The following is a 57,671-nucleotide window of genomic DNA, read 5'->3' on the forward strand; positions in this document are numbered from 1 at the left end:
TTTGGAGGATTGAGTGAAAGTGAATCAGATTTTGTTCGGTCGGTGCTTATTAAGGACGAGACAGGTCTAAATAATAAACTACGTTCAAAAATATCAGGTAAAAAAATACTTATTGTAGGGCCTTCTTTTGAAAGTTTGAATTGTTTGCAAAAGGATGCTGATGAATCAGATGTATGTTTGTTTCCAAATTTATTAGTTGGATATGATGAATTAGATCTTGGAGATAAATTTACTGTTAGTTATTACAACGAGTATAACGCAAAACGGCTGTTTTATATTCCTTCTTTACGTGCTTGCATGCGCGCACAATATCACGTATTTAGATCTGTCTTATATTATTACCAATATAAGCTCCTGAAAAAAGGAAAAGCTCAGATATTGAGTGGTAGAAGTATATTTTTTAATGGAAAAATGACGGCTATTCAAACAATTTTAACTGATATTCTTCGTTACAATCCGTCTTCGATTAAGATTGCTGGAACTACTTTTTTTTGTTCAGATAGCTTGTACACATCTGCAAAATATATGTCAGTTAGAAGTAATGTTTATTATGATCTGGCTAGGCATGATCCTATATCGAACTTTATATTTGTTAAATTTTTGTATGATTTGAATTTGGTTAGTCTCGACGATATTACAAAAAAAATTGTAGATATGTCGCTTATTGATTATCTTGAGAATATTTCAAATAATTTAGGGTAGTTAGCTTTGAAAGTGATTTTTTGTACTCAAATGTTTCCATCAGATGTGGATGGTGAAGCATTGATTAGTGGGATGATAAAGAACCCCTATAATCAAATTATGTCGGTTTCTAATGTTTTAGAATCTGTTGATGTAATAACAACTAGTGATGAAAAGTTTCACAAAAAAACAAATGATATGGATGTGTGGGGTATCGGTCTGGCTCCACTTAAAGGTGTTTTTAAATCTACCATTTTTGAATTTAAAATATTACTGCAAATTCTATCTATATGCCGTAATAAAGAGATTGATTTAATTCATATACACCATCTAAATATTCCACTTTTGTTTTTATTTAGGTTTCTAGGTTTTTTTACTTCTAAAATTGTTTACACAGCGCATGGTACATCTACCCCTGAGCTTAATGCAGCGAGACAAGGTAGCAAGTTGAAACACAATTTATTAAGAATTAATGGATTGGTGCAACACTTTATAGATCGGCTGTGTTGGAGCTTGGCTGACCTAGTGATAGTGCCTAGTGAGTTCCAATTAAAAGAAATGAGGACGCTTTACAATGTTCCTGATCAAAAATTAGCAGTGGTTTATAATGGTTATGATGAAAAGCTCTATTTTAGAGACGATGGTTATAGAAAAGAAATTAGAAAAGAACTTTGCATAGATGATAATGTGAAGGTGCTTCTCTTTGTGGGGCGTGCTGCTTCAAAAAAAGGTATTGTAGAATTAATTAAGACTTGCGATAAACTTAGACAAATAAGACAGGACTTTGTTTTGGTTCTTGTTGTTGGCTATATTGGTAGGCAGTCTGAATACCGTGATCTAGTCAGTAATATGGCTGCAGATAGATCATATGTATATTATTATGAATCAATAGAAGAAAAAATATTACCTAAATATTTTAATGCTGCAGATATATGCATTTTTCCTTCAGTAGGCTATGAATCTTTACCTACAGTAATTTTTGAGGCAGCGGCTTGTGAAAAAAATATTGTTACTCAAAATGCTTGGGGTATTCCTGAGGCTATAAAGGGTCATTTTATACAAGAAAATGAAATTGCAAGTCATAGTTTTGATTATTTACTTAATGACTTAATCGATTATCCAACGGTCGCGCCTGTAAAATATGAAAACTTCCAAAAATTTTCTTGGGGTGCAGGAAAGCATAAACTTCTTAAAATATATAACGAAGTATTGAATAAGTAATGAAAAATATATTGATTCTTGATGTAGCACAGCAAGGCAACTCTGGCGATGATATAATGCAGCAAACGTTGGTTGATTTGACCAAGAAGTATGGTTGTGTAGAACCTAAGTTAATGACTTATTTTGGTTCAAACGAATTTGAAATTGCTAAAAGTGAATTTACTTTCTATGAGCATGAGCTAGATGTATCAGTAATTCATGGTGTAGCCTCTACTCATGTACTGTCCTCACAAACATCTGTTTTCTTATTGTTTAAGCGACTCTTATCTGTTTTAAATGTTTTCTTGTTTTGTCTTTTAGTTAAGGTAGGTTTAGGTAAGGTATATTCAAAAATATTTATGAATGATATGCAGAGACATGCTATTAATGAAATTTTGAATGCGCACCTTATAATCTGGAATGGACGAAATTTTAGAGGTAGTGATCGTGGAGGCATGCGTGAAGCATTGAAAGTGGCTGAATTGTGTTTAAACCCGCTTGTTTGCATGGTTCTCAATAAAAAGATGGTCAATTTAGGAAGTTCTGTTTGGAAATTGAAGTCTTTTTTTAGTAAATGGATTTTAAGCAAGCTTATTCATTCATGTGAAACCTTTTACGTTCGAGAAAACACGTCGCTAGAATATTTGGTCAGAGAGTTTCCGTCTCATATCGCTGGTAAAGTTAAATATATGCCAGATTTATCTCTTTATACTTTAAGTAAGTCGCGTCCGAAATTTGTCATCACAGATAAAGACAGTAAGACTGTTGGTCTTACATTAGTGGGCTGTTTAGAAATTGGTGACAAAGATAAATTTCAATATTATTTGAATACGCTTTCTAAAGTTGTAAGTTATCTAGGTAAACTGAATTATAAAATTGTAGTCGTTCCTCAGGTTACTTACTCCCGTGAACCTTACAGTGATGCACTAAATTTTTTGCAAATTAATAACCCCGAAGTAGATATAAAAGAGCTTGAGACTGATGGAAAAATTGAAACCTTACTAGCTTGTTACTCTAATTTGGACTTTTTAATTGCATCACGAATGCATTCGGCTATATTTGCTTTGTCAGTTGATACGCCAGTCTATGCTATTGCTTATGATGTTGGAGCAAAATGGTCAATTTTAAATGAAATAGGATTAATGGAAGAGCATTTAACCTCCCCTGAAACTTTAAATTTCTCAAGAGTTATTGAATTTATTGATCTAAATTCTAAGTTACCTATTGATAATAAAAATAAGCTCGAAGAAAAAAGTCTATTAATTGAGAATGTGTTTGCTGAAGAGCTTGCATGAGGATTTTGCATTGAAAATTTTTCTAATAATTCCATCTTTTAGAGGAGGTGGTGCAGAGAGAGTGTTTATCGATTTGGCAGATTTACTGTCTAGATCAAACTATGAAGTTACGCTTGTTTCACTGTCTGGAGAGGGAGAGTATTCAAATTCATTACCTGAAGGGCTATCAGTTAAAGTTTTGGGAACCGGAGGGGTGAAAAACAGCTTCTTTGCTTTGGTTAAATTATTAAAAAATTGTGATCCAGATATTATCATTAGTGCCCTTACTCATGTGAATATTGCTGTTGTTATAGCTAGTTTCATGGCTAAAAGTAAGGCTAAGGTTATAGTAACAGAGCATAACCCATATTCTATTGAGAAACGCGCTCTTTCTTTACCTATCCGTTTTGCTCTATTTATTGGTTGTTTTTGTACTTACAGGCTAGCTTCTAAGGTCGTTGCTGTATCTAAAGGGGTAAAAACAAGCCTTATTAAAGCTCTGCATCTTAAGCCGGAAACTATTAAGGTAATTTATAACCCTATAAATATCGATAGAGTGCGAACTCTTGCTGCCTCAGAGATATATGCTAAACAGGATATCCCAACTTTAGTAACTATGGGCCGTTTAGTCAGGCAAAAAAGACACGATGTTTTATTGAAAGCTTTTGCGCGGGTTTGTACACAACAAAAACCCATGAGACTCTTGATTTATGGTGATGGACCGTTGTTATCGGAGTTAATGGATTTAGCAGAACGCTTACATATTAAAGACAATGTACAATTTTTAGGGTTCGCGGATAACCCTTTTAGTGCAATTGCTAATTCTGATGGGTTTGTATTGTCCTCTGAATTTGAAGGATTTGGTAATGTATTAGTTGAAGCTTTAGCACTCGGAATTCCAATCGTATCTACCAATTGTGAAGTTGGACCGGCTGAAATACTTGATAATGGTAGGTATGGCTTGTTATCAAAGGAAGGAAGCGTAGAATCTTTTGCAAATTGTTTGGAGACATTAATATTCAATCATGATTTTGATAAGCTTAAATTACAAAAACGAGCTGAACAATTTAGTCCAAATCATGCTCTTGAAAACTATCAATCACTTTTTAAAAGTATGAATATCGACGGATAATTTTTTGTGAAAATATTACATATTATTTCCTCGCCAGCTGCGGGTGGAGCAGAAGTATTTGTAAAGGATTTGTCTAAAGAGCAAGTTGCCAAAGGAAATGAGGTCGTTATTGTCTTTTTGGAAGATGCTTATGAGTCCAATAGAGATATTGGTTATGAAGATAAGTACCTTGCTGATCTTTCTTCTATTGGTATAGAGGCTATATTTTTAGGTCCTAGTGCTAGAAAAAAGCCTTGGCTGGCAATACTCAGACTCAAGCGGATATTGTCATTATTTAAACCTGATATTTGTCATGTGCATTTGTATTGGGGTTTGTTATTTTTAGTGTTTATTAGAAAGAAATTTAAAGTCATCTATACACACCACAATATATTACTTCGATGCAATCCTTCTTTTTATTTTCTTTGGAACCTTAAAGTAGATCGTTATGTAGGGATTAGTCGTGCTTGTTTTAATCTTCTTGATGCTGTTGCTACTAAACCAATCGATTTGATATATAACGGTGTATCAAAGGATAGAATGGTTCTAAGTAGGCAGAGAAGTTTCAAAAAGTCTAATGATCAAGTTATAAAATTAATTGCAGTTGGAGCTCTCACTAAACAAAAGAATTATACCTTGATGCTCTCTTCATTGAGTCAAGTTGTTGAGTTCAATTGGATTCTAGAAATTGCTGGAGAAGGACCTCTTAGAAAACAACTAGAATTGGAAATTAAAGATCTCAAATTGGATGGCAGGGTTACCTTACTAGGTAATGTAACTAACATACCAGAAATATTGAATGAAGCTGATGCATATCTGATGAGTTCATCTTGGGAAGGCCTGCCAATAGCCTTGATTGAAGCAAGTATGTCTGGTTTGCCTGTTCTGGTTACTGATGTTGGTGGTTGTGCTGAGGTTGTCAACCTGTTAGACAATGGAACTGTTGTTCAACAATTAAACGTTAAAGATTATTCTGCAAAGCTAAAAGATTTTCTATCAGATAAAATATCATTAGCTAACTACAGCCATAATAGCCTAAATAAAAGTGATCATCTTTCTATTGATGTATCCGCTTGCTTACATGAAAAATGCTATTTTGAAGCATTGAATAGTAATTGATCATATTATTATGGTGTTAGAGATCAAAAAAATATTTTTACTATATGTTTCGTATTTGATTTTAAGATTGTTTTAGTGCGATTTTAATATTTATTTTGAATCTAATGGTTTTTTGATATAAATGATCCGTTTTTGCATATTTTGTACTGTTCGATATATTTTTCATAAGAAGTGCTGATTTTGGCTAGAAGTAAAAAAGTTATTCTTTTTGTAGTTAATTCGACAGAATTCTTTTTGTCGCATCGTTTGCCTATAGCCGTAGCGGCAAAGAAAATGGGTTTTGATGTACACATAGCATCTTCTACAGGGAAGGGTGTAAAGCAGATTACTGATTCCGGTTTTACTTTTCATCATGTCTCATTTAGTAGGAGTGGTCAAAATGTATTACGGGAATTGCAATGTTTTCTGTGTCTCACTAAGCTTTTTATAAAGTTATCACCTGATTTGGTTCACCTTATTACAATTAAGCCTGTTTTATATGGAAGTATAGTTGCTAGATTAGTGGGTGTTAAGTCAGTTGTATGTGCCATATCTGGCCTGGGCACTGTGTTTCAAAATACTAATATTTTTGCGCGTATCCGTCGTTGGATTGTCTGTAAACTATACAAATCTGCATTCAAGCATCCAAACTTGGCAGTAATCTTCCAAAATCCAGATGATAAAAATTTATTATTAAATGTAAGGGCGTTGACAGCTGAACAGACACGTATGATTAGAGGTTCGGGGGTCAGCTTATCTAGTTATCCTTACATTAAAGAACCTGAAGGTGTGCCTGTTGTGGTTATGGCAGCGCGTTTGTTAAGGGATAAGGGCGTTTTCGAGTATGTAGAAGCTGCGCGTATTTTAAAAAAACGTTGCGTGTCAATTGATATCCGCTTGATTGGCGATATTGATTTGGGTAACCCTACGAGTATAAATAACGATATTCTTAGCGAATGGGAAAATGAGAATATAATCAATGTATATGGATTTAGAAGTGATATTGCCACCCAATACTCAAATGCAAATATAGTTTGTTTACCATCATACAGAGAAGGTTTACCTAAAAGTTTAATAGAAGCAGCTGCCTGTGGTCGAGCAGTCATCACTACTGATGTCCCAGGTTGTAGAGATGCAATTGTCGCAGGCGAAACAGGGATTTTAGTTCCTGTTAAAGATCCACTTGCGCTAGCTGATGCTATTAACTGGTTAATAGATACACCTGAACAGCGCAGGAAAATGGGGAAAGCAGGAAGGCTACTTGCTGAGAATGAATTTAATATAGAAAATGTTATAGATAAGCATATGACTATTTATCAGGAGCTAATAAGGAATGTCTGATAAGTTAAATGTATTAGTTACTGGTGGAAGTGGATTTGTTGGTAACGGTTTATTGGATCGATTAAGTAGGTCTGATGAATGTGAAGTATTAGCAGCCACTAGATCTGGTTTCTTAGCTTACCCTTCGATTAGACTAAGTGATTTTACTGGTGAAACTGATTGGTCTGATGCGTTAAGTGGTATAGATGTGGTTATACATGCTGCAGCTAGGGTACACCTAATGGAAGATAATGAGGTTAATCCATTGGAGGCATACCGACTTATAAATGTAAAGGCTACAATGAACCTTGCAAAGCAAGCTGTCCAGGCTGGAGTAAAACGGTTTATCTTTATAAGTACAATTAAAGTAAACGGTGAAAATACTAATTTAGCTAATAATATCACAGCTGATGATCATCCGTGTCCACAAGACTTTTATAGTCAATCAAAATGGGAGGCGGAAAAAAATTTACTATCCCTTAGTAGGGATACTGGAATTGAAGTAGTAATTATTAGACCACCATTAGTTTATGGTCCGAACGTAAAAGGAAATTTTAAAAGCTTAATAAATATATTAAGAAAAGGTATCCCCCTTCCTTTAGGAGCGATAACCAATAAGCGTTCACTCGTGTCTTTAGAAAATTTAGTTGATTTGATTGTTGTATGTATAGATCATCCCAAAGCTGCGAACGAAGTCTTTCTTGTAAGTGATGGTGAAGATATATCTACTACGGTTCTATTAGAAAAGGTTTCTAAATGTATGGGCATTCGTTCTCGATTAATACCTGTGCCAGTTGTATTTTTAAGGATAATTGCTACTTTAATTGGAAAAAAACAGTTAGCTGATCGATTATTAGGGAGTTTGCAAGTAGATATTTCTAAGACACGTTTATTGTTAGGGTGGAATCCACCGCTCACGTTAGACGAAGGCTTAGCACTATCTATTAAAAATGAAATTGGTTAACTGTGATTCTTTAGTGGAGGTTATGTGATTAGATTTCTTGATGTTTTATTTTCCTTTTTCGGTTTGTTAGTTTTATTCCCAGTTTTATGTGTTCTTACAATCGTGGGATACTTAAGTTCAGGCTCGCCGATATTCCTTCAAGAACGAGTGGGAAGAAATAAAAAGAAATTTATTTTAATAAAATTCAGGACTATGAAAAAGGATACTGAATCAGTTGCAAGTCATTTGGCTGATTCTGAGTCTATAACTAAGTTCGGTAAATTCTTGCGAAAGACAAAATTAGATGAACTTCCTCAACTTTGGAATGTGCTTAAGGGGGATATGAGCTTAGTTGGACCTCGGCCATGTTTATTTAATCAAGAAGAATTAATAGATGAAAGGGAACGATTGGGTGTGTTTGTAGTGCGCCCGGGTATTACAGGTCTTGCTCAAATAAATAATATTGATATGTCTACACCAAAGTTGCTAGCAAAAACTGACGCATCTATGATTTCAAAAATGAATTTTACCAAATATTTTTATTTTATATGGCTAACAGCAATTGGCAAGGGATCTGGTGATGGTATTTTATGATGTTTTTGCATAATTATGGCGGTGGTAAGAGGGTATCTCCTTGATAAGTTTTGTATTAGGTTTGTCTCGTAATAATAAGAGACTTTTCTTTGTTATAAGCGATACTATATTTCTTACTTTTTGTTGTTATCTCAGCTTTGCTCTTAGATATGGGGAAATAACAGCCAATAATTTTTTACATTGGCCTGCATATATTTTAGCGCCAATTGTCTCTATACCTGTTTTTGTACGTTTGGGACTTTACAGGGCTGTTGTCCGATATATAGGAAATAAAGCATTATGGGCAGTTGTTAAATCAGTGTCGTTAGCCGTTTTAATTTGGGCTACTGCTGTGCATTTGATGGGTTTACCTATAAGTGTTCCTAGATCAGTAATATTCATTTATTGGTTTGTTGCAATTGTAGCTGTTGGTGGAAGCCGGATGTTTGCCAGATGGTTAATTTTACACAAATTGCCTGGTGGAGAGCAAAGAAAGTTGTTAGCAAAACCAGTAGTTATTTATGGAGCGGGTGCTTCGGGGAGGCAGCTAGTTGACGCACTGTATCATGCTGATGAATTTTTACCTGTTGCATTTATTGACGATAATAAAGCTTTGCAGGGGTTGGATGTTAGCGGTGTAAGGGTTCACCCTGTTAATCATTTATCAGAGATCATTGAGAGATTTGAGGTAGATACGGTATTACTTGCAATCAACTCAATCGGCCGTTTAAGAAAAAAAGGCATCATTAAGCTTCTTGAGCCTTATGCTGTAAATGTTATGACAATACCTGGAATGTCAGACATTGCATCGGGTAAAGTGAGAATTAGTGATATTCGTAGAATAGAAATAAATGATATTTTAGGTAGAAGAGAAGTAAGTCCAGATTCAAGCCTACTTAAAGCAGACATTAATAAGCAGAATGTAATTGTCACGGGTGCTGGAGGCTCAATAGGTTCTGAGTTAAGCCGTCAGATTATAGTTCAAAAACCAAATTTGCTAATATTGTTCGAACAATCAGAATACGCACTTTATAAAATAGAATCAGAGTTACGAGGGAAATGTTCCGAGTTGGGTATAAGATTAATTGCTGTGCTTGGTTCAGTTCTTGATAAAGCTTTAATGTCTAAGATTGTGAAGTTGTATTCAGTAGATACTTTTTATCATGCAGCAGCTTACAAGCATGTGCCAATTGTTGAGCTTAATATGGTTGCAGGTATTAGGAATAATATATTTGGCACATATGCTACCGCCGAAGTTGCGATAAAGCATAATGTCAAAAGCTTCGTATTAATATCGACAGATAAAGCTGTGAGACCTACAAATGTTATGGGGGCAAGTAAACGGTTTGCTGAGTTAACTTTGCAGGCATTATCCAGCCAACAAGAAAACACTAGGTTTGCTATAGTGCGCTTTGGAAATGTCCTTGGTTCTTCAGGGTCGGTGATTCCATTGTTTGAATCTCAAATCGCATCTGGTGGACCAGTAACTGTAACTCATCCAGATATTACTAGGTATTTCATGACTATTCCAGAAGCTGCTTCTTTGGTCATTCAGGCAGGAGCTATGGGTAATAGCGGTGATGTTTTCGTACTAGATATGGGATCCCCGGTAAAAATTGTGGAGTTAGCTCAGCAAATGATCAAGCTGGCGGGCTATAGTATAAAATCAGAAAATCAGCCTGGTGGTGATATAGAGATATTATTCACTGGATTGCGTGATGGAGAAAAATTATATGAGGAGCTTTTAATAGGTGATAATGTTTCTGGTACCAGTCACCCAATGATATTGAAAGCTGATGAAGTCATGATTAATTATCATGATCTGCTGTTTATCTTAGAAAAACTAGATGAAAGTTGCTCTAAATATGATCATGAAACTATAAGAGAAACCTTGCTTCGACACGTAAATGGTTATCAGCCTCAATGTGGTATTAAAGATAATCTATACCAGTAGTTTATATGCTGCCTTTTTTATAATACGAGCTAGGCAGAATTATTTAGCTCTTAAGATGATTCTTATTTTTATAAGGTTATAATCGGAAATGGAAAGCTACAAAGTAAAAGGTAAAGACCTTACATTGACCTTGCCTAATAATTTGAAAGATTCTTCATTATATTTAGATGAGCCTTTTGTCTTATTTGAAATATCAAATCTTATTAATGAAGAAGCCTATGCTGATCTTGTTCAGGAAATGAAGCTTAAAGATGATTATGACTATGAATTAAAGGGGCAGGGTGGAAAGCTTAGAAGAACAATTGGTGGTCATAATGTTGATAAGCTTACAGCTGGTACATTTAAGAGCTTCTGTTTAGCAATTCTATCTAGAGAATTTTACAATTGGTTTAAAAAAACACATTTGCCGTATTTTGAAACTAAAAAACATCAGGTTTATGTTTTTAATACAAAAAATATATTCTTTCGAATATTTAGGAAGCTTTGTAGGGTGCTTAGGCTGCCGATTAGTTTTTATTCATCTGAAGTAGAGTATTCTATCTTAAATAAGAATAGCTTTATATCTCCTCATACAGATGCTAAAACCAAGAGGCTTAGTTTTGTTTATTACTTAGCAGAAGAAGAATATTGTCCCGATATTAAAAGAAATTTTGGTACTGTTTTTCATAAAAGCCGCCAAGATAAAAAGCCTTGGAGAAGGTTTCATGGTCCGTTACTTGATGAAAATGAAATAGAAGATTTTTATACAGTTCATGAGCCTTTCTATGTTGCAGAATATAGGCCAAATATATGTGCTTGCTTTATAAAGAATGATGTGAGCTGGCATAGTGTTTCAAATATTAAATATGACATTGATAGACGGGTTATTGTAATAAATGTTTATGAATCCTGAAGGTTTAATTAATTAGTGGTTAATTTAGTAGGTGCAAACTATGCTTAATAAAGCAAACTATGTTTCTTTCTTAAAAGAAAATCGAACGGTAGAACAAGCGCAGACTATTTACCAACAAAGAATAGAAGATAGTCGTGAAGTTTTTGATAAGTTCTCTGAAAGCTTCTATATTAGAGATTGTCCATTTTGCGGTTCTAGTTCTTATATAAGTCAGCCTCCTTTTGATGGGCGGTATGGAGTTGCAAAATGTAATAGTTGTTCGTCCTTGTTCGTTAATCCATGCCCACCAATGGAAGCTCTAGATTATTATTATAATAACTGCAAATGTAATCGCCAATTAGGAAGCTTATTAAAATCTAGAGTTGGGCAAAAAGGTATTATTCTCAGTGAGAGAACCGAGTTTGTTTTAGCGTTAATTAAAGGTTTTCTGTCTTATAAAGATGATATCAAAATATTAGAAGTTGGCTGTAATTCAGGTGTTTTTCTGCACGAATTATATGAGATATTAGATTCTGAATCATTGCAGGAACGTGTTGAGCTAGTCGGAATTGATATTGATAAAGAGGCAATTTCCAAGCCAATATCTGATAAGGTTAAGCTTCATCATTCATCAGCAGAAGATTTTACTAAACTTAACTCTAATACATTTGATTTGGTTCTTCACTTTGAGTTGATTGAGCATTTGCAAAACCCATTTCTATTTATGAAATCGATTGCTTCTCTACTTTCAGAAGGCGGGAAAACATATTTTCATACGCCAAATATTTTAGGTTTAGATAACAAGGCGTTAAATTATAATGACTTTAGACCTTTAGCGCATGGTATTTTTCCGCCAATGCATCTTCAAGGTTTCTCAACACAGAATATTGCTCACTTTATTTTGCGATCTGGTTTAAATGTTTCGGATATATCAACACCAGGTAATTTTGATATTGATATTGTCAAAAACTTTGTTGCAGAAGGATCTGAATATTCCGATATTTTAGATATCGATAATAAGGAATATTTAGCTACTATTCAGGGGCTGGTTCGTAAATTGAATGCAAGTTCACATCTCGCTGTGCTTGCTGAAAAATAAACTTCCATTTAAGTATGCTTATTAGCTTAAATATAGACATTAATGGCTTTTATTAGTGTCTATATTTTACCCTGTGGTTTTTTCGTATAAATAATTTGATCATTAAATTTTAAATTATTAACTGATGGTGTGATTGTGATGAAATATTCAGGGGGGAATGGTTTTTCTGTTGAATATAAGTTTGCTGTCTTTGCTTTTATATATACTGTGATTGCTGCATTAGCTTTACAGTTGTTTGTTTTGCCTTTACTACCTTCATTGCATGCCGGAGACGGGTTATTAAAAGGTTCAGACTACTTTGCTTTTCATGTAAGAGCTGTAGAGCTCTTGGGTCAAATTCACGATACAGGATTTTGGAATAATATCGAACTTAGGCCGCGTGGACAAGGATCGATAGCATATGCAACCGTAATTTACATGTTAACTGGAATTAGTAAGCCTTGGATAATAATTCCCTTTAATGCTTTTCTTTTTGCTCTTTCGGTTTATTTTTTGGTTCGATCATTGATCAATTTGGTACCTGTTAAAATTGCAATATTTTCTCTCCTCCCCTTAGTGTTATTTCCAAGTAGTGTTATGGTTTACGGGCAAATTCATAAAGATATTTTTTGCTTGTTTTCTTTTAGCGCAATTGTTTATGTTTATTCTAAAATCTATTTTCAATCAATTACTAATAAAACTGTGTTTTTTGAAGTGGTTTTGTTGACTGTATTGGCAGGGTTATCAGTATGGTTTGTTAGGCCGTATTTGCTTAAGATCTTATTGCTAGGGGGTGGGGTGATATTAGTTGGTGTTGCTTTAAATTTTATAGTGGCGCGTACTTTCGGCTCTTATAGAGAGCTTTTTACTCTAGCTTTTGTTGTATTTATTTTTTTTGCAATTGATAGTTTGCCAACAAATGCAGTTAAGGGCTTTAATGTTAATATTTATGACACAAAAACCGCGGAACTAGATCAGAAAACTGCAAATACTCAAATGGTTAAGGGTTGTAATGTTGATCCCGGTGTTTTTGGATTATCTTTATCAGATAAATTACTTAGTAAACTTTATGATACTCGCCGTAGATTTATGAGTAATCGATCTGCAGGAAGTAATATTGATTTAGATGTAAATTATTGTACATGGACTGATTTAGTGCTTTATACACCCAAAGCGCTCTTGGTAGGTCTTGCAGCTCCTTTCCCCAATACTTGGTTAAGTGAAGGTAAGTCTAATGGTGGTAGTATTAAGAAGGCCCTGAGTAGCATAGAAATGACTGTGGCTTATTTTTCTTTTTTTGGTTTTTTAGGACTTTTATGGGTTAGGGGTGCTAAATTTAAGTTCATATTTAGTTGTTTGACAATCTCTGTACTCACGATATTTGTATATTCCTTGGTCGTAACTAATGTTGGAACGCTTTACCGAATGAGGTTTGCTCCATTGCATATAATAATATCGTTAGGGATTTGTGGTTGGTACTATCTCTATAAATTTAAAACTAATAAGTTTTGTTTGTAAGAGTTTTAATTTTTTAGAACTCTAAAACCATTTGCTAATTATGGTGATCCGAGTCTTTGGTTTTTATGATCACTTTTGATTTTGTTTAATTTTCTATCTGTTATCTATTTTTGTTTGCTTTAGACTTCTGCTGATTTTATTTATAGCCGAGTGAAGCCCTGAAATAAGTTTACGATTAGTTGTAAGGCTCCTATAAATTTATGTGTATTAGGTCAGTTGCTAATCTGGATATTGAGTGTTATGAACGCTTTGTAGATTTGATTGGTTATGTGATTAGTTTTGTGGCTTTTAGATGTTTTTTACCGCTTCTTGGTTTATATGTCAGATTTTAGTATGATTTGCCCTCAAGAACATGAGCTCTAGCTCGTCAGGTAAGAGCGCTCGACTTATAAGTTTACGGATATTAGGTGAACAATATCTGCTTTTTCTAGCATTATCAACGAAGTTTAAAGTATACGCTCCTACAGTGCCCTTTCACTTCGGTCCATATCTAGTTAGAACTAATCTATCTCATAAGTCATAGGCTTTGATCAATCAGATGTAACGGATCGTCACCTTCTAGTCTAAAATCAAAACTTACCTAACTGATAGTCACTAACTAGTTTGTTAAGGGTAAAGATTGCACTGAAGCGTCTATAAGATGGTTAGAGTTGAGTAAAATATTTTTATGCTGTCATAGAATTACAGGTTTACCCGGATGGTGATTCATCACAATTCGGAATTTAATGTCATCATTCATCTCTATTCGAATGAGTTAATAAAAGCCTGGATAAAACTATCATGGAACAAGTAAGGAGCTATGGGCATAAGGAGTTGGTTAATCAGAACACAGAATCCATTAACTGGTTGATTTCAATAGTTGAGATGACGCCGCTGGTTCTGTTGAGTCACTCGCAGAGCTCAGATCAAACCTCTAATATCTTGATGCTATGAGCTAAGTCATACACTGAGGATGACATCAATCCGATTATTTACAAAGATGCCATCAGTTCAAATAGAGTCAACCGATAACCTCTGACTAAAATACGGGAAATGGACCAGAAGATTCTTGTAAAAATCCTTCTTAAGAAACGGAACCTTCATAGAAAGAGTAAGCTCCTACTACCATGCCTACACACCGAAGAAAAAAAGATAACTAGCTCTTAACCTTATATATCCTAGAAACGTAAACAAGACCAATTTCTCTACCTTTCAGCAAGCGACAGGGCGTCGCGTACGAACTTCCTTTCTCCTTACACTACCCTGCCCTGAACGAAATTGGCACTATTCGCAAATCACCAACAGCTCATGATTACCCGTAACTAATCCAATTGAAACAAATATTACGATAGTGCTCTGGTCAGAACACCATATATGCCCATCTGCAATTAAGACCTTCCTATTGAAGTACTGTGAAAAGAAAGTGGAGAAATGCTCAATGCACCGGCTGCTTTCTCGACTATTAACTAGCGAAGCATACGGAGACAGGAGAAATACAGCTTAGAATTAGCGCGAACAGTTCAGGAGGCTACTAGTTGGCTGAGTGGATTCCTGTATAGCCAATCTAGACATGTTTAGGTGGCTGCCAACTCGACACCTTATTCAGATCTAGATCTTTCAATTCTTCCTTTCAATTTGAATGAGTACTAAAGATTTCAGCTTCTTGGCTTCAGTCCTTCGCTAGGCTGGCTTATTAAAACCTCATGATAGGAGTAAGTTTCAGCACGAGATAGATACAGAACCCAGTAAGTAGCCGGAACTGCTTCTATCCAAGAAACAGAAGAGCAAATCTGCCGTAACGGACAAAACAAATATCTCATCATTCCTACCCGAACACTACGAAGAAGTTTGTTAGAGCTTGCTGCACATGGAATTAATTAGATGTCCATTTAGCGCCTAATAGCTTTGCCATTTTTTTACCTTTTCACAAGAAGTGAATCCCTACCTGAATGCACTGAGGAGACTACTATGTCGTTACAGTGTCGTTTCAAGTTCAGCAAGAAACTAATTGATTAACTCCCAATTGCATCACCAGAAAGGGTAAGCAGGGAAGTGGAATATTAGATGAAGCCTTCACCGGGCTACGTCTGACCGAGAACAGAGTAGGAAGAAATCGTTACTTGCTGCGTTGCTTGATCTTTGGTAGGAAGAAAGCCATTCTGATCGGAGAGCACGGGCCATTCGATGTAAAAGAAGCGCGGCTGAAAGCCAATGAGCTCAAAAAGTTGATATCCAACACATTGACCCATAGTAGGCAAGAAATGTTAGGGCTAGCAGTCTTGGCATTACGTCAGTTTGCTGAATAGCGTTTTACCCCTATGCATGCGCCAACAAGCATATAGCGCACAATGAAATAGGCAGTCTCAACAACCATCTTTACCAAATTTCGGGATATTCAAGGCTTCATCATATCATCAAGTGGCCGTACAGAGGCTGCTGGGCAGTAAAAAGGAGTCTAAGCCAGCAACGGGCAATTGGGTATTATCTTTGATCCATCAGATGTTCAGATTGGCTTGTGAGTGTGGTTGCATGTAAACCTACCCACAAAATATATCAAGAAGCTGAAGGGGAGTAATTAACTGATTGTATTATTCAGCAAAGAGCAAGTGGCGCGATTCCTGACAGCATGTGAGAAAGAGGCTAATGCTACCGCCAAATTTTGCTGAAGCTTGCTCTGCTTAGAGGGATGTGTGTTGGTGGGCATGCTGAATGCTAAGTGGAAAGACCTTTAATACACCGATAAGGGAGCAACACTGTTCTTGCCGCATATCAAGGTAGGCTATTCGAGAACTGTACTACTGAATGGTGAAGCTATTTCCATACTCGAAGACCAAAAACATAACAGGCGTTCCGGTAATCCTTAGAGCTTTCCTGAAAGGTAAGACAGCAAATCATGTCTCAGCCAAAGAAAGTCTTCGCTCGAATCAAAGAAAGAGCAGGATGCATGGATCATCTGATAATTCATGATTTGAGACATTCTTTCGCAAGCATAGTGATTAACAATTCAGCAACTTTGTATGAAGTGCAAAAACGACTCGGACAACATAGCTATCAAACACAGGGCAATATGCTCACTTAGCTTCCGAACAGCTCTGAAATTTAAGTGGGTTAGTCAGCAACTTCGTACAGGAGATAAAAGCTGGATAATCAAATAAATCTTGTAGCAGGCAAGCTACCTGCTGCGGGTTCGTTTTTGCTAACAGGTAAAGCTCAGGAATTTATCAGCAAAAGTAAACAAGTAGAAAGGGTAAGGAAATGGTGGGCCTAGCAGGACTCGAACCTGCGACCGATCGATTATGAGTCGAGCGCTCTAACCAACTGAGCTATAGGCCCCAAGAAGGGTGCCCATAATACCGATATGGTTTCATGGGCACAAGAGTTTGATTTAAAAGAATTTACTATTCGTCTAGGAAGCCGCGCAGGTGCTCAGAGCGGCTTGGGTGACGTAGTTTACGTAGTGCTTTTGCTTCGATCTGACGGATACGTTCACGTGTTACGTCGAACTGTTTACCAACTTCTTCAAGAGTGTGGTCCGTATTCATCTCGATACCGAAGCGCATGCGAAGTACTTTGGATTCACGCACTGTCAAGCCTGCTAGTACTTCACGAGTTGCTTCACGCAGACCTTCTCCTGTTGCTGAATCAACAGGGGAAGAAATAGTTACGTCTTCAATGAAATCGCCTAAGCTTGAATCTTCATCATCACCGATTGGTGTTTCCATGGAGATCGGCTCTTTAGCAATTTTAAGTACTTTGCGAACTTTGTCTTCAGGCATTTCCATGCGTTCAGCAAGTTCTTCAGGTGTAGCTTCGCGCCCCATTTCCTGAAGCATCTGGCGAGAGATACGGTTCAGTTTGTTGATCGTCTCGATCATGTGAACTGGGATACGGATTGTACGTGCTTGGTCGGCAATTGATCGTGTAATCGCTTGTCGAATCCACCAAGTTGCATATGTAGAGAACTTATAACCGCGGCGGTATTCAAACTTATCAACAGCTTTCATTAGGCCGATGTTACCTTCCTGGATCAGATCTAGGAACTGTAGGCCACGGTTTGTATATTTCTTAGCGATAGAGATTACAAGACGTAGGTTGGCTTCAACCATCTCTTTCTTAGCTCGCCGTGCTCGAGCTTCACCGATCGACATGCGACGGTTAACTTCTTTGATCTCAGCTAGGCTGATACCAGTAGTAATCTCTGCTTGGATAAGTTTCTTTTGAGCACGTTTAAGCTCAATCAAATTGGTTTTGATCGCTCGAGAGTAATCAGAACCGGACTCGATAACTTCTTTAAACCAATCAGGGTTTGTTTCGTTACCAGGAAATTCTTTGATGAATGTCTTACGTGGCATTTTTGCACGCTGTGTGCAGATGCGCATGATGGTGCGTTCTTGTTTACGAATCTCATCGATAGTATCGCGAACTTGACCAACGATTGCTTCGTAGTAACGAGGAGAAAGCTTGATCGGAGCAAATGCTTCGCTCAGAAGTACTTGGGAATCGCCGAATTCTTTGCTGTCACGACCTTGTTTCTCTAGAGCTAGGTGAAGGGCATCGAAGTGCTCTTTAATTAAGCCAAAGCGGCGAGCTGCTTCTTCTGGGTCTGGACCTTTTTCTTTTTCGTCGTCCTCATCGTCCTCGTCGTCTTCTATCTCGGCATCTGGATCCGTAATAGTCGCAGTCGGGATTTCTTCATCATCGTCTGCATCTATATAACCACTGAAAATGTCGCTTAGGCGACCTTCCTCTTCAGCGGTTAATTTGTATGCTTCAAGGATGGCATCAACTGTGCCAGGGAAGCAGGCTACGGCAGACATTACTTCACGTAGGCCTTCTTCAATGCGTTTTGCAATGCTGATCTCGCCTTCACGAGTTAAAAGCTCAACAGTACCCATTTCACGCATATACATGCGCACTGGATCGGTTGTACGGCCAGCATCTGACTCTACTGCTGCTAGCGCTGCAACGGCTTCTTCGTCGGCATCATCAGCTGAATCACCTTCGGTCATCAGTAGTGTTTCAGCATCGGGTGCTTCTTCAGACACGGAAATACCCATGTCATTGATCATGCGGATGATATCTTCAACCTGATCTGGATCGGCAATATCCTGCGGTAGGTGGTCATTTACCTCAGAGTAGGTTAGGTAACCCTGCTCTTTGCCGCGGGCGATCAATTCCTTAAGGCGAGACTGCTGTTGCTGAGAAGTATCGGACATAGGACCCTGACTAGAAAAAGTGGATGAAAATCGAGCAGGCCATTATAGCGATGTAGTTAGCAACATGCTAGGGAAAAGGCTGTGCAAGCTAGAGACTGTCATCTGTTAAAAATAGACTGTTTTTCAGCGACTTGCCGAAAATTCAGTGGTTTATGATGCTATATATGGTGATTGGTGGTTTGTTTTTCAAGGGGAGAGATGTTGAAACTGTTATAAGGTTTGCTAAGAGCGGTAATTGGTAGCTTAGGTCTTGCTGGTTGTCTTTAGTTGATTAAGTTGGTGCATAGATTCAACTAGTTTTATTTTCTCTTCTTTGGAAAGGGTGTGCTTCTTCTGCAGAAGTGAGATCTCTTGTTCTAATGCCTTTAGTGTTAGACCATGCTGAGCATCTTTAAGGTAGGCTCGGGCGATCTCTTCGGAAGTGATTTCTAAAGAGGTAGATATTTCGTAAAGTTCAACGATCGTTTGCGAAAGGGTTTCATCTTCACGCCAGTCGACAACCAATTGTCCAAGTGATGCGGTTGGGTTTTGTTTGTAATAGGTCACTAACTGAGCCAAAAGCTTAGAATTTACGTCTGTATTGCTCTTGAGTGTTTCAGGAAATTGGTGCTCTGACGCCAGTTGCGGATAGTGAAGTAATAGGGCGATCAGTTTCTGTTCGAAAGACAGTTCGCTGCTATTATTGCGAGGGCTGCGAAATTGTTTCTTTCTTGGTTGGTATTGGGTGCTTTCATGGCTATGGGCTTCGTAGCTATGACCTTCGTTGCTATAATTGGCATAGTCGTAGGGTTGCGAATCTTCATAGTTTGATGATTCAGAGTAGTCGTACTCTGAAACTGCAGCGGGGGCTGGTCTATGTGTTTGTACTGACTCGTGAAAGTTAACCGTAGTTTGTATCTGTTCAAGCGAAAGGTTGGTTAATTCACAAATTCGGTCGAGCATCATCTGCTGCAACAAACTCGGTTTCATTGAGTTTATTGCAGGTAGTACTTCTGTACTGAATCTAGCACGACCATCCATGCTGTTTAGGTCAGCTTGTTCAGAGTGGCTATTAAAGAAAAACTCGGAAAGTGGTAAAGCGCTATCTAGTCGCTCCGTGAAGGCGAGAGTTCCTTCTTGGCGTACTAGGCTGTCCGGATCTTCGCCGTCAGGTAAGAAGAGAAAGCGGGCTTCTTTACCATCTTCGATAACCGGAAGTGTTGTTTTTAGTGCACGCATCGCGGCTTCTCGCCCGGCATGATCACCATCGAAGCAGAATATAACTTCAGGGACGAGTTTGAATAGTCTTTCTAAGTGTTGTGCGGTTGTTGCTGTACCTAGTGTTGCTACAGCATAGTGAATGCCAAACTGTGCGAGGCCAACTACATCCATATAGCCTTCAACAATGATTAAGCGTTCAAGCTTGTTGCTGTGTTTACGAGCTTCATAAAGCCCGTAAAGTTCTCTGCTCTTATGGAAAGTCGGGGTTTCGGGGGAGTTTAAGTATTTGGGTTTGTCATCGCCCAGTACGCGCCCACCAAAACCTATTGTACGGCCTCTTTGATCCCGAATCGGGAACATTATTCGATTGCGGAAGCGATCATAATGGCTATCACGATCTTCGTTGTGTATCAGTAACCCGGCTTCTTCTAATAGCTTTTGATCTGCATCGCTTTTGCCTAGGTGTTTAAGGATGTTATCCCAGCCAGAAGGGGCAAAGCCGATGGAAAATGCTTTGGCTGCTTGGCCTGTCAATCCTCTCGTTTGCAGATAGTTGACGGCATCTTGTCGCGTGTTGTGGCTTTTAAGCTGATCTTCATAAAATTGAGCGGCATTAGCTAATAAATCGTATAGTTTTTTAAGTTGCTGCTCTTTTTCGCGCTGTTGGGGATTGTCATCTTTAGGGACTTCCATGCCTGCGGCTTTGGCGAGTTCTTCAACAGCTTCAGGGAAATTTAGATTTTCGTATTCCATTAAAAAGCTAATGGCATTTCCACCTGCGCCGCAGCCGAAGCAGTAATAGAACTGTTTTTCTTGGTTGGCGCTAAAAGAAGGTGTTTTTTCTTTATGGAACGGACAGAGGCCTGAGTAGTTTTTTCCAGCGCGCTTTAGTTTTTGGACACGACCATCTAGCACATCAATAATATTGATGCGGGCAAGCAGGTCGTCAATAAAGCTTTGGGGTATACGTCCGGCCATTATCGTTGCAGCTGAAAGGGTCTCAGCGGCAGTTTAACTGGATAATTGAGACTTGACGAGTTTGGATACTGTTCCCATGTCGGCGCGACCTTGAATTTGAGGTTTAAGGATTCCCATAACCTTGCCCATGTCTTGCATGGATTGTGCGCCGGATTGCTCTGCAGCTTGTTTAACGAGGTCTGCAATTTCCTCATCAGTTAGCGGTTGCGGCAGGAAAGTTTTAATCACCTCCAGCTCCTGTCGCTCAGCATCTGCAAGATCCATGCGTGCCGCTTCTTCAAATTGCGAAATCGAGTCACGGCGCTGCTTAGACATTTTGTCTAGCACCGCCAGTACTCTAGTGTCATCCAGTTCAATGCGTTCATCTACTTCGATGCGCTTTAGTTCGGCTAGCATCATGCGAATAGTTTTTAGGCGCTCTTTTTCTTTAGCGCGCATTGCAGCTTTCATCTCATTAGTGATTTGCTGCTTCAACTCTGACATGACTAACCTTCCTCTGGATGGGATCTAAATCGCGTGGATTAGTATAGGCGAACGCGACGAGCGTTTTCGCGAGATACTTTTTTAGCGTGACGTTTTACAGCTGCTGCTGCTTTACGCTTACGAACAGATGTTGGCTTCTCGTAAAATTCGCGACGACGAACTTCAGCTAGAATACCTGCTTTTTCGCAAGAACGTTTGAAACGACGCAGAGCTACATCAAATGGCTCGTTTTCTTTAACTTTTACAGCTGGCATGTTTGAACAAACCTTAAATTGTTTAGTTAATCCACAAAATTATCTCGCCAAAAAACAGACGGTTTTATGGCAAGGCGCAAAATTCTATTCGTTTCACATAGTGAAGTAAAGCAGATAATCGGTTTGTTGGGTATTTTCGGTGCAGGTTTTAAGGGGGGCAGGTATAATAGCCGTCATCATGTTAGTGAAGTGAGTAAACGATGCGCGTACTGGGGATTGAAACCTCTTGTGATGAGACAGGAGTAGCAATTTATGACAGTGAAAAGGGTCTGCTTGGTGATGCTTTATATAGTCAGGTGAAAATGCACGCTGAGTACGGTGGTGTGGTACCTGAATTGGCTTCTCGTGACCATGTACGTAAGTTGCTGCCTTTATTGGACGAGACTTTTGCCAAAGCAGGCCTTCAAAAAGGGGATGTAGATGCTGTTGCTTATACATCCGGACCAGGTCTTATCGGAGCGTTAATGGTTGGCGCTTCAACAGGCCGAGCTATTGCATTGGCATGGGGTAAGCCGGCAATTGGTGTGCATCATATGGAAGGTCATTTACTCGCGCCAATGCTGGAAGAGAATCCACCCGAGTTTCCGTTTGTAGCGTTGCTGGTTTCCGGTGGGCATACCCAACTCGTTCGTGTTGATGGTATTGGTCAATACGAGTTATTAGGGGAGTCTTTAGATGATGCCGCGGGTGAGGCTTTTGATAAAGCAGCAAAAATGCTCGGTTTGGATTACCCGGGTGGGCCGCTAATTGCTAAGCACGCACAGCAGGGTGATCGTCAACGTTTTCGTTTTCCACGTCCAATGACAGACAGGCCGGGCATGGATTTTAGTTTCTCTGGTTTAAAGACCTTTACATTAAATACAGCTAACGATCATCGAGACGCTGACGGCAATATTGATTCTCAAACAGTATGTGATATCGCTGCTGCATTTGAAGAAGCGGTTGTTGATACTTTGGCAATTAAGTGTCGCCGTGCTTTGCAGGCTACCGGGTTTAAGCAGCTGGTGATTGCGGGCGGTGTAAGTGCTAACCAGCGTTTGCGCGAGCGCTTAGAAGTCATGGTTGAGAAAGAAAGGTCGGAGTTGTTTTATGCCCGTCCTGAGTTTTGTACAGATAATGGCGCGATGATTGCGTTTGCTGGTTGTCAGCGTTTGCTGGCTGGACAGCAAAGTGATCTGGTTATTACTACTAAGCCTCGTTGGCCTTTAGACACACTCGATTCTATTTAAAGTCTAGGTTCTTCACCGTTTAGTAACTTTTTAATATTTTTGCGGTGGCTATAAAGGAGTAATAGGCAAAGGATGGTGAGAGGAAGCGAGTAGCTTGGAGCGATTATCCATGTGAAAACAGGAGTTATTAGTGCCGCGGCAATTGAGGCTAGTGAGGAGATCTTGCTAAGCGATACCGTAATCACCCAGATGGTTAACTGTATAATTGCGATGGGCCAATAAAGAGCGATACAAGCACCAAATGCTGTTGCAACGCCTTTACCGCCTTTCAATGGCGAAAAAATAGGAAAAATATGTCCGGCTACAGCGGCAAGTAAACAGAATGATAGTTCTGTTTGCGAAATCTGCAAAAGTAGCCCAAGGCATAATGCAGCTAAGCCTTTGCTGATATCCCCTAGTAGTGTAAAAAAGGCCGCTTTTCTAGAACCAATTCTGAGCACATTGGTTGCCCCGGGATTACCAGAGCCTCGTTGGCGAGGGTCTGGAAGGTTGAGTGCACGACAAACTAGCACTGCTGTGGGTATAGAACCCAGCAGGTAAGCTAGAAAAATTAGCCCGAAGGCCATTGTTGCCGATTCGGTCATTCGATATCCAAAGGTTGAGTATGGATTTAGTTTACATTCGAGAGTTAGAAGTTGAAACGATTATAGGTATCTATGATTGGGAAAGAGAGATTCGTCAACGAATAAATCTTGATTTGGATATGGGTACTGATATCCGTCAGGCAGCAAATACTGAAGATGTTGATAATACGCTTAACTATAAAACGGTGTCAGATCGATTGATTGAATTTATAGAGCAGAGTGAATTTCAGTTGGTCGAAACCATGGCTGAGCAGATTGCTGAGATCGTGATGACTGAATTCGGTGTGAAATGGCTGCGCTTACGTTTAGGTAAGCCAGGAGCTGTGCCGCAGGCAAAAGATGTTGGTGTTATCATCGAGCGCGGAGTTCGTAGTTAAGATGGCTCAAGTCTATGTCAGTATTGGTAGTAATATCGATAGAGAGCATTATATCTCGCAGGCGCTGGATGCCTTGTATAAGCATTTTGGCGAGCTGAGTATATCTAGTGTGTATGAGAGTGAAGCGGTAGGGTTTGTTGGGGATAACTTCTATAACCTAGTTGCCGGTTTCGTTACTGATTTGCCATTAGCTAAACTATCTCCGTTACTGAAAAAGATAGAAGATGATAATGGTCGTTGCCGCAAGGGGCCGAAATTTAGCGGTCGTACCCTCGATATCGATATTCTTACTTATGATGATTTAGTCGGTATACATTATGGGGTGCAATTACCTCGAGATGAAATTACTAAGAATGCTTTTGTCTTGTGGCCCTTGGCTGAGATAGCAGCAGAGGTGCCTCACCCTGAGATGGGTGTGACATATTTAGAAATGTGGTCTGATTATGATAAGGATCGGCAGAAGTTGTGGCCGATCGACTTTCTATGGCAAGGCCGGTCATTACCTTGTGTGTTTTAAGCTTTAAAAAAGTTAGTGGCTGAATAAGGATTTTCCGCCATCTACCGCGAGCACTTGGCCGGTAATATATTCTGCAGAAGCAAGAAATACTATTGCTTGTGCTATATCTTCCGGTGAGCCTATACGATTCAGTAGCGTCTTATCCAAAATACTTTGCTTCTGATCTTCTTCTAGTTCTTGTTCTGGCCATAAAATTGCGCCGGGTGAAACGCCGTTAACTCTTACCTCGGGTGCTAATTCTTTAGCCAGAGACTTAGTCATCATCTCTAAACCCGCTTTTGCAATTGAATAAATTGGATAGCCGGGTAGCCCACGTTGTGAGTGAATATCGATCATATTGATAATGCAGCCATGGTTTTGACGAAGCAATTTGCTTAGTGAGGCTGTTAGGAAGTAGGGGGCACGAAGATTGGAATTTATTAAGTCGTCCCATTGCTTCTGAGTGCTTTGCTCGATCGGCGTTGGGTAGAAGGATGAGGCATTATTAACCAGTAAATCGAGTTTGCCGAACTTAGCCTTTAAATATTCAGCTAATTGTTCAACTTGTTGCATGCTGTTCAGGTCTGCAGAAAAGATAAAAGCACTGTTCGGGCGTAATTGGTTTAGCTTTTCTTGTAACGCTTTAGCTGCTTTAGTTGAGTCTCGGTAGTGAATGGCTACCGTATATCCTGCTGCATGAAGTGTTGAGGCTGTTGTTGCACCAACTCTACGTGCACCGCCAGTTATTAGTGCCACTTTTATTGCAGTAGTGTTGGTGTTCATTTGATGCCCTTCAGTGATTTTGGTTGCATATATCAAGGCGTAGACGCTGTATCTCTTTGCCCAATTCAGGCCCTTTAAAGCCTTGCTTGATTAGGTTGGCAGGCTGAATTTGGTTTATAGAATCTAATATTCCAGCTAGTGATTTATAGTCAGGTTTTGAGTGCAGAGCATCTACACAAATCAATAGTTTTTCTAAGCGCTGTGGTCGGCGAATCAGGTCAAGGGCTTGGATAGTCTGCAGTCTGTCTTCTGCGGATAACTTATCGAATTGACTAAGGTTCTGGTGCTGTTGTTGACACTGTGAAGCCAGCTCTTTTACCGATTTTTGCGTTCTTAATCGATCGCAAAAAGCGGTCAGCACTATCTCATTATCCAGAGCGGTCAAGCAGGCAAACCGGCAATCAGCATCCTTAGCTGTTTGTGTTGAGCGAATAAAGTTTGTAGCCCAGTCTGGTTTCGATATTGTATTTTTTAGCTCAGGAAGAACTTTTTGTATCGCTTCTGTTTTTTGGAGTAGTTCTAAAAATACCCATGGAGAAGGTTCGGTTAATGCGCGTTCGAACTCTTTCCATACCCTTTCAGGGGTCAGGTGTTCTAACTCATCGCCTTTAGCTAACTCCCTCATTAATGCTAAGGTTTCATCAGCTACGCTAAACCCTAGATGATGGTAGCGCGCGGCAAAACGTGCCACACGCAAAACACGCAGAGGGTCCTCTGAAAATGCCGGGGATACATGACGTAAGATTTTTTGCTTTAAATCTTCCTGGCCCTTGTAGGGGTCATGGATTGTGCCTTGATCGTCCATTGCCATGGCATTAATGGTTAGATCTCGGCGTAGAAGGTCTTCTTCCAAAGAGATTGCTTTATCGGCGTTATATTCAAAGCCGGTATAGCCTTTGCCTGATTTTCTTTCTGTTCGCGCTAGTGCATATTCTTCACCCGATTGGGGGTGAATAAACACGGGGAAATCTTGACCTACAGGTTGAAAGCCTTGTTCGATCATCTCTTGAGGGCTGGAGCCTACAACTACCCAGTCTTTATCGTAAACAGGGAAATCTAATAGCTTGTCTCTAACTGCGCCGCCCACTAAATAGATCTTCATTAAGCTATTTCGCACAGGTCTGGTTGTTCTACGCGCCATGCCTCAAAACCACCATTGATGCTATAGACTTCATCAAAGCCTTGTTCAACTAAGAATTGAGCAGCTTGTTGACTGCTTATGCCGTGATAACAGCATACGAGTAGAGGCTTATCCATGTCGGCTGCAGCTATATAATCATGTAGATTTTCATTACTAAGATTGTAAGACCCACTAATGTGGCCTTGCGCAAAACTGTTGGGATCTCGAATGTCGGCAACCTGGGCACCGTCTTTGATCAACGCTGCTGCTTTTGGAGAATCGATACACTCAAAATGACTCATAAAAGTTACCTGTTGCTTAAATAAGTGGATGTCGGAGATGGCTTTGTTTTTTTGCCTTGTGCGGGAACACTAAAAAGTTGATGGTCTTCTATGCGAAGGGCGGTTAATCTGTTGCCCCAAACACAGCCTGTATCAAGCGCAAAGACATGCTCAGCATCGGCATTCCCCTCCAATGCAGCCCAGTGGCCAAATAGAATACGAATTTCGATTTCTCCCGGGTCTTTTCGTGGAGCTTTAAACCAAGGCTGGTAGCCTTCGGGTTGTGATGCGAGTGAGCCTTTGGCTGAGAAATCTAATTGCCCTTCAGTGCTACAAAAGCGCATGCGTGTTAGATAGTTCGTAATAAGGCGTAAGCGTTCCCAACCACTTAAGTCAGAACTCCATAGATCGGGTTTGTTGCCATACATGTGGTTGAAAAAAGTTTTGGCTTGGTCGCTTTGCAGAACTTTTTCTACTTCTTTTGCGCGTTTGCGGGCTTTACGAATAGTCCAGCAAGGCGGAATACCTGCGTGAACCATTACCACGTTAAGTGATTTGTCATGCGCGATTAGCTTTTGCTTACTTAGCCAATGCATTAGCTCAATACGGTCTGGTGCTTCTAATATTTCATCCAGAGTATCGCTGCGTTTGCAGGTTGTTGCTCCATAGTGGACGGCGAGAAGGTGTAAATCATGATTTCCCAGAACGCAGGTTGCTCGGTCACCTAAATCGCGAAGAAACCTTAAGGTTTCTAGTGACTTCGGGCCGCGATTAACGAGGTCTCCAGCGATCCATAAATGGTCGCTGTTAGTAAAGTTAATAATTTTAAGTAGGGCTTGTAATTCGTCGTAGCACCCTTGGATGTCGCCAATCGCATAGGTCGCCATACTGGTTGCCTGTGTTTAGTGCAATGCGTTAGGTCTTGCTAGAGTGAATGCTGCAATAGGTGCTTTAAATTGAGTGCCTTCATCGGTGCTCATTTCATAGTGGCCTTGCATGCTGCCGACGCTGGTGGCTAATACTGCACCGCTTGTATAGGAGTAACTCGATTCTGGATCAATCACAGGTTGTTCGCCCACAACGCCTTCGCCCTGAACTTCTTGGATGTGCTGGTTACCATCGGTAATTAGCCAATGGCGGTTAAGAAGCTGGACCGGCATATCATTATGATTGGTGATCGTAATTTTGTAAGAAAAAACAAAGCGTTTGCTGTCTGGATCAGATTGTTGGGCCAGATAGTTGGTTTCTACGTCGATATTGACGTTGTTACCTAGGTCTATAGTTTCCATAAATGCCTTATTTAACCTTTCTGATCTGTAAGGTAGTTACTAATGCGAACAAAGTCTGAGATAGGAAGCTTTTCAGGTCGTAAGCCTGGATCGATGCCGATCTCTTCTAGCGCATCTGCAGATAGTAAAGGTTTTAAATTATTACGTAGCGTTTTACGGCGCATATTGAATGCCGTGCGTACAACGGTTTCAAATTGTGAAACATCTTTGGCTACGTGAGGTAACTCACGGTAAGGCGTAAGCCTAATGATCGCTGAGTCTACTTTAGGAGCGGGGTTAAATGCGCCAGGAGGTACGACAAACAGTGACTCAACTTTACAGTAGTACTGCGCCATGATGCCTAATCGACCGTAATTGTTTTCGCCTGGTCCAGCAGCCATGCGATCAACTACCTCTTTTTGCAACATGAAGTGCATATCTTCTACTTGCTCAGCATGACTCAGTAGATGGAAAATTAGCTGAGTAGAGATGTTGTATGGAAGGTTGCCCACAATACGCAGCCTCTTTTCTCCTTTTTGCAGCTGAGAGAAATCAAACTTCATCGCGTCCGCTTCATGAATGCGGAATTTATCACCGTAGTTAAAGAACTTGGTGCGTAAGATTGGGGGAAGATCTCTATCTAGCTCAATCGCATCAAGTGCACCTGCTTCGCTCAGCAGCTCTTCTGTCAGTGCGCCTAAGCCTGGGCCAATCTCTACTAGTTGATCTGATTCATGAGGTGCAATAGATCGAATAATGCGACGAATCACGCCGTGATCGTGCAAAAAGTTTTGCCCGAAACGCTTGCGGGCTTTGTGTGCTACTGGTTTTTTAGTCATGAATTAGTTCGTAGTTTGATTGCGGTGGGTAGCCATGATGCCTGCGTATTCAATCGCGGTCATTAGGCTGCCTGAGTCGGCAGTTCCAGTTCCGGCAAGATCCAATGCAGTACCATGATCTACCGAGGTGCGAATAATAGGCATGCCAAGCGTAATATTCACAGCTTTGCCAAAGCCTTTGTATTTTAGCACTGGAAGGCCTTGGTCGTGGTACATGGCTAGCACGGCATCTGCTTTAGCAAGGTACTTGTCTGTGAATAGTGTATCTGCTGGCCAAGGGCCACTGAGAGTTATGCCTTTTGCTCTGAGTTTATCTAGCGTAGGTTCTATGACTTCAACCTCTTCACGACCTAAGTGGCCACCTTCGCCAGCGTGAGGGTTAAGGCCGGTGACTAGGATGTTAGGCTCTTTGATGCCAAAGCTGTTTACTAGATCGTGATGTAATACCTCAATTACTTCAGTGAGTAATTTGGGTGTAATCGCGTCGGCAATGTCTCGAAGGGGAAGGTGGGTTGTTGCTAATGCAACTTTTAAGCCTTCGGTTGCTAGCATCATGACGACTTTATTGGTTTCTGTTAGTGCTTCAAGAAATTCGGTGTGGCCGCTAAAAGGAATGCCAGCATCATTAATAATGCCTTTATGCACAGGAGCCGTGATCAAAGCGTCGCAAGTTCCATTGAGGCAGGCTTGTGTGGCTAGTGCTAGGGTTTCCAGAACATAAGGTGCGTTATCACTATTAAGCTCACTAGGAATTGCTTCAGCTTTTAGTGAAATCGGAACTACCTTTAGAGTTCTTGCGGGCGTAGGCGACGGTGGAAGCTCTGGGTCGAACTGTTCAATCGATATCGGCAGTTGCAGTTGTTCTGCGCGTTTACGCAGTAGTTCAGGATCTGCAAATGCAATCAGTTCATGGTTATGGCCCTGTTGCGCAATTTGAATGCACAGGTCGGGGCCAATGCCAGAGGGTTCACCAGGGGTGATTGCTAATCTATTGATACCCAAGCAATCACTCCTTAATGTCGACGTAGGCCTGAGAGCGGATCTCGCGTAACCAGTTAGTTAATTCTTCGTTGTACTTGCGCTTGCGGATAGCTGCGCGAGCCTGATTCTCTTGCATCTGAGCGCCGAGATCTTCTGTGCGCGTATCTAGGACCGTCAAAATATGCCAGCCAAAGCGTGATTCAAAAGGAACTGATACTTGCCCAATACCAGTATTGTTCATCACTTGTTCGAATTCTGGCACCATTTGGCCGTCCTGCGTCCAGCCTAAAGAGCCGCCTTCAGAGCCACTTGCTGGGTCGTCACTATACTCTTTGGCTAATGTGGCAAACTCTTCGCCAGATTGTATGCGTTGGTACAACTGGGTTATTTGGCGTTTGGCCTGCTCAGATGTGCGAATCTCACTTGGCTTAAGCAAAATGTGACTTACTAAGCGCTGAGGCACTAGTTGTACGGCACCGCCGCGCTTGTCCTTCGCTAAAAGAATATGGAAGCCACTTGGGGATCGTACTGGTTTGCTGAATTCGCCAGGAGATAGTTTACGAATCGCATTACCTAGTACCTCTGGTAGTTCGTTTACCTTCCTCCAGCCCAAATCACCGCCTTTAAGAGCATTAGGGGCATCGGAAAACTCTACGGCCATCTCAGCAAAATCGGCGCCGGAATTTAGCTTTTTGAAGACTTCATTGGCTTCGCGCTCCGCTTTCTGAATCGCCTCAGGGGATGCTTGGGATGGCGTAGCAAGAAGAATGTGTCCGAGGAGATACTCTGCTGAAGTCTGTTCCTGACCGCTAGCTGAGTTTAGGAAATTTTCTAGTTCCTGCTCGGATACGCGGATTCTTCGGTTAACAAGACTTTGCTGTACATTGGAGATCAGCATCTCGTTGCGGATCTGCTCTCGAGCTTGATTATAATCTCGACCTTCGGCAATTAGAGCATCGCGGAATTGATCTAAAGTAAGGCTGTTCTGAGCAGCGATCCGTGCAATGGCTGCATCAAGCTGCCCTTCTGTTACTCGAATGCCTTGTCTAGCAGCCAATTGCTTTTGGATGCTGTCGATAATCAGGCGGTTTAAAACCTGTTTATGTAAAATGTGCTCCGGTGGTAGTTTGGTATTCCGGGCGGTAAGTTGCTCTTTGACTATAGCGGTGCGCTGTGCCAATTCACTTTGCATAATTATGCCGTCATTGACAACGGCAGCAACTCGATCCAGTGGTATTTCCGCAGCCAGTGTTGCTTGCGATGTTGGAATCAGTAGTCCGAAAACAGCTGCAGAAAATAGTATCTTGCGAAGCTTATTTGTCATTGTGCTCTTCACGCTCTTCATAACCAATAATGTCATTTAGGAAGCCATTGCTGCCGCTACCAAATGATCCAAGCCCTTTTAGGGTGAAATTCAGGAACATGCCTGTATCGTAATTGTCTTTATCGTCTAGCCAGCGGCGACCGGCAAAGCTGACTTTCCAGCAGCAGCTTTCGTATTCGAGGCCTAGTGCTGATTCTAGGTTATCGTTTTCTTCAATATCATGTAACCAGCGACCCATTGCAGTCCAGCTGCCACTTAGAGGCCAAATGAATGATAAGTCTGTCTGCTTACGAGTGTCTTCTTCATAACGGTAACTGAAGTCAAACCGATGATCTAGGTCGCTGTTATAACGTAAGCGCAGGTTTGATTCAGTATTGCTGAAATCGTTGTTATCTAAGATCGCATCGAAGCTAGCGCGGAAGTTTTGGTTTAGATACCAAACTGCTTCAGTCGCAATATCGCTCTGACCTTCAGTTGAATCTGGTGATGCAGGATCTAGTTGTACTTTTCGGTCGGCAAAATAGTAGGCTTGACCAATGCTCAGGCTGCCTTTCTCGTTGCCATCTTTTCCATAAAAGCGGCTTGCGAGTCCAAGTGAGATCTGTTTGGCATCTCCTATTCTGTCCTTGCCACTAAAGCGGTTGTGGCGGAATAGGGAGTTGTAGCTAAAATCTGGTTCGGATGTATCGAAGTCAGGGATTTCATCCTGATCTTCTTCTGGCACGTATAAACCGTAAATTCGTGGTTCTAATGTTTGTGTGCCACCGCTACTGAGTGCTCTTTCGAAAATTACAGTGCTATCTAGGCTGAGGATGGGTACGTAGGCGCTTGGGCTCTCGCCTAGGCTTGATAGCTGATTATCTAAACTGTAACTGCTGCTCCATAGTGATAGTTCCGGTTTGATGTAACCCCAAGGAGCTTGCCACAGATAACTGACGGTCGGCATGATGAAGCGACGGTCGCCTATAATTCGATCACGACCGGTTAAGCCTGATAAGTCTCTATCGAATTGAGTATATTCGGCAATGTATTTAAATTCGCCGGCGTCTCCGAACGCATTCTCGCCTTTTAGGGTCAGTTGCGGCAGGCGTTTGTAAGGCGATTTGCTATCGTTATCGATGGTTTGATAGTCGTGAACGCGTGCTCTAAAACTCCAGTTGTTATGACGGTAAGTGATGTCTGCACGTTGATCTAAGTGATCTTGACGACTTACTTCTAGGTTAGTATCCAAATCTTCGAAATAATCATCGTCACTTACTGCACTGAAATCAATGTTTGTGCGCCACCTTTCTGCAGGGTTGCCTTTGTGATTTATACCAAGTAACCATCTGTTATCGTTAAATGATTTGTCGCTAGATAGGTAAGCGGTATTTAATGTGTTACTAGACCACTTGTTCATATGGCGGAATTCGTTTTCTAGTAACAGGCCTCTATCTGCCATATAGCGAGCAGTCAGTGTGTCGTCCATATTCGGTGCGATATTGAAGTAGTATGGCACCGCAAGATCTAAGCCACCATCAGTGCTGTATCCAATACTTGGGTAAAGGAAACCTGATTTGCGACGATCATCTATCGGGAATGTAAAGTAAGGAGCATAGAATATAGGCACTCCACCTACTCTGATTACAGTGTCTTCAGCTTCACCGATGCCTTTGTTTTTATTCAGAACGATACTGTCGGCTTCTAGCTTCCAGGCATCACTGAAAGGAGGGCAGTATGTGTAATCACCGTTTTCAATGCGTAGGCGTTCATCCTCTAAACGTATTATACGATCAGCTGACCCTCTGAAGCCGTCCTCATGGATTACATATTGAGCATTATTGAAAATCGCTTGAGAATTGCTCGTGTCAATCTGAGCGCTATCGCTCAACATTAATAGCCCAGTTTCTCGGAACTGAACGTTACCTTCTAGACGGGCTTTGTTTGTGACTTGGTCTAATTCTGCTGAGCTAGCGCTGAGTCGGCGACCGCCTTGACGCATAGTCACGCCACCCTGTAAACGGCTTAGTCCACCGATGATTGTAGATGACTGGTCGGCCTCGAGGTATAGCGGCGGGTTTTCTAAGTGTTCGTCACCTGCAATTGGGTAACTAGGTTCTATATAACGCCCAGCACATTGTTGGCCCTGCGGGTTTCTGTAATATGCCCAATCCAAGTGAGAGTATGGGTTTTCCGTGTTATAAAATGGTTCCGACGAACCGCTACCTCTTTGTGATTGAGGCAGGCTGATTGCGTGTATGTTTACCTTGTGGCAATCCCAATCACCACTTGGGCTCGTGCCACACTGCCATTCGCTTCCAATTACTTCTGCTGTTTGAACAGGTTGGTGAGTAACGGCAACTGGAGCTGTTGTTTGGATGTTCTGTGGTGTAGGTGTTTCAGAGGCTAACTGAGGCTGCTGTGCTTGTTCGATCTCATCGTTACAGAGCCATTCCCCGTTTGCCCCTGCAATACAGTCCCAAACACCGTTATTTGTAGCTTTCGCTTTTACGCTTGGACGGATTTGATTTGTAACAGGTGCCGAAACAACATTTTCTTGTCTAACCCGAGGGATCGGTGCTGCTTGAGCAGGAGTTGCTGTTTTAATTTCAATAGGCGCAACTTGAGAACCAGGCGTTGATGAAGCAGGTTGTTGAACAACTGATTCCTGAGGCGTTTGTTTGGCCGCTTCGGTTTGATTGATCAGCTCTTCATTTACAGAGCAATCCCATTCGCCATCTTTGGTCATGCTGCAACTCCAAGCCATCTCTTGTTCAGATGGTTTGTTTTCTGCAGTCGCATAGCTAGATACTAATGCAGCACTAATGGCTAACGTTAGTGAATATGTCGATCGTTTGGCGAAGGGCATCAAATACTAAATCCGTTTCAGCGGTTCCGAAGAATTCGGTTGTGGCCGAACCTCAGTGAAATTAAGCATAAGGGGCAGAATGATAAATCATTCTAGGCAGTGAGTGTAGAGTTCTGCAGGGTTTTTGTTGAGAGTTAGGGATTAATGATTAACGAATGAATTACCGATCACTTCTACCTTTTTGGGTTGTCGGAGTGTCATAATAGCTCGTTAAAGCATGTTGTTGGGTTGTGGGGCGTATTTAGATGGATGTGCGGTATACAGATTTAAAAGAGTGGTTGTTGGAGATTTTGCCGGGATTTTCGGGGTTTGATAGTCAAAATTGGCAGCTCGAAACAGTATCAGGTGATGCCAGCTTTCGACGTTATTTTCGTGCAATATCTGGTAAAAATACTTGGATAGCTGTGGATGCCCCGCCAGAAAAAGAAGACAGTCGTCCATTTATAGAGGTGGCGACTGCATTGGAACGAACGGGTGTTCCTGTGCCGCATATTCACAATCATGATCTGTCTAAAGGTTTTATGCTTCTTGGTGATTTTGGTGATGATCTTTATCTAGATCAGCTTTCAGATGAAAGTGTTGATGGTTTGTATGACGAAGCTTTAAAGACCTTGTTGTTGATGCAGGGCTGCCAGCCTGCTCGGGGTAAAGAGTTACCTTTGTATGATGAAGCGCTACTTCGTCGAGAAGTTGAGTTGTTTCGAGAATGGTTTGTGGAAAAATTACTGGGCGTAAAGTTGAATGATGAGGCGCAGCGCTTAGTCTCTTTTCTATTTGACTATCTGATCGATTCCGCCTTAGAACAGCCGAAAGTTTTCGTTCATCGAGATTATCATTCGCGAAATATTATGTATCGCAAGGATTTGGCACCAGGGATTATCGATTTTCAGGATGCAGTTGAGGGGCCTGTTACATACGATTTAGTGTCTTTGTTACGAGACTGCTATATCGATTGGCCGGATGAAAAGGTCTATGGCTGGGTCGAGGGATACAGGCAGGATTTGATCGCTAACGGTCAAAATATGCCTGATAGTGTTTATTTTAAGCGTTGGTTTGATCTGATGGGTGCTCAGCGTCACCTTAAAGCTATAGGGATTTTTGCGCGTTTACACATACGTGATGGCAAGTCTGGTTATTTAGCTGATATACCTAGAACCTTGAATTATCTTATTGCTGTGGCCGCTAAAGTTGAGGAGTTAAAGCCGGTTGCGGGATGGATGGTATCGGAATTGCTGCCAGCGATGCGTAACAGTGAACATTTTTCTGACACGGTTTTGGATAATTGGATTGTGTCATGAAGGCGATGATCTTAGCCGCCGGCTTAGGCACCAGAATGCGTCCTTTAACGCTGAAAACGCCTAAGCCGCTCTTAAAAGTCGCCGACCGAGCTTTGATTGAATATCACATTGAGCGTTTGGTGCGCGCTGGCATTAAAGAAATAGTGATTAATCATGCTTGGCTTGGTGTTCAAATAGAGGAGTATTTAGGGGATGGCTCTAAATACGGTGTTTCAATATATTACTCTGCTGAAACTGAGCCTCTGGAAACGGCGGGCGGTATTCGTAAGGCATTGTCATTGTTGGCGGCTGGTGGCGAAAAACAGTTCTTGCTGGTTAATGGTGATGTCTTTACAAACTACCCATTTGAGGCGTTGTTGACTGATTCTGATGAGTCTCATCTAGTATTGGTGCCGAATCCAGAGCATAACCCTAATGGTGATTTTGGGTTGCAGCAGGGATATGTGAATATTGATGATGAAATAGGTTATACCTTCAGTGGAATTAGTCGCTTATCTATTGAGATGTTTGAAGGTATCGCGTTAGATGAGAAAGCCCCATTGGCACCGTTACTCAGAGAGCAAATGGCCGAAGGGAAGGTTTCAGGTGAGTTGTTCGAGGGTTTTTGGGCAGATATCGGTACACCTGAAAGATTAGATGAGATAAATAGATTAGTTTTGGGGAATCAAATTAATGGCCTTTGATGCACAAGAGGCGGGCGCGCAATTAGGATCAGGCGTTAAGCGGTATTCTACTTCTATATTACTGGGTGCAGCGGTAGGTTTGTTCTCCGGTGGCTTCTGGGGACTGATATTTGGTGGGTTTGTCGGTTACTTGATAAGTAGAGCGCTTACCAAAGCGGTTGCTGCAGTTAATCCTCAAGAGGCTTTCTTTAAAGCAACGTTTTCCGTTATGGGGCGTATTGCGAAAGCAGATGGGCGTGTCACAGAAGATGAGATTCAATTTGCGCGAAATGTAATGACCCAAATGCGCTTAACCGATGAGCGTAAGCGCGAGGCGATTGATCTTTTTACTCAGGGGAAAAGTGAAGACTTTGAATTTAGTAAAACAGTAAAGCCGCTTGCGATCCTTTTGCGTCACCGACCTACGGTCAAATTGATGTTTATTGAAATTCAATTGCAGGCCGCGATGGCAGATGGGGAAGTAAGCGCGCCAGAACTAAAAATTATCGAAGAGCTCTGTCATCTACTGGAATTTGGTGCGGATAGTGTTGAAGAGGTGATCGCTCGCGTCAAAGCGCAGCGAGATTTTTATCGACATGGTCAGGCTGGTGTTGATGCTGCAGTGCTGTTGAAAGATGCTTATGCGGTTTTAGGTGTGGATGAAAGCGCATCTGATGCTGAAGTGAAAAAAGCTTATCGCCGGCAGATGAGTCAACATCACCCGGATAAGTTGGTTTCTAAAGGTTTGCCAGAAGAGATGATCGAATTGGCCAAAGAGAAATCCCAAGAAATTCAGGCTGCCTATGAGCGAATAAAGGCAGCACGAAAATAAGCGCGTTTTTTAGCCCGGGGCTTTTTCTTTGTTGCTTTGCTCTTCGGAAGGAATATCTATACTTCGGCTTTGTTGTTCTGCTTTTATAATGTAGGTGTTGACCATGCCGCGAACATGTTTGAACAGCCAGGAGTTGTCTTTTTTCCAATTGTCATTAGCCTGCGGTAGGCGGCTTTGGTGGAAATTGTTCATGCGGTTATGTCGCGCTAATCGCAATCTTCGTTCTGGCGTGTTTTCACTGTAATTTGTATTTGTCGATCTACGCGCAGAATGGTGCAGGTCGATTATGGTGGTTTTTATCTCGGGTAAGATTTCTAGCAGTCGCGGAGCGTTCTCTGTTTTAGAGTCTCGTGCGTCTAAGAGAACTAAACGAAGGTTTTGCTGTTCTTGGTGCTTTTGAACGTATTGTGCTGCCCATGTGGCACCTGTGCCGGCTCCTAAAACAAGGACTCTATCGACGCCTTTCTCTTTTTTGAGGTGTTCAAATGCAGTGTTGCCAAGACGGGTTACGATCTCTTGGTAATGCTCTTTCTTTTCTTCCTGTTCTTGCTCTGCCGCTGCAGGCGCGTTAGCGGCATTTTCCTGTTGGTTTGTTGCCGTGTCAGGAGGTGTTTCGGTGTTTTCTGTTATGGTTTCTTCTTGGGCTTCTGCAGGCTCTGTTGAGCTGTCTTGGGAGTTGTCTGAACTCTGAGTTGGTTTTATAGCCGACAAAACCGGTAGTGTACGTTTTGGCAGAGGGGTTTGAGCTGGTTGGGGTAAAAATACCGCTAATGTATACCAGCCATGATTAGCTAGGCCTGTGCGGATTTGGTTTAGATTTTCTGGCCAGTCCATATGGGTGAGTTCATCAGGGAAGATGATGACGCCACCCTGTGGTATTCCGCTGCCTTCAGTTAAATAGTAACCAAGTAATTGTTCCCCATCTTTTCCCGTATCGAGCTGCAGTACCTGGGTGCTGGGGTCAGGGTGTGATGAGAGTGCTTGGCGAAGATTCTTTTCTCTACTGGGTTCAGTTCTTTCGACAGTCGGTGCTGAGGGTTGCGCAGCGCTGGCTGTTTTGTCAGTACCTGCGTTAGCTTCCTCCTCTGCGGAAAAGGCGGTAGAGGAAATCAAACTAAGACTAAGGAGAAGAGAATATAATTTCATTTGAACGATTATGAGTAAGAAGCAGGCTGACAGCAAGATGTCTGCTCCGCTAAAATATGCGTAAATTATTTGTAACTGGAAAATCTCCATGTCTGATTTCAAAATTGCACCATCGATTCTATCTGCCGACTTTGCGCGTTTAGGCGAAGAAGTTGAAAATGTTTTGGCGGCGGGCGCAGATTATGTGCACTTTGATGTGATGGATAATCACTATGTGCCAAATTTAACGATTGGCCCAATGGTGTGCAGTGCACTGAGAAAACATGGCATTGAGGCGCCAATTGATGTGCACCTGATGGTTAAGCCTGTTGATCGTATTATCGGCGACTTTATTGAAGCGGGTGCCAGCTACATCACTTTCCATCCAGAAGGTTCTGAGCATATCGATCGTTCTTTGCAGATGATTAAAGACGGCGGTTGTAAATCCGGTTTGGTTTTCAATCCTGCAACGCCATTAAGCCACTTGGAATATGTAATGGATAAAGTGGATATGGTGCTATTGATGTCTGTGAATCCAGGTTTTGGTGGTCAGAAATTCATTCCAGGTACGTTGGATAAACTACGTCAGGCTCGCGAGATGATCATTCAAAGCGGGCGTGATATCCGCTTGGAGATCGATGGCGGTGTAGGCATTGGTAATATCCGTGAAATTGCAGAAGCGGGTGCTGATACGTTTGTGGCTGGTTCTGCCATTTTTAATACAGATGACTATGCTGCGACTATCGCTCAGATGAGAGCGGAATTGGCTCAAGCGAAGATTGCTTAATGCAAGAGTTGTTTGAGGGGCAAAACCCGAAACTCGTTCTGTTTGATCTAGATGGTACGCTGGTTCATAGCGTGCCTGATCTGGCTCGGGCAATTGATCGAATGCTTGTCGCCATAGAGAGAGTGCCTGCAGGTATCGAAAAGGTTGGGCAGTGGGTAGGCAATGGTGCTGCAGTTTTGGTGCGCCGTTCCTTGGCTGGCGACATGGCGGGCGAAGGCGTAGACGAATCCCTATTTGATAAGGCTTATGAGCTTTTTCTTGCGTTTTATGCTGAATCTACTTCTGATCTAAGTGAATTATACCCGGGTGTGCTTGGATGCCTAAAGCAGATGCGTGACCGCGGAGTTAAGCTCGGAGTAGTCACAAACAAGCCGCTCTCGTTTACTCATAGTATGTTGGAAGGCTTTGGAATTAGTGATTTCTTTGAGGTGGTTTTGGGTGGAGATAGTCTATCTGAACGAAAGCCTCACCCAATGCCTTTACAAGAAGCAATGCAGCGTTGCAGTGCCGAACCTAAAAATACCTTAATGGTAGGGGATTCTGTGAATGATGTGGCTGCGGCGCGAGCAGCGGGTTGCCCAGTGGTGTGTGTGCCATATGGATACAATCATGGTGAAGATATTGCGCTATCAAATCCCGATAAAATTGTCGGGCGTTTAGATCATTTATTCTAAGAATCTTGAGCTTGCGAAATTCAATCTTCGTAAAAAGCGATCTTTTATTTAAATAAAATCGATTTTTTATATTTCAGGGCTGAATTTACTCTTGTAGAAGCTCACAGGTCATTCCCCATTTATCAATGGCTTGTACCGCCAAGTCGCTTTTCTGACTTGGCTGATTCTTATCACAGCACTTGTATACCCCGCTTGTCGGGGTTTTTTTTGGTCTGTCTTTTTTGGTAGCTAAGGTTTTTGTCTTTTGCGGTTTCTGGGTTTGAGTGTATTTCGCGTTGTTCTTTGGGATTAAAAACAGCAAAAGTCCTCAATTAATGTATGAATACTAGGCGGTGGTAGTTGATTCAAATAGGGTGCTGCTATATCTTTTGGCTATTCATAAATTTAATTAAACCTGCCGTGATGCTATTTGCTACAGCGACCGTGAAAAATAATGCTGAAAAAGATCGTCTCCCGTACGTGGGTGAACGATGGCGATGGCGTGCCTGATTTTTTAATCAGCAGGCACTGTTAGGGTTGGTTTTTGGCGCATAGATAGATCTCGCTGCTTTTCCTTCTAATGCGTTAGTTCATAAAGTTGGTCCCTTCTTTTATTTAGTGTCTGCTCAGATCGCCCTTATTATCGTTTTTGGCATTATGAGATAGAGACATGACTCCTGAATTATTTGCGGAACTAGCCGCGCAGAATTACAACCGCATTCCCGTTACACGTGAAGTTTTAGCCGATCTGGATACGCCCTTATCTACCTACAAAAAACTGGCTAATACGGCGTATAGCTACCTTTTAGAATCTGTTGAAGGTGGTGAGAAATGGGGGCGTTACTCCATTATCGGTTTGCCTTGTCGGACGATTTTGAAAGTACATGGCGAAAAAATCTCAATTACAGAAGACGGTAAGGTTATAGAAGAGCTGGAGATGTCTGATCCTTTGGATTTTGTAGAGACATTTCAAGCACGCTACCGCGTACCGCAGTTAGAGGGGATGCCGCGTTTTAATGGCGGTCTGGTCGGGTACTTTGGTTATGATTGCGTACGTTATGTTGAAAAACGCTTAAAAGATAGCTGCCCTGAAGACCTGTTGGGTACACCTGATATTTTGTTGATGGTGTCTGATGAGGTTGTTGTGTTTGATAACCTTGCAGGCAAGTTGATCTTGATCTCACATGCTGATCCAGCTGAAGATCAAGCTTATGAGAAAGCGCAGGCGCGTCTTGATCAGTTGGTAGAGAAGCTTCATGCAGCTACGCCTTACGAAGCAACACCGGCAGAACAACAACGCGAAGTATCGGAAACAGAATTTAAGTCGAGCTATGGAGAGCAGGCTTTTAAAGATTCTGTGGATAAAATCAAGGAGTACGTTCTTGATGGCGATATCATGCAATGCGTTATTTCTCAGCGCATGTCGATTCCTTTTAAAAGCAAGCCGTTAGATCTATACCGAGCGCTACGCTGTCTTAACCCTTCCCCTTACATGTATGTTCTCAATCTTGATGATTTTCATGTGGTTGGTTCCTCTCCTGAAATATTGGCACGTGTGGAAGATAATCAGGTGAGTGTTCGTCCAATAGCCGGCACACGTAAGCGTGGTTTGACGCCAGAAGAAGATCTAGCGATGGAGAAAGAATTGCTGGCAGATCCGAAAGAGATCGCAGAGCACTTGATGCTGATTGATCTGGGCCGTAACGATGTTGGCCGTGTGGCTGAAATTGGTGGGGTTGAGTTAACTGATAAGATGGTTATTGAGCGCTATTCCCATGTTATGCACATTGTTTCGAATGTAAACGGCAAGCTGAAGCCGGATGTTTCTGCGATGGATGTGCTGCGTGCAACTTTACCAGCAGGTACCTTAAGTGGTGCTCCTAAAGTACGTGCGATGGAAATTATCGATGAAATGGAGCCTGTGAAGCGCGGCGTTTATGGTGGCGCGGTAGGTTATCTTTCTTGGAATGGTAATATGGACACAGCGATCGCAATTCGCACAGCTGTTATCAAAGATGAAGTGCTGCATATTCAAGCAGGTGCAGGTGTTGTAGCTGATTCTGTGCCGCGTTTGGAGTGGAAAGAAACCATGAATAAGGGCCGTGCAGTCTTCAGTGCGGTTGCTATGGTTGAGCGAGGCTTGGATAATCTATGATATTGCAAAATCAATCAGCTAATTTCATCTTATTAGGGGCTGAATAATGTTATTAATGATCGATAACTACGATTCGTTTACATACAACGTAGTTCAGTATCTGGGTGAGCTTGGCGCTGATGTGCGTGTTTATCGTAATGATGAAATTACGATTGAAGAGATCGAAGCGCTGAATCCGGATCATCTTGTCATCTCTCCAGGCCCATGCACCCCAAATGAAGCGGGTGTCTCTGTAGCCGCAATTGAACACTTTGCAGGTAAGTTGCCAATTCTTGGGATCTGTTTAGGTCATCAGAGTATTGGTCAGGCTTTTGGTGGCGATATAGTGCGAGCTAAGCAGGTGATGCACGGTAAAACTTCTCCTGTTCATCATATAGACGCCGGTGTATTTGAAGGGCTAGCACAACCTGTAGAAGTGACTCGCTACCATTCGCTTGTAATTGATCAAAATACGCTTCCGGATTGCTTGGAAGTGACCTCTTGGACTCAAGATGAACTGGGTAATCTCGATGAGATTATGGGTGTTAGACATAAGACTCTAGATATTGAGGGAGTTCAGTTTCACCCTGAATCTATTTTGACGGAGCAAGGCCATGATTTATTGGCTAACTTCTTGAAACGCACTAAGCCTGCAGCTTGAAATTACTAAGGATAATCAATGGATATTAAACAAGCATTAGCTTTGGTTGTGGATCGTCAAGACCTTTGCCAAGAAGATATGCGTGCTGTGATGAATCAGATCATGACAGGACAGGCGACTGATGCACAGATCGGTGGTTTATTGATCGCTTTGCGTATGAAAGGCGAAACCGTCAATGAAATAACTGGTGCAGCTGATGCAATGCGATCGCTAGCAACGCCAGTGGATATTAATGTGCCTAACGCCGTTGATATCGTTGGCACCGGTGGTGATGGCGCGAATCTGTTTAACGTTTCTAGTGCTTGTTCTTTTGTTGTCGCTGCGGCTGGTGGTCATGTTGCTAAACACGGTAATCGCTCTGTCTCTTCTAGCTCCGGTTCTGCTGACTTGTTAGAAACTGCGGGCATTAATTTAGAGCTTAAGCCTGAAGAGATCGCACAATGTATTGAGAAGATCGGTTTGGGCTTTATGTTTGCTCCTCAGCATCACAGTGCAATGAAGTATGCGATTGGTCCTCGTAAAGAGATGTCTCTAAGAACCTTATTTAATATCTTGGGACCTTTGACTAACCCTGCAGGTGTTAAGCATTACTTGTTGGGTGTATTTGATAAAACACTTTGCCGCCCTCTAGCTGAGGCTTTGCAGGCATTAGGTGCAGTTCATGCGATGGTTGTACACGCGGCAGAAGGTTTGGATGAAATTAGTTTGGCTGGTGATACTTATGTGGCTGAACTGAAAGACGGTGAAGTGAGAGAGTATACTTTGACCGCTGAGGATGCTGGGCTTAGCAAGCAAACGCTAGAAGGGTTGCAGGTAAACAGCTCTGCTGAAAGTTTGGAAATGATTCAAGCAGCTTTTGCCGGTGAGCATGCTAAAGCAGTTGATATGATTGCTATCAATGCTGGTGCGGCTCTCTATGTTTCGGATCAGGCCGTTAGCCTTAAAGAGGGCGTGGCGTTGGCTAAAGAGACGATTTTGAGTGGTGCGGCTGCATCTAAAGTTAAAGAATTGGCTGACTTTAGTCAGGCGTTTAAGGGTTAAAAGATGTCAGATACACCAACGATTTTAAAGAAAATTCTTGCCCGTAAAGCGCAAGAAGTTGCAGAGCGACAGCCAAAAGTTTCTATTGCTGATCTTAAAGCGCGTATTGCAGATCAAAAGGGGAGTGATTTCGATCCTCGTGGTTTTGTTGCAAATATGGAAAAAGCGATTGCTGAAGGGCGTTCTGCGGTTATTGCTGAAGCAAAGAAGCATAGTCCGTCTAAAGGATTGTTGAGAGATCCGTTTGTGCCAGCTGATATTGCTAAATCTTATGAGTTGGGTGGTGCAAGTTGTTTGTCGGTTTTGACGGATAAAGATTATTTCCACGGTAGCGAAGAGTATCTGATGCAGGCACGTGCAGCCTGTTGTTTACCGATTATCCGTAAAGACTTTATTGTTGATCCATACCAGGTATATGAGGCGCGTGCTATTGGTGCTGACTGCATCTTATTGATCGTCTCTGCCTTAGAAGATCAGCAAATGGCTGATTTGAATGGTTTGGCGCTTGAGTTGGGAATGGACGTCTTAATTGAAGTTCATGGTGCTGATGAATTAGAGCGTTCTCTTCCGCTAAATAATAAGTTGGTTGGTATTAATAACCGAAATCTACATACCTTTGAGGTGACGTTAAATAATACCTATGATTTGCTGAGCTCTATTTCAGAAGATCGAATTGTCGTTACTGAAAGTGGTATCCATAGTCGCGAAGATGTGCAGGCAATGCGCGAACATAATGTTCATAGCTTCTTGGTAGGTGAAGCGTTTATGCGTGCTGAAAATCCAGGCCAAAAATTAAAAGAATTGTTTGAGTAAGGTTGTAGCTTTATGAGTATGAGTGCCAAGGTTAAATGGGATGGTGATGTGCGTTTTCAAGGCACAACCGGTTCTGGCTTTGATCTAATGATCGATGGCGAGCTGAAGCAGGGGCCTCGCCCTATGGAGCTTATGCTTCTAGGCTTGGGTGGCTGTACTAGCTACGATGTTGTGGGTATTTTGAAAAAAACGCGTCAAGATGTAGTTGATTGTGTTGCAGAAATTGAGTCTGAGCGCGCTGACGAAGTACCAGCAGTTTTTACTAAAATCCACATAAAATTTGTAGTTAGTGGTCGGGGCTTGAGCGAGAAGAAAGTGGAGCGTGCTGTAAAGTTGTCGGCTGAACAATATTGCTCTGCATCCTTGATGCTTGAGCGAGGCGGTGTTGAAATCACCCACAGCTTTGAGATTGTTGAAGTAGAATAATCTCATTTTTGAGTGATTTTCCTGATAAAGGGCTGCTTTTTAGTGGCCTTTTTTATTTTTTACTGGAGTCTCACTATTTATCCGCTATATTAGTTGCAATGTTATTTAGTTAGTTGCTTGTTTTTTAAGGTTATTGTGCCCCTTTTCGATGGATGTAGGGTTTGATTTTTATCTCCTAAAAGGGCTTGTATAGGTAAGATCTAGGGGATTTGGTGGGGCGATGCGCTTATCGATATCTAAAACGCTGGCTATAGGTATAGTGACGCTGCAGATCGTAACGGTCTGTGTGATTCTGGCCTCGTCCTATATCACCACTGAGCAGGTCCTAATAGGCCATGCCCAAAAATTAATGCGTAATCTATCGCGCGAAGTTATCCAGCATTCTGAAGAATTCCTTTCTCCAGCGCGTTCTGCTGTAAGTCTGACCCAGAGCTTGGCTCGGAACGAGGTTGTAAGCGAAGAGAGCCCCGATGAGATGGAGCAGTATTTCTTCGAACAGCTTATGTTGTTCCCTCATATTGCAGGTATCTATTACGGTAACCTTGATGGGGATTTCTATTTTGTACGTAGAAGCTCCGAAATAAGTCCATACCAAATTAAGCGTATCAATGAAGAGGCTGGGGAAAGAACTGTCGTTAATCGTTGGTTTGGTCAAGATCAAGAGCTGGTGAAAACAGCTGAAGATCCATTTGATTCTTATGATCCAAGAACGCGGCCGTGGTTTACGAAAGCTTTAGGTGAAAGGCAGCAAACTTGGACGGACCCCTATCTGTTTTTTACCTCTCAAACACCGGGAATTACCGTAGCCAGTCCAGTATTTACTAAGGATAGCGAGCTCATCGGCGTTGTCGGAGTAGATATCGACCTATCAGCTCTATCAGATTTTTTGGGTTACCTCGAATTAAGTGAGCATGCTTCTGCGTTGATTATGAATAATAACGGCGATGTGATAGCGCACCGTAACCTTCAGGGTACTTATGCTCAGAATGAAGAGGTTAAACGTCTGTTGAAGGTTGGTGAGCTGAGTAATAAAGCAACTCGCGCAGCGGTTGATTCGCTCGAACGTGCTCCGGGTTGGTATGTTTTGAACACGTCGTTGAATACTAGCTATACGCACGAAGGGAAAAAATACCACGCGGTATTTACGCCGTTTTCAGATAACTGGCCTTGGCTATTAGGCCTATATGTACCTGAAGATGACTTCCTTACAGAAATTAAAGCAAATCAGAAATTTAACTTTATTGTCGCTGGAGGGATAACTCTACTCAGTTTGATTGTGGGTATCTGGTTTGCACGTTCATTGTCGCGTCCGATTGTTAGATTACAGCAGAGTGTTGAGTCGGTTAAAAAGGGGCAGCTGGAGGTTAATATCGATGCTGGCGCCAGTATATTTCATGATATCTCTGATACGACTCATGCATTTAAGGGTTTGGTTAGTTTCCTAAAAGACAATCAGCAAAAAAGTGAAGCTTTGAGAAAACGTCTGACTCAGCAGGCACACTTTATGGAAGCGGTATTGGCCAACATTGATAGCGGTGTTGTGGTTTGTGATGTTGAGGGGCGTTTTGTTTATTCAAACCGTGTGGTAAATCAGCTCAGGGGCTTGGCTGAAGGTGCTCATCTTGAGCGCTTTGAAGATGCTCCCTTTAAGCTGTTTGCGGCGGATGGTGTAACTCAGCTGGATAAATCGCAATGGCCAATATTTAGGGCGTTGAATGGTGAGCATATCTCAAATCTAGAGATCGTTATTGTTTCAAATACGAGCGAGCCTAAACGTGTTTATGTTAGTGGTCAGCCGCTATTTGATACCTCCGGTGAGAAGCTGGGTGCTTATGTGTCGATGCATCAAGTGAGTTGATGTTTCTAAATGCCTCTCTTGCTAGTCTTTTCCTTGCATAGCTCTTGTTAGGCGCGTAGAATTACGCGTCCTTTGGAGAACTATTTCCAATCTCCTTGCTGCCTACCACATGGTGTGGTCAGGGGGCTATTAACCCGAAAGGAGCTAAAATGCGTCATTATGAAATCGTATTTCTGGTTCACCCGAACCAGAGTGAGCAGGTTTCTGCGATGGTTGAGCGTTACACCTCTCTAATTGAAGGTGCAGAAGGCACAATTCATCGTCTAGAAGACTGGGGCCGCCGTCAGTTGGCTTACCCAATCAACAATGCTCATAAAGCACACTATGTCCTGATGAACATCGAATGTGGTCAGGAAACACTAGACGAGCTGGAAAACCTATTCCGTTACAACGATGCTGTTCTGCGTAACATGGTTATCCGTCGTAAAGAAGCGATCACTGAGATCTCTCCAATCAAAGCTGCTGAATCTCGCGAAGAGCGTAAGCCTCGCCGTGAAGAAAAGCCTGCTGAAAAGCCAGCTGAAGAAGCAGCACCTGCTGCGGAAGCTTCTGAAGAAGCTGCTGAGTAATTTAATTTCTGAGGAGAGATACAATGGCTCGTTTTTTCCGCCGTCGTAAGTTCTGCCGTTTTACGGCTGAAGGTGTTCAAGAGATCGATTACAAAGATCTGGACACGCTAAAAGGTTACATCACCGAAACTGGCAAAATCGTACCTAGCCGTATTACAGGTACTAAAGCGCGTTACCAGCGTCAGCTGGCAACTGCTATCAAGCGTGCTCGTTTCGTAGCGCTACTACCTTACACTGATAGCCATCAGTAATTAGGTAGGAGAGTCGCTATGCGTGCCTTGGCCAAATTGGTCATGAAAGGCCGTAAACAAGCGGCTTTTGTGGCGGTTATCGCCGCCTTGCTGCCATTACTATATTGGGTAAGTGCAGCTGCCGTCGCTTTGGTTACTTTACGTAAAGGCCGAAGTGAAGGCACCGGATTACTGGTTTGGGCATTGTTGCCTGCTGGAGTCTGGGCATACAGTGTGTCTGATCCGACACCACTGGCTGTAATTGTAGGAACTTATATCCTTGCAATTACTTTGAGAGAGACAGTTTCTTGGGCGAAAGTGCTGATGATTGCACTGCCTGTAGGAGCTATAGCGAGCGTAGGCATGGATATAATGCTTAGCAGCTATCTCGACGAAGTAATTAAACGGTTGGATGAGTTTTTAGTGCAGTCAGCTAGTCAGGCTAACCAAGAGGTTAAGCTTGATCCTGAGCAGCTAAGGCAGCTCATGTTGGGCGGATTAACATCAGTGCATACGGTAATGATGCTTGTCAGTGTAATGCTGGCGCGCTCTTGGCAAGCTGGGTTATACAACCCGAGCGGTTTTCAGCGAGAGTTTCATGTATTGAGACTGCCTCAGCTGTATACAGGAGTGTTAATAGCGGCATCGTTCGTTTGCTACCAGTTAGATCTGGAGTCGTTACGCTGGTTACCACTGTTGCTGTTACCTTGGATCATTGCGGGTATCGCATTGGTGCATGGCAGTTTGGCTAAACGTGATTTAGGAAGGTCTTGGTTGGTTGCCTTTTATGTTGCAGCCTTCTTTATGGGACCGTATGTGATTACGCTGCTGGTATTTGCGGCTGCTATTGATAGTTTTGTCGATATCAGGGCGCGAATTCCAGTTAAGAATTAGGACTGCAATTCTTTGCAGAACAAAAGAGGTTTACGAGATGGAAGTTATTCTGCTCGAGAAAATTGGTAAGCTAGGTAACCTCGGTGACAAAGTTTCCGTAAAAAGCGGTTTCGGTCGTAACTACCTAGTACCGCAGGGCAAAGCTGTTCCTGCAACTGAAGCTAACGTTGCTAAATTTGAAGAGCGTCGTGCTGAGCTAGAAGCTGCAGCTGCTGAAAAACTAGCTGCTGCTACTGCGCGTGCTGAAGCGCTGAACGAGAAAGAAGTTACTATCACTGCTAAGTGTGGTGACGAAGGTAAGTTGTTCGGTTCTATCGGTACTCGTGACATCGCTGACGCTGTAACTGCTGCTGGTGCAGACGTTGATAAGAGTGAAGTTCGTCTTCCTGAAGGTGCTCTACGCGCTATCGGTGAATTCGACATCGCTATTCAACTACACCCAGAAGTTACTGCTACAGTTAAGCTTGCTGTTGTAGGCGAGTAATCGTCTTTAGCTAAGCTGTACTGTACTGTACTATAAAGCACTGCGTGGATTTTCCATGCGGTGCTTTTTTGTTTTTAGGCTGTTGTGAATGATGGAAAAAAGTGAACTAACGGATGAAGATCTAGCAAGGATCAAAGTGCCTCCCCATTCTATGGAAGCTGAGCAATCGGTTTTGGGTGGTTTGATGCTAGATAACAATGCTTGGGATACCGTCTCTGAGGTGGTCCTAGATGATAACTTCTATCGTCAGGAGCATCGCAAAATCTATCGTACGATGCGGAAGCTGGTTAACGATGGTAATCCGATTGATGTTGTTACTTTATCAGAAGAGTTGGATCGTACCGGTGATCTAGAAAGTGCGGGCGGGCTAGATTATTTGATCGAGCTTGCTAAGAACACGCCAAGTGCGTCCAACATCCGTGCTTATTCTGAAATTGTTCGCGACCGTTCCCTTTTGCGTCAAATGATCTCGGCAGCCAATGAAATCGCCGATGATGCCTTTAATCCCGATGGCAAATCTTCCGAAGAGATTTTGAACTCCGCGGAGCAAAAGATCTTCCAAATTGCGGAAGACCGCCCTAATCAAGGCGGTCCTGAAGGTGTAAATGAGCTACTGAAAAAAGCAGTAGATCGAATTGATACCTTATTTAACAGTGATGGGGATATGACCGGTGTAACTACCGGATTTGATGATCTTGATGCCAAAACGGCAGGCCTTCAGCCTTCGGACCTAATTATTGTTGCTGCACGTCCTTCGATGGGTAAAACCACATTTGCCATGAACTTGGTGGAAAATGCCTTAATGGCGAGTAATAAGCCAGTTTTGGTATTTAGTTTGGAGATGCCTGCGGAACAGTTGATGACGCGTATGTTGTCTTCGTTGGGTCGTATCGATCAGACGCGAGTGCGGACTGGTTCGTTGGAAGAAGAGGATTGGCCAAAACTTACAACAGCCGTCAATATGATGCGTGATAAGCCTTTGTTTATTGATGATCAGGCAGGTATCAGTCCTAACGAATTGCGTACCCGTGCTCGTCGAATCGTGCGTGAGCATGGTCCATTATCTCTGATCATGATTGACTATCTGCAGTTAATGCAGATGAAAACCCCGGGTATTGAAAGTCGTACCCAAGAGATTTCTGAAATATCTCGTTCTTTGAAGGCGATAGCGAAAGAGCTTGAATGTCCTGTTGTTGCCTTGTCTCAGCTTAACCGTACGCTTGAGCAGCGTCCGAATAAGCGCCCTGTAAACTCAGATTTGCGTGAATCGGGTGCGATTGAGCAGGATGCTGACGTGATTATGTTTATCTACCGCGATGAAGTTTATAACGAAGATTCAGAGCACAAGGGTGTGGCTGAAATTATCATTGGTAAGCAGCGTAACGGCCCAATCGGTACGAGTCGTCTGGCCTTTATTGGTAAGTACACTAAGTTTGAAAACTTGGCTCCTGATGTCTATGCGCAATATGCTGGTATGGATGATTAAAAGTACTTGGGGTTGATATAGTGTCTGAAGTTGATACTCTGATCTTGGCTTTTTAATTAATTATCATAGAGTTATTCTAATAACTGCTAAGCTGATAGTGTTTTATTGTTGTTAGTATTCGGTACTGTCGTTACATCTAAATAATCTGGATAGGGCGTGTTTTTGCACTAGAATAGTGCTGATGTTTGCCCAACTATAGTGCTCTTTTAAGTGAGAAACGGCTCGAAAAAAATTATTAAATTCATATGTAGATAAATACCCACTTTATTGGTGAATATTGGGGTTTAGGAAGGTGAGTTTCCATGGACAGTGTGAATAAAAACATAGAAAATTGGGTTGTTTTCATGCCCTTACGTTAGGGTGGTTGCAAAGTAGTGAAAACGCATTTCTATCCATTCTTGGTAATGGGATTAACCGGAAAAAGACACGTATGAAATTGTTTGCGGTATTGTTATTACCCTTATTGGGCAGCCTTGTGCCATTGTATGCTGCTCGTTTTAGTCGAACCGTCTGTACTATTTTAACTGCGATTGCACCTGCGGTTGCTTTAGGAATAGTTCTCTCTATCAGTCCACAGTTACTTCAAGGCGAGGTGTTTGCTCACGCTGTTGATTGGGTGCCTGCGGCTGGTTTGGAACTATCTGTCAGGCTCGATGGTTTAAGCTTCCTTTTCTTATTGTTGATATTGGGCATCGGTCTTTTGATCATTTTGTATGCTCGGTATTACTTATCCCAGAAAGACTCTATAGGTAAATTCTTTGCCTATTTGATGCTGTTCATGACCGCTATGGTGGGGATCGTTGCTTCGGGCAACTTGATTCAAATGTGGTTCTTCTGGGAATTGACTAGTATTAGTTCTTTCCTGCTTATTAGCTTCTGGTCAGATAAAACAGAAGCACGTAAAGGCGCGCGTATGGCGCTGACTGTAACAGGTGCGGGTGGTTTAGCACTGTTAGCAGGCGTGATTCTAATTGGCCAAGTAGTTGGCAGTTATGATCTTCAAGCAGTGCTCGATAGTGGTGACTTAATTCGAGAATCTGCTCAGTATCCATTTATCTTGGTGTTAGTGCTTTTGGGGGCTTTTACAAAATCTGCTCAGTTCCCATTCCACTTCTGGCTCCCAAATGCGATGGCAGCTCCAACTCCTGTAAGTGCATACCTTCACTCAGCGACGATGGTAAAAGCGGGTATCTTCCTGATGGCGCGTTTCTACCCAGTACTATCTGGAACAGATATGTGGTTCTTGATTGTGAGTATCACAGGTCTATGTACGCTGTTAGTCGGTGCCTATATCGCGCTCTTTAAGCATGATTTAAAAGGCCTTCTTGCTTATTCAACAATCAGTCATCTTGGCTTGATTACGCTGTTGTTAGGTATGGATACACGAATGGCTGCTGTCGCTGCAATCTTCCATATCATTAACCACGCGACCTTTAAAGCATCGCTCTTTATGGCGGCGGGTATTATCGATCACGAGGCTGGTTCACGTGATATGCGTCAGCTAAATGGCCTGTGGAAATATATGCCGTATACCGCGACCTTAGCGATTATCGCTGCTGCGTCTATGGCAGGTGTGCCGTTGCTAAATGGTTTCCTATCTAAAGAGATGTTCTTCACGGAAGCATTGGATCAAGCAACCCTAGGTTCACTCTCTTGGGTGATACCGGTGTTGGCGACAGTAGGTGCGGCTTTCTCTGTAGCGTATTCATTGCGTTTTATCCATGATGTTTTCTTTAATGGTGAGCCGGTTAATTTGCCGAAAACACCGCATGAGCCGCCTCGCTACATGAAAGTACCGGTAGAAATCCTGGTCGCTATTTGTATTGTTGTGGGCTTGGTTCCAGGCATCGTTGTTATTGATCTACTGAATGCAGCTTCAATCGCTACTTTGCAAGGCCCAATGCCTGAATTTAGCTTAGCGATTTGGCACGGCTTTAACGTACCGTTGTTGATGAGTGTGCTGGCCATGCTCGGTGGCTTTATCATCTACTACAACCGTAAAAAGCTTTTCCAATTCCAAGGCCAATTCCCAGAGCCAGATTCTAAATTGGTATTTGAAGGTTGGGTGCAAAGACTGGTTAACTCAACTCGCGCAGTCAATGAGTGGATTGAAAACGGTTCACTACAACGTTATTTGTCTATTTTCTTGTTTATGATCTTCGCGGTTTCAGTTATGCCTCTGGTTTATTTACAAGAAACCGCAGGGAATAGATCACAAATACCGCTTGATTATGCTTCGGGTACAGCCGCTTTGCTGTTGATCCTGGCTGCGATTGCGACCATGGTTTGGCACAGAAAACGTTTAACCTCTCTACTGATGCTTTCTGTCGTAGGTCTAATCGTGTCGGTAGCCTTTACTCGTTTCTCTGCGCCAGACCTTGCACTAACGCAGTTGGCTGTAGAAGTAGTAACCGTCATCCTGTTGATGCTTGCATTGTTCTTCTTGCCTAAGACTACACCGAAAGAATCGTCTCCTCGACGTTTGGTTCGTGACCTCAGTATCTCGGCATTGATCGGTGGCATCATTGGTACGGTTAACTACGCAATGATGACGCGTCCGCTTGAATCGATCTCTGATTTCTTCGTTGCGAACAGTAAAACAGGTGGCGGCGGAACAAACGTGGTTAACGTGATTCTGGTGGACTTCCGTGGTTTTGATACCTTTGGTGAAATTACGGTACTGGGTATTGCAGCGTTGGGTATCTATAAACTGATTGTTCGTATGCGTCTTTACATGCCTTCTGGTGATGAGCATGGCCGTCACTGGAGCACTGATTCCCATCCAATGGTACTGTCGACGATTTCTCAGATGTTACTGCCTTTGGCGTTACTGGTCTCAGTTTACATCTTCTTGCGCGGCCATAATGAACCGGGCGGTGGTTTCATTGCAGGCCTTATCACGGCCGTGGCAATAATCCAGCAGTACATTGCGAATGGTGTTGAATGGATGAAAGAGAACATTCGTCTGAAATATCAGGCGCTGATTGGTTCCGGTCTGTTGATTGCATTTATGACCGGGGTCGGTAGTTTCATATTCGATCGTCCATTCCTAACTTCATGGTTTGATTACTTCAAATGGCCTTGGGTCGGCAAATTTGAGCTGGCGAGTGCCATGTTGTTTGACTTGGGTGTTTATCTCACTGTTGTTGGTGCAACCATGATGATTTTGGCAAACCTAGGTAAATTGACAACTTCAGAACGAGTAGACGCTCGTGAGTTGGAGAACCTGTAATGGAATTAATGTATGCGCTCTGCGTGGGTGTGTTAACGACCTGCGGTATTTTTCTGACTCTTCGAGGTCGTACGTTCCCTGTAGTTATGGGACTGACAATGCTGTCCTATGCTGTAAACCTTTTCCTATTCTCCAGCGGTCGACTGGTTGTTAATGGGGCTGCTATTTTAGGCTCGTCTGAACAATATGCCGATCCTCTGCCTCAAGCATTGGTTCTGACTGCCATCGTGATTGGCTTTGCGATGACGGCGTACGCGGTCATCTTAGCGATGAGGGCTCGTGCGGATTTGGGTAATGACCATGTTGATGGGCGTGAAAAAGCTTTGGATATTGAGAAGAAGGATAAGTCGAAATGATGCAGCATCTTCCGATTTTACCTGTTTTACTGCCAATGCTAACGGCGGTGCTTATGATGTTGCCGCCTTTCTCTACGACGCTAAACCGTCAGAGGTTCATCACTTTTGTTGGTGCAGCAGTTACTTTAATTGTCGCAATTCAATTGCTGATTACGGCGGGTAGCGGTGAAATTACCATTTATCAGTTAGGTAACTGGCAAGCGCCATTCGGTATTGTTCTTGTTGCTGATCGCTTATCTAGTTTGATGATCTTGCTGACCATGGTTCTAGCCTTTGGTGCTTTGCTCTATGGTGCCGCAGGGGATGATCGAGCAGGTATGTTCTTCTATCCGCTGTTTATGTTCCAGTTGATGGGGATTAACGGAGCATTCCTTACAGGGGATATCTTTAACCTGTTCGTATTCTTCGAGGTGCTGTTGCTTGCTTCTTATGCGTTGGTTGTTCACGGCGGTGGTAAGCAGAAGACGTTGGCGAGCGTACATTATGTAACGTTAAACCTCGTGGGTTCAGCGCTATTTCTGTTCGCACTAGGGATTATGTATGGGGTCTTGGGAACTCTAAATATCGCCGATATGGCAGTGAAAATTCGTACCTTGTCTGGCGAGGATAAATTGCTCGCACAAATCGGCGGTATGATGCTTTTACTTGTTTTTGGTTTGAAGTCTGCGATGTTCCCACTGCACTTCTGGCTATCGAGAACCTACTCGAGTGTTAGCGCACCTGTAGCCGCGTTATTCGCGATTATGACCAAGGTAGGTATATACAGTATTTTGCGTATCTTTACCGTTGTTTTTGGCGACTATGCTGGCGAGTTAGCTAACCTTGCTGGTCCTTGGTTATGGCCGATCGCGGTGCTGACACTCGTTATGGGTGCTATAGGCGCTCTAGCAAGTCAGACATTGCGTATGTTGGTTTCTAATCTAGTGATTGTTTCTGTCGGTACGCTACTGTGTGCTTTGGCAATCAATACACCTGAATCTGCATCCGCGGCACTTTATTATCTGATCCATTCAACGCTTATTACTGGCGCGATGTTCCTGCTTGCTGATGCTATTGCTGAACAGAGGGGTAAAGTATCAGATCGTTTTGCTCGTTCTCGTAGAATGTGTCAGTCGCTTCCGCTTGGAATTGCATTTGCGCTAGCTGCTATATCAATGATTGGTTTGCCGCCTTTCTCAGGCTTCTTGGGGAAAGTGATGATACTGCAAACGGCTGTGGAGCCTGCAGAGATGGCTTGGGCATGGTCTGCTATTTTGCTTGCTAGCTTGATGGGTGTTGTCGCGATGTCGCGAGGCGGTTCTACTTTGTTTTGGCGAGTTAGCGGTGATGCAAACCACTGTGAAAAATTACCAAAAGTGAAGTTTGTTGCGGTCTTCTTCCTGCTTGTGATGTCGCCGCTATTGGTGATCTTTGGTGGTCCCGTGACTGAGTTTACTCAGGAAACCGCAAACCAAATTTATCAGCAAGCAGAAAATCCTTATATGTTGCTGCCAGCGTCAAATGAGAATGGAGGTTAAGGTATGAGTATGATCTTTCCAATGCCTTGGCAAAGCTTAATTTTATTTGTCGTTTGGCTGTTGCTGAATGAATCGATCGCACCGGGTCATCTGGTACTAGCTTCTATCTTAGCGATTGGCATTCCTTTACTGTTAAGAGGAACTCAACTTCACCGTTTAAATATAAACAAACCAGTTCAAGTGGTCTTATATGCTCTAAAAGTTTTAGGAGATATTGTCTCTGCAAACTTTGAAGTGGCTGTTCAAGTGCTTGGGCCTGCTAAACATTTGAAGCCTGGTTTTCTAGCGATTCCTTTGGATATAGAGGGCGACTTTCCTATTACTGTATTGGCCAGTACGATCTCTTTAACGCCAGGAACAGTAAGCGCTGAAGTTTCCATCGACCAGAAATGGTTATACGTGCATGCGCTTAACCTTGTGGATGAGGCGGGAACTATAAAAGAGATTAAAGAGCGCTACGAGCAGCCATTGAAGGAGATTTTCGGATGTTAATGTTCTGTCTTATTGCTGCTACAGCCATGGTTGTGATTGCGATGACGCTCAACCTTGTAACCTTGTTTAATGGTCCAGATCAGCCAGATCGCATTTTGGCGTTGGATACTATGTATATAAATAGTATTGCTTTGATCCTTTTGTTTGGCTTGATTATGGGCACATCGCTCTATTTTGAAGCGGCTCTTTTGATTGCAATGTTAGGTTTCGTAAGTACAGCGGCATTGTGTAAATATCTGTTACGTGGCGACATCATTGAGTAGGAATTAAGCATGGGTTTTTATATTGAGCTAATTGGCTCGGCATTGCTGCTAATGGGTGGAGCTTTTGTTCTTTTAGGCTCGATCGGTTTAATGAAAATGCCTGATTTTTATATGCGTTTGCATACACCGACGAAAGCTACAACCTTAGGTATGGGGGCTATTCTTATAGCTTCGATGTTGATCACTTCCTACCGTAATGGTGGCGTGAGTGCTCACGAGCTTTTGATTACGATCTTCCTTTTCATAACAGCGCCTGTAAGTGCAATGATGTTGGCGAAAACAGCATTACACCTGCAAGTAAAAATTCATAAAGGCAGCGTAAATGAAGAGTTAGCTGAACCGGCGAAACATCGGGAGCCGCCAGGGCAAAGCGAAAAGCCTGAAGGCTAAATTATTATGAAAAAGGGGCATTGAGTGCCCCTTTTTTTGTGTAGGAATATTTGCTTAAGCGTCTTTAATAACTTTGTTAATAAAAGCTTCTGGCACAGCAGTAACACTACGTTTTTCGTAGTCAAAGAAAACGACGCCCGTTTTCGCGTGTGCCACTTCAACAGCAGTTTTCTTGTTGGTTATCAGATAGAAAAAGTCGAATCCATACTTATTAATATCGGCTAATGCGATATCGATTTGCAGTTGGTCACCATGGAATCCTTCTGCTTTATATACGATGGCCGAGTCAGTCATGATAAGGCCAAGCCCTTCAATATCTAACTCTCCATAATGATAATGGCTGAGGAAGCGAATGCGCGCTTCATGCACGATAGAGAGCATGGCATCGTTACTTAGATGGCCACCGTAATTAATATCACTGATTCGCACAGGTAATTCTGTGGAAAAAATATAGTTGTCAGGCATATCTAGCTTAATGCGAGCCATATCTAATCCTTAAGGTTTGTAAACTGAGACAGCATCTACCATTCCAGAGGTGAGCTTTTCTAATTCATCGTTTGTCATGATGTAAGGTGGCATCACGTACACCAGTTTCCCGAAGGGTCTTATCCACAAATCGCGCTCTATAAATAGCTTTTGAATCTCGGCAGTATTAACAGCTTCTTTCATCTCGATGACGCCAATAGCGCCTAAGCTACGTACCTCATGTACATTATCTAACTCCGCTGCTGGTGCTAAGCCTGCTTTTAATCCGGCTTCGATTCGAGTGACGTTTGTCTGCCAGTCGTTTTTAACTAATAACTCTAAGCTTTTATTGGCAATAGCGCATGCTAGAGGGTTGCCCATAAACGTAGGTCCGTGCATAAAGCAGCCTGCACCACCTGCGGAGATTGTTTCACCGATATGTGTTGTCGTCAGTGTAGCTGCTAAAGACATGTAACCGCCGGTAATCGCCTTACCCAGACAAAGAATATCAGGTTCGATACCTGCATGTTCACACGCAAACAGCTTACCACTTCGACCAAAACCAGTCGCAATCTCGTCGGCAATAAGCAATACATCAAATTCAGTGCACAGTGCGCGAGCTTCTTTCAAATACTGCGGTGAGTAAAAGCGCATACCGCCTGCGCCCTGAACAACGGGCTCTAAGATCAGTGCTGTTATTTCTGAATGATGTTGTTCAAGTAATTGGCGTAAAGGAGCGATATCGCTTTCATCCCAGCTCTGTTCAAATTTTGTTTGAGGAGCTGGCGCAAAGAAATGTTGTGGTAGTACACCAGTAAAAATTTCATGCATGCCCGTAACCGGATCACATACGGCCATCGCACCAAAGGTATCACCGTGATAGCCATTTTTAATGGTAAGCAGCTTATGTTTTTCTGGCTTACCGCGGGCGTGTTGATATTGAATTGCCATTTTAAGAGCGACTTCAACGGCAACAGAGCCTGAGTCTGCGATAAACACTTTATCGAGATTGGCAGGAGTCATCTCTACCAGCTTTTGGCAGAGATTGATTGCAGGTTCATGAGTAAGGCCGCCAAACATGATATGCGCCACTTTATCGATCTGTTCATGTGCTGCTTGGTTTAATTCTGGATTGTTATAGC

56 protein-coding genes and 1 tRNA gene (2 of these 57 only partly in view) are annotated in these 57,671 nt (G+C 42.3%); 39 read left to right on the forward strand and 18 right to left on the reverse strand.

The genetic code is table 11. The features are described from left to right. From ACMXYT_RS02720 to ACMXYT_RS02785, 14 genes are all read left to right on the forward strand, one after another. Nucleotides 1-702 carry the 3' portion of a hypothetical protein gene (locus ACMXYT_RS02720; protein WP_415900106.1) on the forward strand. The gene continues 417 nt to the left of window position 1, outside the view, so the window shows 702 of its 1,119 coding nt (coding positions 418-1,119); its start codon lies beyond the left edge, outside the window; its stop codon occupies nucleotides 700-702. A 12-nt stretch (nucleotides 703-714) separates the two neighbouring features. Continuing rightward, complete coding sequence (locus tag ACMXYT_RS02725; protein ID WP_415901092.1) at nucleotides 715-1,902, forward strand: glycosyltransferase family 4 protein; 1,188 nt, start codon at nucleotides 715-717, stop codon at nucleotides 1,900-1,902. Further along, nucleotides 1,902-3,176, forward strand: coding sequence for a polysaccharide pyruvyl transferase family protein (locus tag ACMXYT_RS02730; RefSeq protein WP_415911829.1), 1,275 nt, complete (start codon nucleotides 1,902-1,904; stop codon nucleotides 3,174-3,176). Before ACMXYT_RS02725 ends, ACMXYT_RS02730 begins: the two co-directional genes overlap by 1 nt. Before the next feature lie 10 nt (nucleotides 3,177-3,186). Next, complete coding sequence (locus ACMXYT_RS02735) at nucleotides 3,187-4,287, forward strand: glycosyltransferase (protein ID WP_415911830.1); 1,101 nt, start codon at nucleotides 3,187-3,189, stop codon at nucleotides 4,285-4,287. A 6-nt stretch (nucleotides 4,288-4,293) separates the two neighbouring features. Next, on the forward strand, nucleotides 4,294-5,385 hold the full coding sequence (locus ACMXYT_RS02740) for a glycosyltransferase (RefSeq protein ID WP_415900109.1): 1,092 nt from the start codon (nucleotides 4,294-4,296) through the stop codon (nucleotides 5,383-5,385). Between the two features lie 180 nt (nucleotides 5,386-5,565). Continuing rightward, nucleotides 5,566-6,705 (forward strand): glycosyltransferase family 4 protein, encoded by a 1,140-nt coding sequence (locus tag ACMXYT_RS02745; protein ID WP_415911831.1) that lies wholly within the window; start codon nucleotides 5,566-5,568, stop codon nucleotides 6,703-6,705. Next, nucleotides 6,698-7,648, forward strand: a complete 951-nt coding sequence (locus tag ACMXYT_RS02750; RefSeq protein WP_415911832.1) for a UDP-glucose 4-epimerase family protein — start codon at nucleotides 6,698-6,700, stop codon at nucleotides 7,646-7,648. The genes ACMXYT_RS02745 and ACMXYT_RS02750 overlap by 8 nt, the downstream gene beginning before the upstream one ends. 24 nt (nucleotides 7,649-7,672) lie before the next feature. Then, entirely contained in the window at nucleotides 7,673-8,221 is a 549-nt protein-coding gene (locus ACMXYT_RS02755) for a sugar transferase (RefSeq protein WP_415900112.1), read from the forward strand. Nucleotides 8,222-8,261: 40 nt separating this feature from the next. Next, nucleotides 8,262-10,154, forward strand: a complete 1,893-nt coding sequence (locus ACMXYT_RS02760; protein ID WP_415900113.1) for a polysaccharide biosynthesis protein — start codon at nucleotides 8,262-8,264, stop codon at nucleotides 10,152-10,154. 88 nt (nucleotides 10,155-10,242) lie between these two features. Continuing rightward, entirely contained in the window at nucleotides 10,243-11,046 is an 804-nt protein-coding gene (locus tag ACMXYT_RS02765) for a hypothetical protein (protein WP_415900114.1), read from the forward strand. A 40-nt stretch (nucleotides 11,047-11,086) separates the two neighbouring features. Then, entirely contained in the window at nucleotides 11,087-12,124 is a 1,038-nt protein-coding gene (locus ACMXYT_RS02770) for a class I SAM-dependent methyltransferase (protein ID WP_415900115.1), read from the forward strand. 138 nt (nucleotides 12,125-12,262) lie between these two features. Continuing rightward, a complete protein-coding gene (locus tag ACMXYT_RS02775; protein ID WP_415900116.1) occupies nucleotides 12,263-13,621 on the forward strand; it encodes a hypothetical protein in 1,359 nt (452 codons plus the stop codon). Between the two features lie 780 nt (nucleotides 13,622-14,401). Continuing rightward, on the forward strand, nucleotides 14,402-14,554 hold the full coding sequence (locus ACMXYT_RS02780; protein ID WP_415911833.1) for a hypothetical protein: 153 nt from the start codon (nucleotides 14,402-14,404) through the stop codon (nucleotides 14,552-14,554). Nucleotides 14,555-16,544: 1,990 nt separating this feature from the next. Continuing rightward, nucleotides 16,545-16,679 (forward strand): hypothetical protein, encoded by a 135-nt coding sequence (locus ACMXYT_RS02785; RefSeq protein WP_415901093.1) that lies wholly within the window; start codon nucleotides 16,545-16,547, stop codon nucleotides 16,677-16,679. 177 nt (nucleotides 16,680-16,856) lie between these two features. Here ACMXYT_RS02785 and ACMXYT_RS02790 read toward each other — a convergent pair. The 5 genes from ACMXYT_RS02790 to rpsU all read right to left on the reverse strand — a co-directional run bounded on the left by ACMXYT_RS02790 (nucleotide 16,857) and on the right by rpsU (nucleotide 21,731). Further along, nucleotides 16,857-16,933, reverse strand: a tRNA-Ile gene (locus ACMXYT_RS02790). 65 nt (nucleotides 16,934-16,998) lie between these two features. Continuing rightward, a complete protein-coding gene (gene rpoD / locus ACMXYT_RS02795; RefSeq protein ID WP_415900117.1) occupies nucleotides 16,999-18,816 on the reverse strand; it encodes an RNA polymerase sigma factor RpoD in 1,818 nt (605 codons plus the stop codon). Between the two features lie 243 nt (nucleotides 18,817-19,059). Beyond that, nucleotides 19,060-20,994 carry a DNA primase gene (dnaG, locus tag ACMXYT_RS02800; RefSeq protein ID WP_415900118.1) on the reverse strand — a complete coding sequence of 645 codons (1,935 nt, stop codon included), beginning with the start codon at nucleotides 20,992-20,994 and terminating at the stop codon, nucleotides 19,060-19,062. Between the two features lie 33 nt (nucleotides 20,995-21,027). Continuing rightward, nucleotides 21,028-21,477: a GatB/YqeY domain-containing protein gene (locus ACMXYT_RS02805; RefSeq protein ID WP_415893415.1), complete on the reverse strand. Its 450-nt coding sequence runs from the start codon at nucleotides 21,475-21,477 to the stop codon at nucleotides 21,028-21,030. Nucleotides 21,478-21,515: 38 nt separating this feature from the next. After that, complete coding sequence (gene rpsU / locus ACMXYT_RS02810; RefSeq protein ID WP_275814767.1) at nucleotides 21,516-21,731, reverse strand: 30S ribosomal protein S21; 216 nt, start codon at nucleotides 21,729-21,731, stop codon at nucleotides 21,516-21,518. Between the two features lie 200 nt (nucleotides 21,732-21,931). On the opposite strand from rpsU, the gene tsaD reads away from it, so the two are divergent. Continuing rightward, nucleotides 21,932-22,960 carry a tRNA (adenosine(37)-N6)-threonylcarbamoyltransferase complex transferase subunit TsaD gene (gene tsaD, locus ACMXYT_RS02815; RefSeq protein WP_415900119.1) on the forward strand — a complete coding sequence of 343 codons (1,029 nt, stop codon included), beginning with the start codon at nucleotides 21,932-21,934 and terminating at the stop codon, nucleotides 22,958-22,960. Here the strand turns inward: tsaD and plsY are convergent. Further along, a complete protein-coding gene (gene plsY, locus ACMXYT_RS02820; protein ID WP_415900120.1) occupies nucleotides 22,957-23,544 on the reverse strand; it encodes a glycerol-3-phosphate 1-O-acyltransferase PlsY in 588 nt (195 codons plus the stop codon). The two genes, tsaD and plsY, sit on opposite strands and share 4 nt — an antisense overlap. Nucleotides 23,545-23,564: 20 nt before the next feature. Between plsY and folB the strand changes: the two genes are divergently transcribed. Further along, on the forward strand, nucleotides 23,565-23,921 hold the full coding sequence (gene folB / locus ACMXYT_RS02825) for a dihydroneopterin aldolase (RefSeq protein WP_415900121.1): 357 nt from the start codon (nucleotides 23,565-23,567) through the stop codon (nucleotides 23,919-23,921). 1 nt (nucleotide 23,922) lies between these two features. Further along, a complete protein-coding gene (gene folK / locus ACMXYT_RS02830; RefSeq protein WP_415900122.1) occupies nucleotides 23,923-24,438 on the forward strand; it encodes a 2-amino-4-hydroxy-6-hydroxymethyldihydropteridine diphosphokinase in 516 nt (171 codons plus the stop codon). 12 nt (nucleotides 24,439-24,450) lie between these two features. Here folK and ACMXYT_RS02835 read toward each other — a convergent pair whose 3' ends face one another. Genes ACMXYT_RS02835 through ACMXYT_RS02875 form a run of 9 tightly spaced genes read right to left on the reverse strand, consistent with a single transcriptional unit; the run spans nucleotide 24,451 to nucleotide 33,861 of the window. Then, complete coding sequence (locus ACMXYT_RS02835; protein ID WP_415900123.1) at nucleotides 24,451-25,200, reverse strand: pteridine reductase; 750 nt, start codon at nucleotides 25,198-25,200, stop codon at nucleotides 24,451-24,453. A gap of 10 nt (nucleotides 25,201-25,210) precedes the next feature. Beyond that, the gene (locus ACMXYT_RS02840; protein ID WP_415911834.1) at nucleotides 25,211-26,341 is read right to left on the reverse strand and encodes a hypothetical protein; all 1,131 of its coding nucleotides are present in this window, start codon (nucleotides 26,339-26,341) and stop codon (nucleotides 25,211-25,213) included. Beyond that, nucleotides 26,302-26,622 (reverse strand): thiosulfate sulfurtransferase GlpE, encoded by a 321-nt coding sequence (gene glpE, locus ACMXYT_RS02845; protein ID WP_415900125.1) that lies wholly within the window; start codon nucleotides 26,620-26,622, stop codon nucleotides 26,302-26,304. Before glpE ends, ACMXYT_RS02840 begins: the two co-directional genes overlap by 40 nt. 5 nt (nucleotides 26,623-26,627) lie before the next feature. Then, nucleotides 26,628-27,488, reverse strand: a complete 861-nt coding sequence (locus ACMXYT_RS02850; RefSeq protein ID WP_415900126.1) for a symmetrical bis(5'-nucleosyl)-tetraphosphatase — start codon at nucleotides 27,486-27,488, stop codon at nucleotides 26,628-26,630. 15 nt (nucleotides 27,489-27,503) lie between these two features. Continuing rightward, nucleotides 27,504-27,890 (reverse strand): Co2+/Mg2+ efflux protein ApaG, encoded by a 387-nt coding sequence (apaG, locus tag ACMXYT_RS02855; protein WP_415900127.1) that lies wholly within the window; start codon nucleotides 27,888-27,890, stop codon nucleotides 27,504-27,506. Nucleotides 27,891-27,901: 11 nt separating this feature from the next. Continuing rightward, nucleotides 27,902-28,708, reverse strand: a complete 807-nt coding sequence (gene rsmA, locus ACMXYT_RS02860) for a 16S rRNA (adenine(1518)-N(6)/adenine(1519)-N(6))-dimethyltransferase RsmA (protein WP_415900128.1) — start codon at nucleotides 28,706-28,708, stop codon at nucleotides 27,902-27,904. A 3-nt stretch (nucleotides 28,709-28,711) separates the two neighbouring features. Beyond that, nucleotides 28,712-29,710: a 4-hydroxythreonine-4-phosphate dehydrogenase PdxA gene (pdxA, locus tag ACMXYT_RS02865; RefSeq protein WP_415900129.1), complete on the reverse strand. Its 999-nt coding sequence runs from the start codon at nucleotides 29,708-29,710 to the stop codon at nucleotides 28,712-28,714. A 4-nt stretch (nucleotides 29,711-29,714) separates the two neighbouring features. Beyond that, nucleotides 29,715-31,013 (reverse strand): peptidylprolyl isomerase, encoded by a 1,299-nt coding sequence (locus ACMXYT_RS02870; protein ID WP_415900131.1) that lies wholly within the window; start codon nucleotides 31,011-31,013, stop codon nucleotides 29,715-29,717. Then, nucleotides 31,003-33,861 carry an LPS-assembly protein LptD gene (locus tag ACMXYT_RS02875; RefSeq protein WP_415911835.1) on the reverse strand — a complete coding sequence of 953 codons (2,859 nt, stop codon included), beginning with the start codon at nucleotides 33,859-33,861 and terminating at the stop codon, nucleotides 31,003-31,005. The genes ACMXYT_RS02870 and ACMXYT_RS02875 overlap by 11 nt, the downstream gene beginning before the upstream one ends. 245 nt (nucleotides 33,862-34,106) lie before the next feature. Between ACMXYT_RS02875 and ACMXYT_RS02880 the strand changes: the two genes are divergently transcribed. From ACMXYT_RS02880 to djlA, 3 genes are read left to right on the forward strand one after another with little or no spacing between them, the layout of a single operon-like run. Beyond that, a complete protein-coding gene (locus tag ACMXYT_RS02880; protein ID WP_415911836.1) occupies nucleotides 34,107-35,159 on the forward strand; it encodes an aminoglycoside phosphotransferase family protein in 1,053 nt (350 codons plus the stop codon). Further along, nucleotides 35,156-35,842, forward strand: coding sequence for an N-acetylmuramate alpha-1-phosphate uridylyltransferase MurU (gene murU, locus ACMXYT_RS02885; protein WP_415911837.1), 687 nt, complete (start codon nucleotides 35,156-35,158; stop codon nucleotides 35,840-35,842). The genes ACMXYT_RS02880 and murU overlap by 4 nt, the downstream gene beginning before the upstream one ends. Next, nucleotides 35,832-36,653: a co-chaperone DjlA gene (gene djlA, locus ACMXYT_RS02890; RefSeq protein ID WP_415905171.1), complete on the forward strand. Its 822-nt coding sequence runs from the start codon at nucleotides 35,832-35,834 to the stop codon at nucleotides 36,651-36,653. Before murU ends, djlA begins: the two co-directional genes overlap by 11 nt. Nucleotides 36,654-36,662: 9 nt before the next feature. Here the strand turns inward: djlA and ACMXYT_RS02895 are convergent, their stop codons facing one another. Beyond that, nucleotides 36,663-37,799 carry a DUF3530 family protein gene (locus ACMXYT_RS02895; protein ID WP_415911838.1) on the reverse strand — a complete coding sequence of 379 codons (1,137 nt, stop codon included), beginning with the start codon at nucleotides 37,797-37,799 and terminating at the stop codon, nucleotides 36,663-36,665. A gap of 88 nt (nucleotides 37,800-37,887) precedes the next feature. On the opposite strand from ACMXYT_RS02895, the gene rpe reads away from it, so the two are divergent. From rpe to ACMXYT_RS02990, 19 genes are all read left to right on the forward strand, one after another. Next, entirely contained in the window at nucleotides 37,888-38,565 is a 678-nt protein-coding gene (gene rpe, locus ACMXYT_RS02900) for a ribulose-phosphate 3-epimerase (protein WP_415911839.1), read from the forward strand. Further along, entirely contained in the window at nucleotides 38,565-39,239 is a 675-nt protein-coding gene (locus ACMXYT_RS02905; protein ID WP_415911840.1) for a phosphoglycolate phosphatase, read from the forward strand. The genes rpe and ACMXYT_RS02905 overlap by 1 nt, the downstream gene beginning before the upstream one ends. A 649-nt stretch (nucleotides 39,240-39,888) precedes the next feature. Further along, on the forward strand, nucleotides 39,889-41,373 hold the full coding sequence (gene trpE, locus ACMXYT_RS02910; RefSeq protein ID WP_415900139.1) for an anthranilate synthase component I: 1,485 nt from the start codon (nucleotides 39,889-39,891) through the stop codon (nucleotides 41,371-41,373). A gap of 46 nt (nucleotides 41,374-41,419) precedes the next feature. Next, nucleotides 41,420-42,013: an aminodeoxychorismate/anthranilate synthase component II gene (locus tag ACMXYT_RS02915; RefSeq protein WP_415900140.1), complete on the forward strand. Its 594-nt coding sequence runs from the start codon at nucleotides 41,420-41,422 to the stop codon at nucleotides 42,011-42,013. An 18-nt stretch (nucleotides 42,014-42,031) separates the two neighbouring features. Then, entirely contained in the window at nucleotides 42,032-43,054 is a 1,023-nt protein-coding gene (gene trpD, locus ACMXYT_RS02920) for an anthranilate phosphoribosyltransferase (RefSeq protein ID WP_415900141.1), read from the forward strand. A 3-nt stretch (nucleotides 43,055-43,057) separates the two neighbouring features. Continuing rightward, the gene (gene trpC / locus ACMXYT_RS02925) at nucleotides 43,058-43,867 is read left to right on the forward strand and encodes an indole-3-glycerol phosphate synthase TrpC (RefSeq protein ID WP_415900142.1); all 810 of its coding nucleotides are present in this window, start codon (nucleotides 43,058-43,060) and stop codon (nucleotides 43,865-43,867) included. An 18-nt stretch (nucleotides 43,868-43,885) separates the two neighbouring features. Continuing rightward, the gene (locus ACMXYT_RS02930; protein WP_415884634.1) at nucleotides 43,886-44,293 is read left to right on the forward strand and encodes an OsmC family protein; all 408 of its coding nucleotides are present in this window, start codon (nucleotides 43,886-43,888) and stop codon (nucleotides 44,291-44,293) included. Nucleotides 44,294-44,513: 220 nt separating this feature from the next. Further along, nucleotides 44,514-46,151: a cache domain-containing protein gene (locus ACMXYT_RS02935; RefSeq protein ID WP_415900143.1), complete on the forward strand. Its 1,638-nt coding sequence runs from the start codon at nucleotides 44,514-44,516 to the stop codon at nucleotides 46,149-46,151. A 149-nt stretch (nucleotides 46,152-46,300) separates the two neighbouring features. Beyond that, nucleotides 46,301-46,720, forward strand: coding sequence for a 30S ribosomal protein S6 (gene rpsF, locus ACMXYT_RS02940; protein ID WP_415883523.1), 420 nt, complete (start codon nucleotides 46,301-46,303; stop codon nucleotides 46,718-46,720). A gap of 23 nt (nucleotides 46,721-46,743) precedes the next feature. After that, a complete protein-coding gene (gene rpsR, locus ACMXYT_RS02945; protein ID WP_007020960.1) occupies nucleotides 46,744-46,971 on the forward strand; it encodes a 30S ribosomal protein S18 in 228 nt (75 codons plus the stop codon). A gap of 18 nt (nucleotides 46,972-46,989) precedes the next feature. Next, nucleotides 46,990-47,844 carry a hypothetical protein gene (locus tag ACMXYT_RS02950; RefSeq protein WP_415900144.1) on the forward strand — a complete coding sequence of 285 codons (855 nt, stop codon included), beginning with the start codon at nucleotides 46,990-46,992 and terminating at the stop codon, nucleotides 47,842-47,844. A 37-nt stretch (nucleotides 47,845-47,881) separates the two neighbouring features. Beyond that, complete coding sequence (rplI, locus tag ACMXYT_RS02955) at nucleotides 47,882-48,328, forward strand: 50S ribosomal protein L9 (RefSeq protein WP_415883525.1); 447 nt, start codon at nucleotides 47,882-47,884, stop codon at nucleotides 48,326-48,328. 91 nt (nucleotides 48,329-48,419) lie between these two features. Then, entirely contained in the window at nucleotides 48,420-49,814 is a 1,395-nt protein-coding gene (gene dnaB, locus ACMXYT_RS02960; protein WP_415901094.1) for a replicative DNA helicase, read from the forward strand. A gap of 430 nt (nucleotides 49,815-50,244) precedes the next feature. Next, nucleotides 50,245-53,046, forward strand: a complete 2,802-nt coding sequence (locus tag ACMXYT_RS02965) for a monovalent cation/H+ antiporter subunit A (protein ID WP_415893439.1) — start codon at nucleotides 50,245-50,247, stop codon at nucleotides 53,044-53,046. After that, a complete protein-coding gene (locus ACMXYT_RS02970; protein WP_415883527.1) occupies nucleotides 53,046-53,402 on the forward strand; it encodes a Na+/H+ antiporter subunit C in 357 nt (118 codons plus the stop codon). The genes ACMXYT_RS02965 and ACMXYT_RS02970 overlap by 1 nt, the downstream gene beginning before the upstream one ends. After that, on the forward strand, nucleotides 53,402-54,919 hold the full coding sequence (locus ACMXYT_RS02975; protein ID WP_415901095.1) for a monovalent cation/H+ antiporter subunit D: 1,518 nt from the start codon (nucleotides 53,402-53,404) through the stop codon (nucleotides 54,917-54,919). Before ACMXYT_RS02970 ends, ACMXYT_RS02975 begins: the two co-directional genes overlap by 1 nt. Nucleotides 54,920-54,922: 3 nt before the next feature. Continuing rightward, complete coding sequence (locus ACMXYT_RS02980) at nucleotides 54,923-55,411, forward strand: Na+/H+ antiporter subunit E (RefSeq protein WP_415900145.1); 489 nt, start codon at nucleotides 54,923-54,925, stop codon at nucleotides 55,409-55,411. After that, complete coding sequence (locus ACMXYT_RS02985) at nucleotides 55,405-55,674, forward strand: K+/H+ antiporter subunit F (RefSeq protein ID WP_415883529.1); 270 nt, start codon at nucleotides 55,405-55,407, stop codon at nucleotides 55,672-55,674. The genes ACMXYT_RS02980 and ACMXYT_RS02985 overlap by 7 nt, the downstream gene beginning before the upstream one ends. A 9-nt stretch (nucleotides 55,675-55,683) precedes the next feature. Continuing rightward, complete coding sequence (locus tag ACMXYT_RS02990) at nucleotides 55,684-56,064, forward strand: Na+/H+ antiporter subunit G (RefSeq protein WP_415900146.1); 381 nt, start codon at nucleotides 55,684-55,686, stop codon at nucleotides 56,062-56,064. Between the two features lie 54 nt (nucleotides 56,065-56,118). Here ACMXYT_RS02990 and ACMXYT_RS02995 read toward each other — a convergent pair whose 3' ends face one another. Continuing rightward, nucleotides 56,119-56,550, reverse strand: a complete 432-nt coding sequence (locus ACMXYT_RS02995; RefSeq protein WP_415887012.1) for an acyl-CoA thioesterase — start codon at nucleotides 56,548-56,550, stop codon at nucleotides 56,119-56,121. Between the two features lie 9 nt (nucleotides 56,551-56,559). Next, on the reverse strand, nucleotides 56,560-57,671 hold the 3' portion of the coding sequence (gene bioA, locus ACMXYT_RS03000; RefSeq protein WP_415911841.1) for an adenosylmethionine--8-amino-7-oxononanoate transaminase. Its footprint extends 175 nt past the window's final position; 1,112 of the gene's 1,287 nt are visible here — the last part of the coding sequence; its start codon lies beyond the right edge, outside the window — the gene reads right to left on this strand; its stop codon occupies nucleotides 56,560-56,562.

This window comes from Neptuniibacter sp. QD37_11, from assembly GCF_047778105.1.
Lineage (GTDB): Bacteria > Pseudomonadota > Gammaproteobacteria > Pseudomonadales > Balneatricaceae > Neptuniibacter.

Bases quoted from the DNA above. Each gene is read 5' to 3' on its own strand.
- murU (WP_415911837.1), top strand. From the start codon at position 35,156: ATGAAGGCGATGATCTTAGCCGCCGGCTTAGGCACCAGAATGCGTCCT.
- rsmA (WP_415900128.1), bottom strand. From the start codon at position 28,708: ATGACTAAAAAACCAGTAGCACACAAAGCCCGCAAGCGTTTCGGGCAA.
- ACMXYT_RS02980 (WP_415900145.1), top strand. From the start codon at position 54,923: ATGAGTATGATCTTTCCAATGCCTTGGCAAAGCTTAATTTTATTTGTC.
- ACMXYT_RS02965 (WP_415893439.1), top strand. From the start codon at position 50,245: ATGAAATTGTTTGCGGTATTGTTATTACCCTTATTGGGCAGCCTTGTG.
- ACMXYT_RS02765 (WP_415900114.1), top strand. From the start codon at position 10,243: ATGGAAAGCTACAAAGTAAAAGGTAAAGACCTTACATTGACCTTGCCT.
- dnaG (WP_415900118.1), bottom strand. From the start codon at position 20,994: ATGGCCGGACGTATACCCCAAAGCTTTATTGACGACCTGCTTGCCCGC.
- ACMXYT_RS02930 (WP_415884634.1), top strand. From the start codon at position 43,886: ATGAGTGCCAAGGTTAAATGGGATGGTGATGTGCGTTTTCAAGGCACA.
- ACMXYT_RS02875 (WP_415911835.1), bottom strand. From the start codon at position 33,861: ATGCCCTTCGCCAAACGATCGACATATTCACTAACGTTAGCCATTAGT.
- ACMXYT_RS02950 (WP_415900144.1), top strand. From the start codon at position 46,990: ATGCGTGCCTTGGCCAAATTGGTCATGAAAGGCCGTAAACAAGCGGCT.
- trpE (WP_415900139.1), top strand. From the start codon at position 39,889: ATGACTCCTGAATTATTTGCGGAACTAGCCGCGCAGAATTACAACCGC.
- trpC (WP_415900142.1), top strand. From the start codon at position 43,058: ATGTCAGATACACCAACGATTTTAAAGAAAATTCTTGCCCGTAAAGCG.
- trpD (WP_415900141.1), top strand. From the start codon at position 42,032: ATGGATATTAAACAAGCATTAGCTTTGGTTGTGGATCGTCAAGACCTT.
- ACMXYT_RS02775 (WP_415900116.1), top strand. From the start codon at position 12,263: ATGAAATATTCAGGGGGGAATGGTTTTTCTGTTGAATATAAGTTTGCT.
- ACMXYT_RS02935 (WP_415900143.1), top strand. From the start codon at position 44,514: ATGCGCTTATCGATATCTAAAACGCTGGCTATAGGTATAGTGACGCTG.
- ACMXYT_RS02770 (WP_415900115.1), top strand. From the start codon at position 11,087: ATGCTTAATAAAGCAAACTATGTTTCTTTCTTAAAAGAAAATCGAACG.
- rpsF (WP_415883523.1), top strand. From the start codon at position 46,301: ATGCGTCATTATGAAATCGTATTTCTGGTTCACCCGAACCAGAGTGAG.
- ACMXYT_RS02915 (WP_415900140.1), top strand. From the start codon at position 41,420: ATGTTATTAATGATCGATAACTACGATTCGTTTACATACAACGTAGTT.
- ACMXYT_RS02785 (WP_415901093.1), top strand. From the start codon at position 16,545: ATGGATCATCTGATAATTCATGATTTGAGACATTCTTTCGCAAGCATA.
- ACMXYT_RS02880 (WP_415911836.1), top strand. From the start codon at position 34,107: ATGGATGTGCGGTATACAGATTTAAAAGAGTGGTTGTTGGAGATTTTG.
- folK (WP_415900122.1), top strand. From the start codon at position 23,923: ATGGCTCAAGTCTATGTCAGTATTGGTAGTAATATCGATAGAGAGCAT.
- ACMXYT_RS02750 (WP_415911832.1), top strand. From the start codon at position 6,698: ATGTCTGATAAGTTAAATGTATTAGTTACTGGTGGAAGTGGATTTGTT.
- rpe (WP_415911839.1), top strand. From the start codon at position 37,888: ATGTCTGATTTCAAAATTGCACCATCGATTCTATCTGCCGACTTTGCG.
- ACMXYT_RS02905 (WP_415911840.1), top strand. From the start codon at position 38,565: ATGCAAGAGTTGTTTGAGGGGCAAAACCCGAAACTCGTTCTGTTTGAT.
- ACMXYT_RS02835 (WP_415900123.1), bottom strand. From the start codon at position 25,200: ATGAACACCAACACTACTGCAATAAAAGTGGCACTAATAACTGGCGGT.
- rplI (WP_415883525.1), top strand. From the start codon at position 47,882: ATGGAAGTTATTCTGCTCGAGAAAATTGGTAAGCTAGGTAACCTCGGT.
- apaG (WP_415900127.1), bottom strand. From the start codon at position 27,890: ATGGAAACTATAGACCTAGGTAACAACGTCAATATCGACGTAGAAACC.
- rpoD (WP_415900117.1), bottom strand. From the start codon at position 18,816: ATGTCCGATACTTCTCAGCAACAGCAGTCTCGCCTTAAGGAATTGATC.
- ACMXYT_RS02970 (WP_415883527.1), top strand. From the start codon at position 53,046: ATGGAATTAATGTATGCGCTCTGCGTGGGTGTGTTAACGACCTGCGGT.
- ACMXYT_RS02985 (WP_415883529.1), top strand. From the start codon at position 55,405: ATGTTAATGTTCTGTCTTATTGCTGCTACAGCCATGGTTGTGATTGCG.
- dnaB (WP_415901094.1), top strand. From the start codon at position 48,420: ATGGAAAAAAGTGAACTAACGGATGAAGATCTAGCAAGGATCAAAGTG.
- ACMXYT_RS02805 (WP_415893415.1), bottom strand. From the start codon at position 21,477: ATGTCAGAGTTGAAGCAGCAAATCACTAATGAGATGAAAGCTGCAATG.
- rpsU (WP_275814767.1), bottom strand. From the start codon at position 21,731: ATGCCAGCTGTAAAAGTTAAAGAAAACGAGCCATTTGATGTAGCTCTG.
- ACMXYT_RS02990 (WP_415900146.1), top strand. From the start codon at position 55,684: ATGGGTTTTTATATTGAGCTAATTGGCTCGGCATTGCTGCTAATGGGT.
- ACMXYT_RS02840 (WP_415911834.1), bottom strand. From the start codon at position 26,341: ATGGCGCGTAGAACAACCAGACCTGTGCGAAATAGCTTAATGAAGATC.
- ACMXYT_RS02780 (WP_415911833.1), top strand. From the start codon at position 14,402: ATGGAACAAGTAAGGAGCTATGGGCATAAGGAGTTGGTTAATCAGAAC.
- plsY (WP_415900120.1), bottom strand. From the start codon at position 23,544: ATGACCGAATCGGCAACAATGGCCTTCGGGCTAATTTTTCTAGCTTAC.
- ACMXYT_RS02850 (WP_415900126.1), bottom strand. From the start codon at position 27,488: ATGGCGACCTATGCGATTGGCGACATCCAAGGGTGCTACGACGAATTA.
- ACMXYT_RS02730 (WP_415911829.1), top strand. From the start codon at position 1,902: ATGAAAAATATATTGATTCTTGATGTAGCACAGCAAGGCAACTCTGGC.
- ACMXYT_RS02870 (WP_415900131.1), bottom strand. From the start codon at position 31,013: ATGACAAATAAGCTTCGCAAGATACTATTTTCTGCAGCTGTTTTCGGA.
- ACMXYT_RS02995 (WP_415887012.1), bottom strand. From the start codon at position 56,550: ATGGCTCGCATTAAGCTAGATATGCCTGACAACTATATTTTTTCCACA.
- djlA (WP_415905171.1), top strand. From the start codon at position 35,832: ATGGCCTTTGATGCACAAGAGGCGGGCGCGCAATTAGGATCAGGCGTT.
- ACMXYT_RS02895 (WP_415911838.1), bottom strand. From the start codon at position 37,799: ATGAAATTATATTCTCTTCTCCTTAGTCTTAGTTTGATTTCCTCTACC.
- folB (WP_415900121.1), top strand. From the start codon at position 23,565: ATGGATTTAGTTTACATTCGAGAGTTAGAAGTTGAAACGATTATAGGT.
- rpsR (WP_007020960.1), top strand. From the start codon at position 46,744: ATGGCTCGTTTTTTCCGCCGTCGTAAGTTCTGCCGTTTTACGGCTGAA.
- ACMXYT_RS02975 (WP_415901095.1), top strand. From the start codon at position 53,402: ATGCAGCATCTTCCGATTTTACCTGTTTTACTGCCAATGCTAACGGCG.
- tsaD (WP_415900119.1), top strand. From the start codon at position 21,932: ATGCGCGTACTGGGGATTGAAACCTCTTGTGATGAGACAGGAGTAGCA.
- glpE (WP_415900125.1), bottom strand. From the start codon at position 26,622: ATGAGTCATTTTGAGTGTATCGATTCTCCAAAAGCAGCAGCGTTGATC.